This window comes from Erwinia persicina (assembly GCF_014838825.1).
In the GTDB taxonomy this organism is placed as follows: domain Bacteria; phylum Pseudomonadota; class Gammaproteobacteria; order Enterobacterales; family Enterobacteriaceae; genus Erwinia; species Erwinia persicina_A.
Window position 1 is genome coordinate 230311 of sequence record NZ_JACYMO010000004.1, and the last position, 57671, is coordinate 287981.

Consider the following 57671-nt stretch of genomic DNA (forward strand, 5'->3'; position numbering starts at 1 on the left):
CAACAGGGCAAGTTTGAAGAGATCATCCAGGCGCACGACGGCCACAACCTGAATACCCAGCTGGAACGTGCGGCCGATGCCCTGCGTCTGCCGGACTGGGAGGCGAAGATCGGTAATCTGTCCGGGGGGGAACGCCGTCGCGTCGCACTGTGCCGCCTGCTGCTGGAAAAACCAGACATGCTGCTGCTCGACGAACCGACGAACCACCTGGATGCAGAATCCGTCGCCTGGCTGGAACGCTTCCTGCACGACTTCGAAGGCACCGTGGTGGCGATTACGCACGACCGTTACTTCCTCGATAACGTGGCGGGCTGGATCCTGGAGCTGGACCGCGGTGAAGGTATTCCATGGGAAGGAAACTACTCTTCCTGGCTGGAGCAGAAAGATGCTCGCCTGGCACAGGAAGCCTCTTCAGAAGCCGCTCGTCGCAAGTCGATTGAGAAAGAGCTGGAGTGGGTGCGCAAAGGAGCGAAAGGCCAGCAATCCAAAGGTAAGGCACGTCTTAACCGCTTTGAAGAGCTGAACAACGCCGAATACCAGAAGCGTAACGAGACCAACGAACTGTTTATTCCACCTGGCGCACGCCTGGGCGATAAAGTGGTCGAGGTCAGCAACCTGAGCAAGTCTTACGGCGACCGTCTGCTGATTGACGATCTCTCCTTCTCCGTGCCGAAAGGGGCAATTGTCGGCATTATCGGGCCGAACGGCGCGGGTAAATCGACCCTGTTCCGCATGATGTCAGGTCAGGAACAGCCGGACTCCGGCAGCATCGTGCTGGGTGAGACCGTGAAACTGGCGTCGGTTGATCAGTTCCGCGACAGCATGGACGGGTCGAAAACCGTGTGGGAAGAAGTGTCCGGTGGTCAGGATATCATGCGTATCGGCAACACCGAGATGCCAAGCCGCGCCTACGTCGGCCGCTTTAACTTTAAAGGGGTTGATCAGGGCAAGCGCGTCGGCGAATTGTCCGGGGGTGAGCGTGGTCGTCTGCACCTGGCGAAGCTGTTACAGGTGGGCGGCAACATGCTGCTGCTGGATGAACCGACCAACGACCTGGACATTGAAACCCTGCGCGCGCTGGAAAACGCCCTGCTGGAATTCCCGGGCTGTGCGATGGTGATCTCGCATGACCGCTGGTTCCTTGACCGTATTGCCACACACATTCTGGACTACCAGGATGAAGGCAAAATCGAGTTCTTTGAAGGTAACTTTACTGAATACGAAGAGTACAAGAAACGTACGCTGGGTGCAGAAGCGCTGGAGCCAAAACGTATCAAGTACAAGCGCATGATCAAGTAAGGACTGACCTTCTGTTCCGGTCGGCCCGTAACGGGGCGACCGGAACACGCAATCGCCCTCTACGTGTAGAATTCCCGGAATACTGGCGACTGTATCGCAAAATCGATAAACCGCATCAGCGCAGGGGAATTCAGCTTACGGCTTGGATACACCAGCCACAGCTCATTGCCTTCCATTTCCCACTCCGGTAGCACCCTCAACAACCTCCCCTGCAACAACCCGTCTTCAGTTAAAAAGCGCGGTAGCAGCGTGATCCCGGCATTGCCCAGCGCGCATTCGCGTGCATAGACCAGATTATCCGTGACATGAGCAGGCGGCAGCAGCCAGCGGTAATACTCTTCCCCCCGTTTCAGTACCCATTCATTCCAGGCACGGTGGGCAATGGAACGGTGCTCAGACAACTGGCCGGGGTGGGTGAGCAGTGGGTGGGCAGCCAGATAGTCCGGTGAAGCCACCAGCAGCCTTTCGCAGTAGCCAATGCGGCGACCGATCAGCGAGGAATCCTGCGGTCTGCCGGTGCGCAGCGCCACGTCATACCCGCCCTGCACCAGATCGCAGATCTCATCGGAAACCGACACATCCAGCGTAACGTCCGGGTATTCCTGCTGAAAAGCGGTATTGAGCCGTGCCAGTAAGGTCGCACCAATGCCGGCCGGTGAGGTGATACGCAGACGGCCGCTGGGATTATCACGCAGCCGTTCAATGGCACTTGCCGCCCTCTCACTGGCCTGCAGCATCTCCTGGCAATGGACCAGATAGCGTTCACCGGCAAAGGTCAGGTTCAGCTGACGCGTCGTACGATTGATCAGCCGCAGGCCCAGCGCCTGCTCCAGCTGGCCGACGCGCTGGCTGACGCTGGATTTCGGTAAGCCTGCGCGATTCGCTGCGGCGGTAAAGCTGCCGCATTCCGCTACCAGCGCAAACAGGGCCATATCCTGCAACTGTTTAAACATGATTGTTCATCCTTTGCGAACACTGAGTGCGTTATTGTCCATCTTATCATCAGGGTTTATTTTCCCTAAACTGATAGCACATCATTCAGGAGAAATGCTATGACCACCAAAGCGATTGCGATCAATCCAGAAAATCCGCAGCAGTTTATTGCCATTGAACAGCCTCAGCCGGTCGCGGGTGACTATGACCTGCTGGTTGAGGTGAAAGCCGCCTCCGTCAACCCGGTGGATACCAAGGTTCACAAAGGTGCGCAGAAAAATGGCCTTGAACAGCCGCGCGTGCTCGGCTGGGATGCCAGCGGCGTGGTGCTGGCCATCGGCAGCAAAGTGACCGGTTTTAAAGCCGGTGATGAAGTCTATTATGCCGGTGACATCACCCGCCCCGGCAGCAATGCCAGCCAGCAGCTGATCGATGCCCGCATCACCGGCCATAAACCCCGCACCCTGGACTGGGCTGAAGCCGCAGCGATCCCGCTGACCGCCCTGACAGCATGGGAAGGCCTGTTCGATCGCCTGCAGCTGGATAAGGCAGCGGCGGGCAAAACCCTGCTGATCGTTGGCGGTGCGGGCGGCGTGGGATCGCTGGCTATTCCCCTGGCTAAACTGCACAGCAAGGTAACGGTCATTGCGACCGCCTCACGCCCGGATTCTGCCCAGTGGTGCCGGGAACGCGGGGCTGACCTGGTGATTGATTATCGAGATATGGCGGGTGAGCTGGAGCAACACGGTATCAAACAGGTCGACTATATTTTCTGCCTGAACGATACCGACGGCCACTGGGAGGCAATGAGCCAGCTGATCGCCCCGCAGGGTCATATCTGCACCATTGTTGAAAATGAAAAACCGCTGAATATGGATCAGCTGAAGCTGAAGAGTGCCGCGCTGCACTTCGAGTTTATGTATACACGCAGCATGTTCACCACAGCGGATATTGCACGGCAGGGGGAGATCCTGCAGGCGACAGCAGCGCTGCTGGACGAAGGCAAGCTGGCGGGTTCACTGAGCAAAACCCTGCAGGGTCTGAGCGTAGAGACGCTGACGGAAGCCCACCAGCTGGTGCTGGACGGCCATATGCGCGGTAAAGTGGTTATTGTTTATTGATCATCGCCTCGCGGCGGCCTTGATTGCCGTTGCGGGGCGCGTATCGCTGACGGGGACTCACAAGCCGTCCCCCGGCAGCGATACGCGGAATTACGGCATCCGCGTTAATAAGGGCGACTATTTCTGATCGCCCAGCATCTGTTTAACCAGATCCACACAGCGCAGGAAGCGCTCGTCGTAGCTGTCCTGTTCCACGTGGACGTACTTGATGTTGTTTTCATCCAGCATGGCGATCAGTAGCGACTGAAATTCTTTGCGATCAACAGAGCTGCCCAGGCTGCGCAGGCCATCGGCCACCCACGGCACGTTGTTCTCTACCAGGATCACCAGGTCGAAGCGATACTCATCGATCAGCGCCTGCACAAACGGATGCTCACGGCCCTCATACTTCTTACAGAATGCCTGGGTGGTCACAAAGTCGGTGTCGATAAAGGCCACTTTGTTGGCGTACTTCACCGCAAAATCGATGTACTGTGCCTGCCCCAGCGCGATCTTATCGTAATCCGAATATTGCAACGCCATCTCGTCCCCGCCCAGATGCGAAAAGACATAATCGCGGCCAAATTCCCAGGCGCTGGTGGTGTTAAAGATGTTGGCCAGCTTGTTGACCAGCGTGGACTTACCGCTCGATTCGCCGCCGAGGATCGCCACCGTTCGTACGAAAAAGGGCTTCACTTCGGTGGGAATGTATTCCCAGTAGCGGAACGGATCCTGACGGATCTGGCCACCGCTGATATTCATAAAGGAGCGGCGGGGATCGATAACGATGGTTTCCACCCCCAGATGCGCGGTGAACTGTTTAGCATCGCCCTCCTCGCTGGTGTAAATACGGTTGGGGAGAATGCCCTGCTCGTCCATAAACGCCTTTACGCCGTCGCTCCAGACATTCCAGCCGTAGGGATAAGGCTCCATTCCCTCTTCATTAAACGAGTGAATGCGGATGTTTTTCTGATATTTAAAGGTCTGCAACAGCCAGCGCAGGCGGTCGCTGACCGTCGGCTGCTGTGACATCGCGCTGTCTTCAAACAGCTGGCGGTCGCGCGGCTCATCAAAGCACATAATAATATGCAGTTCGTCAACCTGGCTGCAGGCGCGCTGGATCAGATAGATATGGCCGGTGTGCAGCGGGTAAAACTTACCAAACACCACGCCAATGGTTTTCTCCCGCCGTGGAAATTCAAGACCGAGAAAACGGTGCAGCGCTTCCAGCTTCTGAGCGCTGGGGCTTTTGATTTTCGCATTCAGTAACTGACTGAGGTAACCCTTGGTCATACCACTGGCGTCAGACACCTGCTGCAGGGTACACCCCTGCTGGCGAATGGCGGTCTTGAGGTAGTCAAACGATGACATGCACTAGCTCCCTTTATAGTTCGTCGAGTATAGACAACGCGTCAGCCAGCTTTTTCACCCCGTAGACTTTCATATTTTCCGGCGGTTTTTTAGGCACATTGGCCATCGGCACAATGGCCCGGCGGAAGCCATGCTTCGCCGCTTCCGAGATACGCTCCTGTCCGCTGGGCACCGGACGGATCTCGCCCGCCAGTCCGACTTCGCCAAAGACCACCAGATCCTGCGGCAAAGGACGGTCACGCAGGCTGGACACCATCGACAGCATCAGTGCCAGGTCGGCACTGGTTTCCGTCACCTTCACACCGCCGACCACGTTAACAAACACGTCCTGATCGGCCATCTGCAGGCCACCGTGGCGGTGTAACACTGCCAGCAGGATCGCCAGACGGTTCTGCTCCAGCCCCACGGCGACACGGCGGGGGTTACCCATCATGGAGTGATCGACCAGCGCCTGAATCTCCACCAGCAGCGGACGCGTTCCTTCCCACAGCACCATCACCGAACTGCCTGACGTCACTTCATCGCCCCGGCTGAGGAAGATCGCTGACGGGTTGCTGACTTCACGCAGCCCCTGCTCGGTCATGGCGAACACGCCCAGCTCATTGACCGCCCCAAAGCGGTTTTTATGGCTGCGTAAGGTGCGGAAGCGGGAGTCGGCATCGCCGTCCAGCAGTACCGAACAGTCAATACAGTGCTCCAGCACCTTCGGGCCAGCCAGCGAGCCGTCTTTGGTCACGTGGCCCACCATCACGATAGCCACGCCTTTGGTCTTGGCAAAACGGGTCAGATAGGCGGCGGTTTCGCGCACCTGTGCCACGCTGCCCGGCGATGACTGGATGTCTGCCATGTGCATTACCTGGATCGAGTCGATCACCATCAGCTTAGGCTGCTCCTGCTCGGCAATCAGGCAGATCTGCTCAATGCTGGTTTCAGACAGCATATTCAGGTTCTCCGTGGGCAGGCCCAGACGATGGGCGCGCATAGCCACCTGCTGCAGCGACTCCTCCCCGGTGACGTACAGAGTTTTCATCCCTTCCGCCAGCTTGCACAGGGTTTGCAGCAGCAGCGTACTTTTACCTGCACCGGGGTTCCCCCCGATCAGGATCGCACTGCCCGGCACGACGCCGCCGCCAAGTACGCGGTCAAACTCCTTGAAACCGGTTGAGAAACGCGGCAGCTCATCCAGACTGATCTCCGACAGTTTCTGCACGCGGCTCGGACCGGCGCTGCCGGCGTAGCCCGTCAGACGCTCATTGCGAGCGACCGTCGGCGAGGCTGCCAGTCGCACCTCGGTAATCGTGTTCCACGCATGACAGGCGCTGCACTGGCCCTGCCAGCGAGGATAATCTGCGCCGCATTCATTACACACAAAAGCACGCTTTACTGCTTTAGCCAAGTCTACCCCTTAACGCTCTTCATGGATCAGGCTGCCGCTGAGAATGCAGAACACCCCCATCAGATCAGCATGACGAATAATCACTTCGGTCTGTTCATTCACTTTCGGCTTGGCATGATAAGCAATGCCCAGCGCCGAGGCTTTGATCATCGGCAGGTCATTGGCCCCGTCACCGACGGCCACCGTCTGCGCCGGGTCAATCGCAAAGCGGGCGGCCAGTTTGCGCAGGGTATCAGCCTTGTACTGGGCATCAACGATGTCGCCCAGCACTTCCCCGGTAAGCCTGCCGTCGCGAATTTCCAGCTCGTTGGCGGCAATCGCCGACAGATGCAGGGTATCGCGCAGGTACTCGGCAAAGTAGGTAAAGCCGCCGGAGGCAATTGCCACCTGCCAGCCCAGCGCCTGCAGCTTCGCCACCAGCGAGGTCAGCCCCGGCATCAGCGGCAGCGCGTCACGCACCGTTTTCAGGATAGTCGCATCTGCGTCTTTCAGCGTGGCCACGCGCTGGCGCAGGCTGGCGGCAAAATCCAGTTCGCCACGCATCGCACGTTCGGTCACTTCCGCCACCCGTTCTCCGCAGCCGGCCAGTTTAGCGATTTCATCGATACATTCGATCTCAATCGCCGTCGAGTCCATATCCATCACCAGCAGGCCCGGTGTTTTCAGATGCGGGATACGCCCTAGCGGCGCGACGTCCATGCCGGCCTCATGCGCCAGCTTCATGGCGCGCGGCGTCAGGGAACCGGCCAGCCGCACCACCTGATAGTCTTCCACCACCCAGGCGCTGACAATCACCATGGCCGCGCCCAGCTGGCGCTGAAATTCGGTCAGACGGGCTTTGTCGAGTTGACGTCCATACAGTAACCAGCCGGTACGGCCAGCGCGGTAGTCCAGCGGCATCACTTCATCACCGCTTAAAGAGAGTGGCAACCCCGGCCAGAGAGGGACTTCGGCAGGCAGGTCGCACCAGGTAAGGCTATTTGGCATTACAGCTCCTGTAGGGACATTCAACACGCAATTCTGCGCAAAATAATTCAAGAGGCTACCTTGTTACAGCGGGTTCTGGCAACATAAAGCTCATGACCGAAAACCGGTTTGTCCACCACGATTGAAGGGTTGAGATGGCTAAAGCCAAACTGAAGTTTCGCCTGCACCGTACGGTGATCGTCCTGATTTGCCTGACGCTGCTGGTTGTCCTGATGCAGGGCGCCTCCTGGTTCAGTCTTGGTCATCAGATGGCTCGCTCTGAACAGGTCGAGGAGCTGGCGCATACGTTAACGCGCCAGGTGGCCTGGAACCTGACCCCGCTGATGGAAAACCCCGATGATAACCATCAGAGGATCATCGATACGCTTGACCAGATGACCCATGAAAGCCGCATTCTGGACGCTTCGTTATATGACAGCTCCGGCAGCCTGGTGGCCCACAGCGGCGAAAATATTAACGTCCGCGACCGTCTGGCGCTCGACGGCCAGCGTGCCGGCAGCTACTTCAACCATCAGATTGTCGAACCGCTGGCCAGTAAAGACGGCCCGCGCGGATTTTTACGCGTCACGCTCGATACCCATGTTCTGGTCACCGAATCCAAACAGGTGGATAACACCACCAACATCCTGCGCCTGATGATGCTGCTGGCGCTGGCGATCGGCATTATTCTCTCGCGTACCCTGCTGCGCTCCCGGCGCACCCGCTGGCAGCAGTCGCCCTTCCTGCTCACCGCTAATAATCCGGTGAAAGAGGACGATGATGACGAGGAAGAAAAAACTGCCGGTACCGCAGAAATAAGTGGAACGGCAGGCAAAACCGACTGACCCCTTTCCGGCAAATAGAGCTATTCCAGGGGAATAGCTCTTGATGTTCTGTACGCTGCTTCCTATCCCCTGCATTTTACTGCTTCACCAGCGCAACATGCGCTTTCTGACATTGTAAAATCAAGGAGCACAGGATGAAACGGAACGCACTTCTGGCCACGATCGCAGCGGCAGGGCTGGTTTTTTCAGCGACGGTACTGGCGGCTGACGTATCAGGCATCACCGTGTATGCGACACAAAAAGAGATGAAATCGAGATCGGCGGGAGATCTGAATAACTTTGGAAAAACCTTCGAGGTGACGCTGGAAAACACCACCTCCGCCTCCGTTGACCTGAAGAACTACTGCCTGAAAGGTTACACCAGTGACAACAAGGAATTTCCTGTCGATCGTGTAGCGGCACACCTGGCCGGTGGCAAGCTAAAGCCCCAGGGCAAAGTAAGCGGTCTGGTGATTTTCTCTGCCGCTGACGACAGCGTGTTCCACATTGATCAGGTAAAAATTAGCGATACCTGTAAATAAAAGTGCTCACCAATGACTGATGTACGCCCGTCATCAAGGTGCAGCGGCCTTCAACATCGGATGGCGGCAAAAAAAGAGGGCGACCCGGAACGGGTCGCCCTCTGGCCACAGCAGATTGCACCGGTAATGCAGGGCTGACCTTATGTGTCGGTCAGCCCGCCAGTACAAATCAGGCTTTGTCGCCCAGCAGCACAGACTCCAGCGCGATCTCAATCATCTCGCTGAAGGTAGTCTGACGTTCGGCAGCGGTAGTCTGCTCGCCGGAACGGATGTGGTCAGAGACGGTGCAGATCGCCAGTGCTTTCGCCCCAAACTCTGCCGCTACGCCGTAGATACCGGCGGCTTCCATCTCCACGCCCAGGATGCCGTATTTTTCCATCACGTCAAACATCTGCGGATCCGGGGTATAGAACAGATCGGCAGAGAAGATGTTACCGACGCGGGCATCCACACCCAGCGCTTTCGCAGCGTCAACCGCGTTGCGCACCATCTCAAAGTCAGCAATCGCGGCGAAATCATGGTCTTTGAAACGCATACGGTTCACTTTGGAATCAGTACTCGCGCCCATGCCGATGACCACGTCACGCAGTTTCACATCAGCACGTACCGCACCGCAGGAACCGACGCGGATGATTTTTTTCACGCCGAAATCGGTAATCAGCTCTTTCGCGTAGATTGAGCAGGATGGGATCCCCATACCGTGGCCCATCACCGAGATTTTGCGGCCTTTATAGGTGCCGGTGTAGCCCAGCATCCCGCGGACGTTGTTGACCTCTACCGCGTCCTGCAGGAAGGTTTCCGCGATGTGTTTCGCGCGCAGCGGATCGCCCGGCATCAGCACGACGTCAGCGAAATCACCCATCTCAGCGTTAATATGTGGCGTAGCCATGTTTAATCCTTATTCAAATAATGAGTTACTGCGCTTTTCCCTTCAGAATAACGGTTTACCGTATTCCATCGGTGAAAGACCAAAATAGTGGGCAACCGTCTGGCCGATATCGGCAAAGGTTTCGCGATAGCCATAGTCGCCCGGCTTCACGCCAGGACCGTAAATCAGCACCGGGATATGTTCACGCGTATGCTCGGTGCCCGGCCAGCTGGGATCGCAGCCGTGGTCAGCGGTGAGGATCAGGATATCGCCCTCTTTCACCTGCGCCATCAGCTCTGGCAGGCGGCGGTCAAACAACTCCAGCCCACCGGCATAGCCCGGAATATCGCGACGGTGGCCCCAGGTGGAGTCGAAGTCAACAAAGTTGGTGAACACGATGCTGTTATCCGGTGCGATTTTCATCTCTTCAACCGTGGCATCAAACAGCGCGTCCAGGCCCGTTGCCTTCACCTTTTTAGTGATGCCAACGTGGGCATAGATATCGGCAATTTTGCCTACGGAGATCACTTCCCCGCCCTGCTCGTCGACCAGTTTTTTCAGCACGGTCGGCGCAGGTGGCTCTACCGCCAGATCGTGACGGTTACCGGTACGTTCAAAGCTGCCCGGCTTATCACCAATAAACGGACGCGCAATCACACGGCCAATATTGTATCCGCCTTCGGTCAGCGCTTCGCGCGCAATTTCACACAGTTCGTAAAGACGATCGAGGCCAAATGTCTCTTCATGGCAGGCAATCTGGAACACCGAGTCAGCAGAGGTATAGAAAATCGGCTTACCGGTTTTCATATGCTCTTCACCCAGCTGGTCAAGGATCACCGTACCGGAGGAGTGGCAGTTACCGAGGTAACCCGGCAGGTTGGCTTTTTCCACCAGCAGATCGAGCAGTTCCTGCGGGAAACTGTTTTCCAGATCGCTGAAGTAGCCCCAGTCAAACAGCACCGGTACCCCGGCAATTTCCCAGTGCCCGGACGGCGTATCTTTGCCGGAAGAGAGTTCGCTGGCGTAGGCGTATGCCCCGATGATCTCCGCCTCTTTATCCAAGCCCGGCGGGAACTTACCGCTGGAGGCTTCCGCCGCTTTGCCTAATCCCAGTGCCGTCAGATTTGGCAGATGAAGCGGACCTTTACGTCCTTTGTCTGCTTCACCCCTGAAGCACGCCTCGGCAATATGTCCGAGGGTATCCGAGCCTTTATCGCCGAATTTGTCGGCGTCTTTGCTGTGCCCGATTCCGAAGGAATCAAGCACCATGATAAATGCACGTTTCATCCTGATCTCCTGCGCGATTTTCGCGATGAGCGTTAAAAAAATGCGATCAGAACAGAATACCCCTAATTACGATATTCTGCGATAAATAACTGGCGTTGACTCAGGTTTCACATCGCTGAGGGCAATGGCCTTTTTCACGGCGGCGGCGGCTTCCTGCCAGCTGGCCTCACTGGTGGCATGGATCACTGCCAGCGGACGCTGTCCGTCCACGGTATCCCCTAACTGCGCCATCTCACTGAAGCCGACGCTGTAGTCAATGCTGTCGCTGGCGCGGCGACGGCCACCGCCCATCGATACCACCGCCATCCCCAGTGCGCGGGTATCCATGGCGCTGACGATGCCACCCCGGTCGGCGTAAACCGCCTTACTCAGCATCGGCGCAGGCAGATAGCTGTCAATACGTTCGATAAAGTCGGCCGGGCCCTTCTGCGCCGCGACCATACGGGCAAACACCTCAGCCGCACGACCGTTGTCCAGCACGGCCTGAAGTTTCGCCCGGGCCTCTTCATCACTCTTAGCCAGGCCACCGGAGAGCAGCATTTCGCTACACAGTGCCAGGGTGACTTCCAGCAGGCGTGGGTTACGGTACGCTCCCGTCAGGAACTGCACAGCCTCGCGGACTTCAAGCGCATTCCCCGCGCTGGAGGCCAGCACCTGATTCATGTCGGTCAGCAGGGCGGTGGTTTTGCATCCGGCCCCGTTGGCCACGCCGACAATCGCCTGCGCCAGCGCTTCCGACTGTTCAAAGGTCGGCATAAAGGCACCTGAACCCACTTTGACATCCATCACCAGCGCATCCAGCCCTTCCGCCAGTTTCTTGGCGAGGATCGACGCGGTGATCAGCGGGATTGAATCTACCGTGGCGGTAATATCACGCGTGGCGTAAAAGCGCTTATCTGCCGGTGCCAGTGAGCTGGTCTGGCCGATAATGGCCACACCCACTTCTTTAATAATCTGACGGAAACGATCGTCCTGCGGGAAGATATCAAACCCGGGGATAGCCTCAAGCTTGTCCAGCGTGCCGCCAGTATGGCCCAGTCCACGACCGGAAATCATCGGCACAAAGCCACCGCAGGCTGCTACCATCGGGCCCAGCATCAGGGACGTGACGTCGCCCACGCCGCCGGTGGAGTGTTTATCTACCACCGGGCCATTCAGGTTAAGCGCCTTCCAGTTCAGCACCGAACCGGAGTCCCGCATCGCCATGGTCAGGGCCACGCGCTCAGGCAGGGACATATCGTGGAAATAGATGGTCATCGCCAGCGCAGCAATCTGCCCTTCAGATACCGTGTTGTCTCGCACGCCGTTGATAAAAAAGCGGATCTCTTCTTCACTTAGCGCCAGTCCATCACGTTTCTTACGGATAATTTCTTGTGGCAGGAACACGGTAACCCCCGGTATTTCAATACATTAAAGGACAAAACGGGCGTGATCGATACAACCCGTTTTGCTGCGGCCAGCGCGGATTCAGCGTGGCAAACCCGCCCGCCGGTTAATATTTGCTGTCGCTGGTCGCGCCGCTAAAACCGGCGGTATTCAGCAGGCTGGCCAGCAGGCTGGAGGCACCAAAGCGGAAATGACGTGCATCCGCCCAGTCGCTGCCCAGAATGTCATCGGCCAGCTTCAGGTAGATCGCTGCATCGTCAGCGGTACGAACGCCGCCAGCAGGCTTAAAGCCGACCTGCGCTTTCACCCCTTTTTCTGCGATAACGCGCATCATAATTTCTGCAACTTCCGGGGTGGCATTCACAGGCACTTTACCGGTAGAGGTTTTGATAAAGTCAGCGCCGGCATCAATCGCAATCTCAGAGGCTTTGCGGATCAGCGCTTCTTCTTTCAACTCACCGGTTTCAATGATCACTTTCAGCAGCACGTTGGCTTCAGCGCAAGCGGTTTTACAGGCTTTTACCAGCTCGAAGCCGACCGTTTCATTGCCGGCAATCAGCGCCCGGTACGGGAACACCACATCGACCTCATCGGCACCATAAGCAATGGCCGCGCGGGTTTCGGCCAGCGCAATGGCAATATCATCGTTGCCGTGCGGGAAGTTAGTCACCGTGGCGATACGAATGTCGGGGGTACCCTGTTCACGCAGCGTTTTACGCGCAATCGGGATAAAACGGGGGTAAATACAGATGGCCGCCGTATTCCCCGCCGGGGATTTCGCCTGATGACACAGGGCGATGACCTTCGCATCGGTATCGTCGTCATTCAGGGTGGTCAAATCCATCAGTTGCAGCGCACGCAGCGCCTGAGTTTTTACATCGGACATGGTTTATCTCCAGATCGTTATCAGTCAGGGCACGATCGCCAGGCTGGCAGCCTGAAATGCCCTGTAATGTTAGAATTATAACAGCGGGATCCCCGGCATGTTGTGGCGATCCTCACAATAAAAAGATGACAGTTTCATGATTATTACATTAAAGGTGATTTAAATCACCTCTGATGGCCGCTGCTGGCGCAGGGACAGCCAGGTGGGGCCAGAGGAAAATGTTATAATAATAACATTACGGGATCGGACAGGATCAGGCAAGTCGGGTGTGTTCAAAGACCAAAGAGGATGCGGGTGTTTTCACGCAGCGTTTCAGCAATCTGTTGTGGGGGTTCAGCACGCAGTTCACACAGCGTCTGCCAGACATTTTTTACCCGCTCAGGGCGGTTAGGCTCCCCCTGGAATCCCTGCAAAGGCATATCGGGTGAGTCCGTCTCCAGTAACAGTGACGTCAGCGGCAGCCGGGATATCGCCCGGCGGGTTTTGCTGGCGCGCTCGTAGGTGATGGTTCCGCCCACGCCGATGGCATACCCGGCGCGGATGAAGGCCAGCGCCTGCTGTTCACTGCCGGCAAAACCGTGCACCACGCCACGGCGTGGCAGATCGATACGCCGCAGATGCTGAACCAGCTTGTCATGCGTGCGGCGCGAATGCAGGATCACCGGCAGGTCGTACTCACGCGCCAGCCGCAGCTGTGCGTCCAGCAGCGTCTGCTGGCGGTCAAACTGCGGATTATCGATATAGAGATCGAGGCCAATTTCACCCACGGCCACCAGCTTATTGCGCCGGCGCTGCAGGTGCTGTTCCAGCGTTACCAGATCCTGCGGCTGGTGCTCTGCAATCGCCATCGGATGCACGCCCAGTGCTGCGTAAACAGCCTGATACTGTTCTGCCAGCGCCAGTACACCTTCAAAGCGCGAAGCCGACACCCCCACGGCAATGATCTTCTCTACCCCCGCCGCCGCGGCGCGGGCAATACTGGCCGCTTCATCGCCGGCAAATGGGGCAAAATCAAAGTGACAGTGGGTATCAACGAAGCGCAGCGTCATGCCAGCGATCCTTTATCAAAGCCAACATCATTGCCTGACAGCGGACCAGGCAGGATCCCCTGACGGTCAGACTCATTGGCCACAGCAGCGGGCGGCACCACCGTACGGAAGCGAGTCAGGCTGCTGCCTTCGCTCAGGAACTGCCCCAGTGTGGCAAGGAAATAACGGCCGCAGCGCCTGCCCAGGTGGTAATCCTGATTCAGCGAAGCGATCCGGCTGCCGAGCGCCGAACTGGCCAGCGGGCGGGGCGGGTAAATTTCAATGATCCGCAGTTTCCCCGGCGGCTTATCAATAAAGCGCTGGATCTCGCCGTAGCTCTCTTCATGCACCTGCATAATATTGATCAGCGGCTGCAGCGCCCCGTCACTCAGCCAGCGCTCCACGCGTTTCAGCCACTGGGGAGTATAGGTCATCTGCGAGGGTACCGTGCGGATCACCACGATGGTTTCCGCGCCGCGACGGGCGGCCTCGCGCACCGGGATCGCATCGCGGATCCCGCCATCCAGATAGCTGACACCGTCCAGCAGCACGCCCGGCCGGTAGAACCCCGGTATCGCGCTGGAGGCCCTGATAATGTCATGCCAGGTGTCTGGCGTAGGGGAAAAGTAACCGGGGGTATAGTCATCGCTGCGGCAGGCACACATGTAAAACTCGCGCCCGCTGGAGAACAGCTTGTCAGCCGCCTCCATCGCCAGCGGGAACTCCTGGCGGGTGATATCAATCAGCCAGTCGAGATCGATAAGATGCCCTCCGCGCACAAAGCGCAGCGGATCGAAAAACTGTTTGCTGGTGGTGTAACGGGTAATAACGCGGCGGGCATAACCTGGCTGGGCGCAGACAAAAGCCGACAGATTTTGTGCCCCGGCAGAGGTGCCGAGCATCAGATCAAAGGGATTAAAGTGAGCCTGCTGGAAACTGTCCAGCACACCAGCGGTGAAGATACCGCGTTGCCCACCGCCTTCGCAGACCAGGGCAAGTTTGCCTGGGTGGAAGGGTTTTAACGCCAGCGGCGCAATATTGCCGAGGGTTATCGGGATGCGTATGCCCAAGCCAGGTATCCTCTCAAGATAAAGAAAGAGAGGATACCTGTTCTCAGTCACGTGCGTGAGGCGCTTATTGCTTAATTAACGGCTCAGGCTGTTGTACTAGAGTTTTTTACGTCCGGTAAACAGGCTGATAAGGAAGATAATAATACCGACGACAAAGACGATTTTTGCAGCCCATGCCGCTGTACCCGCCAAACCACCGAAACCTAACGCCGCAGCAATCAGCGCAATAATCAGAAAGATAATACCCCAACGAAACATATGCCTCTCCTTACCAGTAGTGAAATCGAACAGTTTTTATCATTCACATCACCTGCACTGCAGGGGCGAACGTTTTTTCTTTGCGGGTGAATCGACTGGCGGCCCCTGAAATACGGGCCGCCGGGTCATTACTTAACGGTCAAATCGTTTTTAACGCTTTTCACGCCTTCAATGGCTTTGGCAATACCTTCAGCGCGCTCGGACTGCGCCTGCGTCTTCACCGCACCGGACAGCTGAACCACACCGTTGGTGGTTTCCACTTTCACATTACGTGAGGGTACGATGTCGTCTGCTAACAGTTTAGCCTTAATTTCGCTGGTCGTTGCAGTATCACCTGCATAACCGCTTACCGTCTGTTTTGTGCTGTCTTTCACGTGTAGTTTATCGCTCACGGATTTCACGCCTTCCACTTTCTTAGCGGCGGCAACGGCCAGTTCAGCCTGATCCTGCGAAGTCACAAAGCCGTTCAACGTCACAACACCTTCGTGCGTTTCAACGGAAATATCGGTGCTTTTGATGGCATCGTTGTCCACCAGCGCGGCTTTCACTTTTGCCGTCACGCCGCTGTCATCCATGTAGCCGCCGACTTTTTTCATAGAGCTATCGATTTTTGAACCCGCGCTGTCTGCCGTAGACTCCGCTTTGCTCGTCATGGTGCCTTCTGCCAGCGCAGAACCGCTCACCAGAGCAGAACCTACCATCAGGGCCATCAGCGTTTTTGCCATATTAGTCTTCATCATCGATTCGTTCCTTTTGTCTTTTGCACTCACAACGGTGAGCTTTTCAGTCACAAACGGCGTGACTGTAGTTGTTGGCAAGATGGTACTTTTGCCGTTGAACGTTGCAGCCATCGCGCCGCGTATTTTTCGTCCTGTAGAAATGAATATAGTCGGTAATGAGGATTTCACCGGGGATGACGGATGATTTGTTGGATAAAGCAGCAAAAAAGAGGGGTTTTAGGAGGAGTCTGTAAGGCAAGGGGGCGACCCTGTGTTGCGGCCGCCCTTTAACCTGAACGCGCACTGCGCGGCGGACGGCCCTCAATACAGAGTCCGTCCCAGAGGGATTAATGTTCGCGCGTTTTACGGAATACCACGTCAGGATAACGTTCCTGAGTAATATTCAGATTCACCATGGTCGGTGCGATATAGGTGAGGTTATCACCGCCATCAAGCGCCAGGTTCACTTCGTTCTTACGCTGGAATTCATCAAACTTCTTCGCATCGCTGCACTCTACCCAGCGGGCGGTGGCGACGTTGATCGCTTCGTAGATAGCTTCGACGTTGTACTCGCTTTTCAGACGGGCCACGACCACGTCGAACTGCAGCACACCGACAGCACCAACGATAAGATCGTTGTTGTGTACCGGACGGAACACCTGCACGGCACCCTCTTCCGACAGCTGCACCAGCCCTTTCAGCAGCTGTTTCTGCTTCAGCGGGTCACGCAGGCGAATGCGGCGGAACAGCTCCGGCGCGAAGTTCGGAATGCCGGTGAACTTCATGTTCTCACCCTGGGTAAAGGTGTCGCCGATCTGAATAGTACCGTGGTTATGCAGGCCAATAATATCGCCCGGATACGCTTCTTCCACGTGCGAACGGTCACCGGCCATAAAGGTCAGTGCATCGGCAATCACTACGTCTTTCCCGGTGCGCACCTGGCGCAGCTTCATGCCTTTTTCATACTTACCGGAAACCACGCGCATAAAGGCCACGCGGTCACGGTGTTTCGGGTCCATGTTAGCCTGGATCTTGAATACAAAGCCGGTAAATTTCTCGTCCGTCGCGGTAACGGTACGGACATCCGTATTACGCGGCATCGGTGACGGTGCCCACTCCACCAGTCCGTCGAGCATATGGTCAACGCCGAAGTTACCTAACGCCGTACCAAAGAATACCGGGCTTAACTTCCCGTTGAGGAAGGCTTCACGGTCAAACTCGTGCGATGCGCCCTGCACCAGCTCAAGCTCGTCACGCAGCTGCGCAGCAAGGTCTTCACCAATGGCCGCATCCAGCTCTGGATTATCCAGCCCTTTAACAATGCGCACTTCCTGGATGGTATGGCCCTTACCGGTCTGATACAGGTAGGTTTCATTTTTATACAGGTGGTACACACCTTTGAACAGCTTGCCGCAGCCCACAGGCCAGGTGATGGGCGCACAGGCGATTTTCAGCTCGCTTTCGACTTCATCCATCACTTCCATCGGATCGCGGATGTCACGGTCAAGTTTGTTCATGAAGGTCAGGATCGGCGTATCACGCAGACGGGTCACTTCCATCAGCTTACGGGTACGATCCTCAACGCCCTTGGCGGCGTCGATCACCATCAGACAGCAGTCAACGGCGGTCAGGGTACGATAGGTATCTTCCGAGAAGTCTTCGTGCCCCGGGGTATCCAGCAGGTTGACCAGGCTACCGCGATAAGGGAACTGCATCACCGAGGTGGTAATGGAGATCCCACGCTGTTTTTCCATCTCCATCCAGTCTGATTTAGCATGCTGGTTGGAGCCACGGCCTTTTACCGTACCGGCGGTCTGGATAGCCTGTCCGAACAGCAGCACTTTTTCAGTGATGGTGGTTTTACCGGCATCCGGGTGAGAAATGATGGCAAAAGTGCGGCGACGAGCCACCTCCTGCATAAAGGGTGCATTTGACATGACGCTTCTTCTGGTTTGGCGCTGCGCCGCCGTGCGACGGAACGCGCGCAGCGGGAACTACAGCCGATTAATCGATAATGGGCGGCATTTTCGCTTATCCCGGCGTCATACACAATGACTGACCGGCGCTTATTCAACCTAAAGTGCGACAGTCAGCGCCGGTAACAGGTCAGCGCGGACGGATTAACCGCGCGCGTTCGGCCTCACACTCCGCCCGGCAGCAGCAGCCCTCCAGGTGATCGTTCACCAGCCCCAGCGCCTGCATAAGCGAATAGGTGGCCACTGGCCCGACCCAGGTCCAGCCGCGTTTTTTCAGCGCTTTTGACATCGCTTCGGCTTCCGGACAGGTTTTCACCGTTTGCCAGAACGGCAGATCAATCTTTGCCGGACGCCTGTCCGGGGCAGGCTCAAACTGCCAGAACCAGGCGGCGAGCGAACCCGCTTCCTCCACCAACGCCAGCGCACGCTGGGCATTGTTGATGGCAGAGACGATTTTGGCACGGTTACGCACAATACTTTTATCCGCCATCAGCCGGGCAATATCCTCTTCACCGAAGCGGGCGACAAGACGAAAGTCGAACCCGGCAAAGGCCCGGCGAAAATTATCGCGTTTGTTATAGATCATCTTCCATGACATGCCGGAGAGAAACCCCTCCAGACACACTTTTTCATACAACATCTTGTCATCGACCACCACGCGCCCCCACTCGCTGTCGTGGTAAGCCGGCATGCCAGACTGCCACGCACAGCAGATGCGGCCATCTGCCGTCACGGCCAGCCCGGCGGCATGTAGCGTGGTGAGATCCGTTTGATCCATTTCAGATTCTCCTTGTGTCATTGTGCTCTTTGAGGGTAAACGTGCTCACCTGCGTAATGCTATACCTGATCGCGTGTATCACCCTGTTCCACTATCTTTAGTTCATTACCTGCCATTTATTTTGCAAAAGGGCCCGTTGAATTATGAGCGATAAAGAGTATCAACCTGCGAAAGTCTGGAGCGAAAATAAAGGTCTGGGCGGCACCTGGGGCAGCATCAACCGTCCGACAGCTGGCGCACGCTTTGAGGCCGATCTGCCGGTAGGCAAACACCCGCTGCAGCTTTATTCCATGGGAACGCCGAACGGACAGAAGGTCACCATCCTGCTGGAAGAGCTGCTGGCGCTGAACGTGCAGGAGGCGGAGTATGACGCGCATCTGATCCGCATTGGCGACAGCGAACAGTTCTCCTCCGGTTTTGTGGCAGTCAATCCCAACTCCAAGATCCCGGCCCTGCTTGATACCAGCACCGTTCCGGGGACCCGCGTATTTGAGTCAGGTGCCATTCTGCTCTATCTGGCCGAAAAAATGGGTCACTTCCTGCCAAAAGATCCGGCTGGCCGTACGGAAACGCTGAACTGGCTGTTCTGGCTGCAGGGTGCGGCACCCTACCTGGGTGGCGGGTTTGGCCATTTCTACCATTACGCCCCGGTGAAGATCGAGTACGCCATCGACCGCTTTACGATGGAAGCCAAACGTCAGCTCGACCTGCTTGACCAGCAGCTGGCGAAACACCGGTATATTGCCGGGGAAAACTACACTATTGCCGATATGGCGGTGTGGCCGTGGTACGGCACGCTGGTGAAGGGGCTGGCCTACGACGCGGCGGAGTTCCTTGATGCCGGTTCCTATAAAAATCTGCTGCGCTGGACCGATGAAGTTGCTGCCCGTCCGGCAGTAAAACGCGGCCGCGTGGTTAACCGCACCTGGGGCCCGGAAAACGAACAGCTGCCGGAGCGTCACGACGCGTCCGATTTCGACAAACTGGGGCTGTAATCCCCCGCCCTGGTACGCGGCGGGTGGACGCTTTTTTGCCGTCCACCCGCCCGGCAAACAATTACCGCCCCGGTTGCGGATCGTCTGTGTCGATCAGCCGACTAACTTATTCTGTAACGCTTTCAGGGACGTGACCTCCCAGGTGGGGGTAATGCCTTCTGGCCGCGCACGGCCATCGGCATTCAGCCAGCAGGTCGCCATCCCGGCGTTGATCCCGCCTAAAATATCTGAGTCCGGGTTATCACCGACCATCAGCACCCGATCGCGCGCCGGATTGCCCATCTGATTTAACGCATGGTCAAAGATCGCCGGGTGCGGCTTGGCGTGGCCCACCTGCTCCGAGATCACCAGCAGATCGAACACCCCCAGAAAACCGGTGCGTTCCAGGCGTGCCTGCTGCAGCGCGGTAAAGCCGTTGGTAATAATGCCCATTTTCACCCGCCCTTTCAGCGCAGTCAGCAGCTCAACGGCCCCGTCCAGCGGCGTACAGATCTCCGCCATGGCACCGAGAAATCCGGTATTCAGATCGCTGGCCGTGACATCCAGCCTTGCCGCCCAGCCCTCAAAACGCTGATGCTGAAGCTGCAGGGCGCTGATGGCCCCATTCTGGTAGTCCACCCAAAGCGGCTTGTTAATCGCCTGATAGTCGTCATAGTCAGCGCGGCTGAACGGCACATCGTACTGCTGAAACAGACGCTGCAAACCGGCAAACGCATCGAAATGGAACAGCGTCTCGTCAGCGTCAAATAAAACCCAGTCCCAGTTGTTAAGCATCGTCATTCCTAAAGTCCATTGCCTTCAATATTCAGGCGTTATCGTCATCTGCAATGTGTGAGCACAGCCTGCTCCCGAAAGAGCAGGTCAGATAGCCTGTGCTATGCCCCATTTAAATCGTCAGGGCCATCATGATCGCGTCTTCTTTGCCCCCCTCTGCCGCCGGATAATAGTTGCGGCGGATCGAGACCTCATTGAAATCAAGCTGCTCATACAGCGCTATCGCCGCGTGATTAGAGGCCCGAACCTCCAGCCACAGCGTGACTACGCCGCGCTGCTCCAGCTCGCTAATCAGATGCTGTAACAGCTCGCGGCCGAGGCCACGACGCTGAAAGGCCGGGTCAACAGCCAGATTAAACAGCGTGGCTTCATCCAGCACCACCTGGGTAATAGCAAACGCCGCCAGCGTTTCATCCACCGTCAGGCGATAATTCAGGTAACGTTCCCCCTGATTGCTGGTAAAGGTTTTTTCAGTCCAGGGAAAAGCGTGGCTGCGCTGCTCAATGGCATACGCCTGTTCAAGATCGTGCGCTGTGAGTAAGGAAATCTGATTCATTTTGACAAATCTGCAGCCAGAGCGCCCGTTTGGCGGCGGCATTATGATAGAGCTCCGCCAGTAAAGGCGAAGCCAGTTGGGTTCCGGCCAGTGGCACCGGGGCATCAAGTCCTAAGCACCAGCTGTTGCAGCGGGCATCATCCGGCAGCATTTCCAGCTGTTCTGGCGTCAGCGCCTGCACCTGCGGGGCCTGCAGATTCAGGGCGCGCAGGACATCGTTCACCAGCGGATCGTGCAGCGCCGGAGGCGTTTCCGCCACGATCACCAGCCGGGTCTCTGCGGGCAACGTCACTGCGATTTCGCCCTGCAGGGCGCGCGGACGCCGCAGCGTATACTGCGTTATCCCCATTTGCTCTAATAACCAGTCACGTCTCGAAGACATCTTTTTATCCTGTCTGGTCGCCTGAATGCGCCGCCATGCTAGCAAATTCGTCGAAACTGCGCCAACAAACGACGCGGCTAACGCAGTTGCAGCTTCAGGTATGCAGGGTATAATCGCCGCTCTGATTTATAAGGAGCCATCGATGTCCGCATTTACCCCGGCCAGTGAAGTGATACTGCGCCATAGTGATGAGTTTACTGAACGCCGCGTGCTGTTTGCTGGTGACCTGCAGGATGACCTGCCCGCCCAGCTGGAAACGGCGCTGAGCCGGGTACATACCCAGCAATACCATCACTGGCAGATCCTCAGCCGTGCCCTTGGGGAAAACGCCCATTATGGTCTGGTTGCCACCCCCGAGGTGGTCGCAGACTGCGACACCCTGGTCTACTACTGGACGAAAAACAAACCTGAAGTCCAGTTCCAGCTGCAGAACCTGCTGTCGCTGCTGCCGGTCGGCTGCGATATTTTCGTTATCGGTGAAAACCGCAGCGGCGTGCGTAGCGCAGAGCAGATGCTGGAAGGTTGGGCAACCGTCACCAAGATCGACAGCGCCCGCCGCTGTGGGCTGTATCACGGCAGGCTGGATAAGCAGCCGACCTTTGCGGTGGATGCGTTCTGGGATGAATACCCGCTGGGCGACCTCACCATCAAAACGCTGCCCGGCGTGTTCAGCCGCGATGCGCTGGATATCGGCAGCCAGCTGCTGCTCTCCACCCTCAAGCCTCACACCAAAGGCAAAGTGCTGGACATGGGCTGCGGCGCAGGCGTGATCGCTGCCCTGCTGGCCACCCATTCCCCGAAGGTGCGTCTGACGCTGACCGACGTGAATGCCGCCGCGATTGAAGCCAGTAAAGCCACGCTGGCCGCCAACCAGCTGGAAGGTGAGGTGTTTGCCAGTAATGTTTATTCAGACATCCCTGGGCGCTTTGACATGATCCTGTCTAACCCACCGTTCCACGATGGTGTCCAGACCAGTCTTGACGCCGCGCAGACGCTGATCCGTGGCGCAATCACCCACCTGAACACCGGCGGTGAGCTGCGTATTGTGGCCAACGCCTTCCTGCCATACCCGCAGGTGCTGGATGAAACCTTCGGCAGTCATGAAGTGCTGTTGCAGAATGGACGCTTTAAGGTGTACCGCGCCGTGAAAGGCCGTCCGCCGAAGAAGTAACCCCGTCCGTCGTCCATTTCCGCCAGGGGCGACGGTTTACGGTCGCCCGCTGCCATAAGCGATTCTTTTCCAGGCGTTTGTTTCAACAATAAGAAATAACTGTTGACGTACCGGGTAAAATCTCTAGAATGCGCCTCCGTGGTTGCGATATAACGTTGTTATGTTGCGGGTATGCGAAGGTGGCGGAATTGGTAGACGCGCTAGCTTCAGGTGTTAGTGTCTTAACGGACGTGAGGGTTCAAGTCCCTCTCTTCGCACCAAAAACCACGTTGTTCATATTACGCAGCATCTGCGCGAAGGTGGCGGAATTGGTAGACGCGCTAGCTTCAGGTGTTAGTGTCTTAACGGACGTGAGGGTTCAAGTCCCTCTCTTCGCACCATGTTGAATACCCTGCAGTACCTCAGCTTCCCCTCTTTCTGACCCTCAGTACTTTCTCAGCACGGCCTCTGTTAAGTAAAACACTTCCTTCTAATGCCTTTTTACCGTCTGATCTTACCGGACTACAGCCCGGAAAAATTTACCGACAGTGCAGCCAGTCCGCCAGCCAGTGCGATGCAGGATGGCAGCAGCAGGTAATGGCGCAGACGCTTATGAAACAGCATTACTACGGTTGCCAGCAACGCTACCACCATCAGCACCCGCCACTCAGTGAATGACAGCTCCATCAGCGCCACCAGCGGCATCATCGCGCAGGGCAGCAGTACGCCCCAGCCGCTATCCAGTCTTTTGCCCATCACCCAGCTTACCCCCCATAACCCGCACGCGGTCACTACTGCCGTCAGCATTGCGGTGTCCACACAGTTTCAAATGATAATGATTACCAATATCATATGATAGTTTTTATCACTTTGCAGCACATTGTTGTTGAAACTTTATCCCGCCAGATGACAGCTTCGCGTTTAAGTGGTAGATTGGCAGCGATCAACATTCAGAAAAATCTAATAATAACGGCTCTAAACTATTCCAATTATGAAATATCAGCCATTCACTATGATAGTGCTTTGATATTTCAGGGCAGTCACGAGTAATCATAATGAAATTACAAAGCTACGATGAATTGCTTCACAGCAAGCATCGGCTATCGCTGATGCTATTTCTTTTTTTAAACACAGCGACTGCCGTATTTTCCATGCTCAACGTTAATCGTCTTTCTGCCCCCATGGTGACTCCACCTACGGCGACTATTATAATATTGAGCATATTGTTACTTATCTGGATGATTTTAAAACCTCTGGGCAAATTTCCACTATTAAATAGTGCGGCCCTGATCACTGGCGTACTTTGGGCCTGGCAAATTGGGCTAAAGTACCAACAAAATTTTTATTTTGATAACAGCTTCCTGCTGGTCTCGCTGGTCAGCGTATTTTTTATCAGTGCCATCGCGCTGGGCGATCACCTGCTCGCTTTCTGCCTGCACACGGCGCCCGCCTCTGTGACGGTGCTGGTACTCGATCACGGCCAGAATACGTTCGTGCTGCTGTTTACCATTATCCTGCCGCTGTTTGGTTTCACCCTGCATCATCTGATGCTGCGGCGGCGTGATAACTTTACCCGGCGTCTGGTGAGCCAGCTGTACGAAGAGAAAGAGACTTACAGCGACCTGAGCATGCTGGACCCGTTAACCGGGCTGTATAACCGTCGCGGGCTGAAAAACCGGCTGGAGAATATTCTGGATAATCATGCGGGCAGCCATTTCGTCCTGCTGCTGGATATTGATAACTTCAAAGCCTATAACGACAACTATGGCCACGCGATGGGTGATCAGGCGCTGGCACGCGTGTCGGTCGCCATTCGCGATGCGGTACGATCGCGCGATATCGTGACGCGCTACGGCGGTGAGGAATTCCTCGTCTTACTGACCAACGTGAATGAATCCATTGCCCTGAAGCTGGCCGAGCGTATCCGCCAATATGTACTGGACCTGGAAATCCCTCACCGCTTCAACGATCGGGTTGCCACCCATGTCACCATTAGTGCCGGCATTGCCCCACTGATGGAAGATGATTTTGACAATGCGCTGGCAAATGCCGATCGGGCGTTATACCTGGCTAAAAACCAGGGACGTAATACTATTCTCTCCCATCATGACCTGGTTAAAAAACACTTAAGCCAGGCTGCCGATGCGTTATAAAAAATGAAGACGGCCTTATTTAAGGCCCATTCATTTTAAAAGCTTAACCTTTTCTTTAATACAAATCCCCATCCAGCCCGCGAAAAATAAGATATTGCTGCGAATTAAGTTTTTAAATGATTAACGATGGTGTTTGTTTCTTACCGGGCAAAAGCCATTTTTTTGACGTTTACAGATTGTGGACAATATGGCAATTTTATCTCTTCATCACGCAGGAGATAAGCATGAGTCTGGAGTCAGTACGGCAGTTTTTTGCCGATCGCGCACCCGAAATTGACATCATTGAACTGTCAGAAAGCACCGCCACCGTCGCCCTTGCTGCTGCCGCTCATCAGGTTGAGCCGGGGCAGATTGCCAAGACCCTGTCGTTAAAAGTGAAAGATCGTGTGGTCCTGATTGTCACCCGGGGTGACGCGCGGCTGGATAACCGCAAGCTGAAAGAGACACTGGGGGCGAAAGCGAGAATGCTCAATACCGATGAGGTGGTGAGCTGGACCGGGCATCCGGTGGGCGGAGTCTGCCCCTTCGGCCTCGAGAACCCACTGACCGTTTACTGCGACGTGTCCCTCAGGGACTATCAGGAAGTGCTACCCGCCGCCGGAGCCATCCACAGCGCGGTACGCATCGCACCTGAGTATATGGCGCAGCTGACCGAGGCTCAGTGGGTTGATGTTTGCCAGCCCTTTCAGGAGGCCAGCTGACCCGCCCCGGACGGGTCTTATGACTGACCCGAAATAATCGCGCCCCGCGTTTCCCGGCCAAAGGCGACGATCGCGCAGATCAGTACCGCCACCGTTCCGGCGACGATCGCCATTGCCAGCGCATAATTGTTGCCGTTGGCAATGGCGATTTTTGACTGTAGCGTGGCGTTGACCGACGCCACCAGGTTCCCCAACTGATAGACAAACCCCGGCAGAACCGCACGCGCCCCGGCAGGCACCAGCTCCGTCAGCCAGCCCGGCACCACGCCCCATGCACCCTGCACCATGAACTGCATCAGAAACGCACCTGCACCTACCGCCCAGGAGCCGCTGGAAAAAGCCCACAGCGGCAGCACCGGCAGCGCCAGGAAGGCCGCGATGATAATCGCCTTCTTACGGCCTATTTTTTCCGACAGCGCGCCAAACAGAATGCCGCCGAGGATCGCGGCAATATTGTAGAAAATGGCAATGATGCTGATGACATGAGGTGCAAAACCCTGCTGCACTTTCAGATAGGTCGGGTAGAGGTCCTGCGTACCGTGGCTGAAGAAGTTAAAGCAGGCCATCAGCAGCACCAGATAGACACAGAGCTTCCAGTGGCTTTTCAGCACCGGCAGCAGGGCCACCGTCTCTTTGCGCTCGCGCGCTGCCAGCCACACCGGCGACTCGGGCACCTTAAAATAGATAAACGGCAGCAGTAACACCGGCAGCGCACCAATCAGGAACATCCCGCGCCAGCCCACCAGGCTGTAAAACAGGCCAAACACCACAGAGGCCAGCAGATAACCGAAGGGATACCCCGCCTGAAATACCCCGGACATGAGCCCTCGTGAACGGTCGGGAATGGTTTCCATTGCCAGGGAGGAGGCTACCCCCCAGACGCCCCCCATTGCCACCCCGTAAATCACGCGGAAGACCAGGAACCACAGCAGTGAGGGAGACCAGGCGGAGAGCAGCTCAAAAATGGTGAAGGCGATAATGTTGGCCATCAGCACAGGACGGCGACCCCATTTTTCTGCCAGCCGGCCAAACAGCAGCGCGCCCAGTGGCCGCACCGCCAGTGTCAGCATAATCGCCAGCGACACATCGGTGATGCTGACGTGGAAATTATCCGCAATATCACTGAGCACGAAGACCAGGATAAAGAAGTCAAACGCATCCAGCGTCCAGCTGCCAAAACAGGCGAAGGCGACGTTGCGCTGAGTAGAGGTCCAGTTAAACATAGGGCGGGTCCTGTCTTAGAGGCTCACAAGAATGTTAATAACTTGTTTATAGCATGTAAGACAGAAGTGGATTATGACGCGTTTGTCAGGCTTATCACCAGACTGTAAAAGGGCATGTCATTGTGTTACCAGGCTAATAATTAGCCTGGTAAGCAGCGCTTTCAGACGTTACAGGTCACGGGCAATCATCGCCTGCAACCCCACCTGCTGGCCGTAAGAGAGTTCCAGCGTGTTGCCATCCGGGTCGGCAAAGAAGGCCCAGTAGCCGACGGGCTCAGGGAACTGAACCGGCGCTTTGCGCAGCACCCCTTCTTTTTCTGCCAGCGCGACTTTACGGTCAATCTCTTCGCGGGAGGCGCAGGCAACGCCAAGGTGGCCGAACGGCCCGAGGGGGGTATCCCTTCTGACCGCAGTCTGCACCAGCACCAGCGCAAACGGTCGGGTCAGGTCAGAGAGCCAGGCCACTTTTTCGGCCTCCGGCACTCCCGGCTCGCGCTGGTGTACCACCTGCATCCCGGCATAACGCTGATAGAAATCGATACTTTTTTGTAAGTCCTGCACTTCAAAGGCTACGTGGGTGAACCCCACATCCACTGCACTACTCATCGCCCACTCCTTGATTGATCGTCAGAGCCGTTATCATGGCGCGTTTGCGGCAAGGCAGGTGATCGTCAGTGCGGGCGGCGGGTATCAGGGCACAGATTGTGCTATTCGTGTTCAGTTAATGACCCGCGGCACCATCGCCTGCCAGCCGCCATCCTGCGGCAGATATTTATTGCCGTAAGTGGCGTTGGCAATGGGTTTCAACACCCATTGTCCGCCCGCGTCTTTGACCAGCTCATTCGGCCAGGCACGGCAGCGATACATTTTCAGGTCGACCGCCTGACTCAGCTGATAATAATGTCCTTTCTCAGGGACAAAGCTAACGATATTCATGCAGCGGTTCTTACCGCGATGATAACTGTGATATACCGTGGTTTTTCGGCCCGCATAAACCGGCGTTTCAAAATAATCACTGGTGTAGGTCGCTTCCTTACCGCTCACCCTGGGCATGCCCTGATCCTGCGTATTACGCAAGACCAGACGGCTTTCACGGATGAGCCCCCCGCGCAGTTTACCGTTGTCCATTTGATACAGCGCGTTACTCTCCGTGCTGCCCATAATACGCAGCATGGCGACGTCCGCACCCGCGGGAGGCGGAGTAAAGAATTCCTGCTGTGGCAGCAGGCTACAGCCGCTGAGCCACAGTCCGGTCAGCGCGAAACTCCAGCGATAGTTCATCGGTCAGCCGTTATCACGTCCAGACTTCCTGCCCGTCCGGGGTTATCCATACCAGCCCGGCGGGCGCTTTCGCCAGAAACCAGAGGCCGGTGTCATCAACATCCTCTGACTCATCGTCTGAATCAGGCGAAGGCCAGGCGTCAGCCAGGCGCTGTAGCTGTTCCTCCACCGACCCGGCCAGAAAGTGGCCATCGCTAGCCAGGCAGATCTGCCCGCCCTTCAGCTCCTGGCGTAACAGCTCAAAGAAGATCGCTTTTCTCAGGCTGCTGTTATCCGGGATCGTGCGGCACTCGACCTCTATATGCTGCCAGAGCGCGCCGAGTGACAGGCCACGGGCACTTTGCAGCACCGATTGTTTGATGGTTTCCGGACTCATCGCAGGTCAACAGGGGGAGACGGGGGCACCAGCCTGTCCGGCATCTTTTTCCAGTTAGCATCTTCATGGCCATATTGCCCGCCCCAGGTGACATCACTGATGCGCTCCAGCTGCCACTGTCCCGCAGCATTCTGCTTCAGCTCGTATGGCAAACCGCGACACTGGCGCAGACGCACGTCAACCTGCAACCCGAACTGATAGTAGTGCCCCTTCTTCGGCACAAAGCTCATGGTACTGCTGCACCGGTTGTTGCCGCCGTCATAGGCCAGGCCGATGATGGTTTTCTGGCCTGCCACCACCGGGGTTTCGTAATAGTCGCTCCAGGACGATTTGTCCTGATCGCTGGCCACCGGCATCCCGCGATCCTGAGTATGGGTCAGAATAAACTCACTGCTGCGCACCAGCCCTCCCGTCGTCTGGCCGTTGACCTCCTGCTCAATGGAGGCCTGCTCGGTGCCGCCGACAATACGCACCGAGGCGGTATTTTCACCCGCGGCAGGCGGGGTGAAAAAGGAATTATGCGGAAACTGGCTACAGCCGCTAACGGAGGCCAGCAGCAGGAACAGTGTGGTTTTACGCAACATCGGTCGTTCTCCTCATCGGGGATCAGGCGGTCAGTGCCAGGAGTTCCGCAGCCAGTTCGCGGGCATCCTGCTGATAGTTTTCACGCCAGCTTGCCGACCAGTCGGCGGGACGTCCCTGCTCTTCCCACTCCGCCAGCGCCAGACCATTGACGATCTCCAGTTCAAACCACAGGCTTTGCCAGGCGTCCGCGTCCGTGACCAGCGCACTGTCCTGCCACAAAAATTCGGTGTGTGCGACAAAGCTGGCCCAGGCAAACAGATCCTCTGAAGCCCGCTCTGCCAGTTCGATCAACTGCGCCTTATTTACCATATTTCACCGTCACCACTTTTCCAGAACTGTTCGTTACGACCGAAACATTGTTAGTGGCATCATAGTACGACGTTGTATTTCCCCGGCTTGGGGTCGCAACGCCCGTCTTGATGGTGTTTTCCACCACCGACGGCATGATGCCGCGATCCTGCATTCTATCTAAAGAGTGACCTGAATACTCGCGGTTGCTGATGGTGCCAGCCTCGTTTCTTACCGGTTGATAAGACGGGTTTTTAGGCTGATTCATCTGATTTTGTTTACTGCCCAGCGGCAGGGCCGGGTCGCGTACGCTGCCGCTGGCGGGTGGCGTCGCCGTACTGCTGCTACCTTTGCCGCTGCTCACCGGGCTACGCGTGCCTTTGATACCGCCACTCAGCGCGCCCAGCGCTGCACCCGCCAGAAGCTGCGCGCGATCGGCATCCATACCGTAGCGGCTTTGCAGCTGCTGTGCGAACTGCGTACTGGACACCACGCCTTCGGCCTCCATCTGCTGGGCAAAGAGCGCAGACATGTCGTTCTTCATCTTCCACGGCACATCATCCGACCCCAGCACCCGATCGATCGCCTCACGTACCAGCATACCGTTAGCGGTCACATCACCAAAGTTGGCCTTACAGGCTGCCGCATCGGTCGCACAGACGGCAATCAGCTCGTCCTGCTGTTTCAGGCTGAGTTGCTGCATCTCTTTTCTGACCGTCGCGCAGTCACCGCGCGCTTCACACCCCTGCGCCTTCGCGGCAAACTTGTCGATCTGCTCAGGCTTGAGGTAGTTATTGGTCATGGCATTATTGCCAGCTTTATAGGCATCCACCGCACCCGCGGTATCGCCGGACACCAGTGCACCGGTCAGACTGGTGGCAATCAGCGCCAGGTTCTTAATGGTATTTTTCTGCTGATTATCCAGCTGGTCCGTTGCGACGTCCGGGTACAGTGCGTTATGAATGGCACGGATAGCCAGCTCGCCGCCCGCGCCCCCTGCGGCACCTGCCAGCGCATTCTGCCCGCTCATTTCCGCCACAACCCCGCCGAGGATGGCGTGGGCAAAGGCATTGGTGGCAATCTCCTGCGCAGTCGGATTTTTCGGATCGTTATAGGTGACATCTTTAATCACCCCGGCCAGATAAGGCGTGGAGGCCTGCGCCAGCGCTTTCGCCGGGTCACCTCCCGCCAGCGCACCGATCGCCGTCACAGCCGCATTCCCCGCTTTCACCCAGGTATCATCCGGGCCGTAGCCTTCCATTGCTTTCTTGTAGGCGCTGCTGCCTGTTACCGCATCCCAGTATTGTTTGCGCAGCTCTGGCGACGCATTGGCCCCCGGCTTTTCACCCACCTCCTCGATGCCCTGCTGGTTGGCATACAGCTGGCGCTCGGTAAGGATAGTGTTCATGGTGGAAGACGCAATCGAGCCGATCAGCTGTGCTTTCTGCAGGCGCTTCTGTTCCGCCGCCTTATCAAAGATTGGGCTGAGCGTCTGATTAGCGTGTTCCACATCACGGCTCAGGGTGCTGACATCCTGCTGCTGGTCAGCATTGCGGACAATCAGCGTACCGTCAGATACGGCCGAACGGGTGGTGCTGGAACCGTCGCCGGAGGTCTGTACCGCCGACATCGAGGTTGGCGCAATATTCTGCCCCAGCTGAGTCAGTTTCGGCGTGTAGGGGGTCTTCTCTTTACTCTGATCTCCGTTCGATGCTCCAGCGCTTTTTTCCAGTTTGAACTCACTGGTCAGCCCGACGCTCACGCCAGAGGTCGCATAGTCGGCACGGTTCTCAATATCGCTGAAGCCCAGGGTGCCGGTGTCGAGACGATTGTTCGCCGCCTCAGAGGTGCTGCCAATCACCGCCCCGTTAAGCTGGGTGTGATTGCCAACCGTGACATCATAGCCGCCGTCTCCGGCGAAAATGCCGCTCTGTTCCTGCACGCTGTCATAGTTGCTCTTCAGCTTGTCGTTGCTGACCGACAGGCTGCCGCTGGCGGTCATCGACCCAAAGGTGAAGCTCAGCCCGCCGCTGACGTTCTGATTTTTTGACTTGAAGTTATTGCTGTCCTGCTCGCTGGTGATGGTCAGGTCGCGCCCGACATCCGCCACGATGCGATCGGCGCTGACCTGCGCCCCGGTCAGGGTGGTATCGCGGCCGCTGAGCAGCGTCACCTTGTTACCCGCGTCCAGCGTGGTTTCGCTGTGGGTCAGACCGTCGCCGTCTTCACTGCCTTTACCTTTGTTGGCTTTGGCAAAGATGCTGAGACCGACACCGCCGGAACCCGCGCCAATGCTGGCACCCACAGAACCCCCTCCGCTGCTCTTATCGCTGCTGGAGACCTGGCTGTTTTCTGCCGATAGCAGGTTGATATCGCGCGCAGCGGATAACAGCATCTCATTCCCCGCCTGCAGCTGGCTGCCCTGTACCAGGATGTCGCCATTCTGCGTCGCGCCGTCGCTGCCGTTCGCGAAGATATTCAGATTGTGGGCGGCCTGAATAGCGCTGCCCGCCGACGTCATCTGCTCGCTCTGGCTCTCACTGTGTTCTTTCTGCATGCCCAGCGACAGGCTGATGCCGACAAAGCTGTCATTTCTCGGATCCTGCAGTGCCCCGCGGATGGCCTGCGTAGCCTGATAGCCATCCAGGCCCGCTTTCACCAGCTGCAGACGCGCCATGCGGTCGTCCTGCTTATCGGTTTCCATCTCAGAAATGGTGTTGGCCGTATTCAGGGCGTCACCGACCGCGCCGGAAAGAGCCAGCGTCAGGCCGCTGGAGCGCGTTTCTGACGTGCTGTGCGTACTGGCGCTGTTTTCAACCGAGCCAATTTCCACGTTTTTGCCGATCAGATTGATATCGTTACCGGCGATCACTTCTGAACCCTTAACCTTCAGATCGTTACCGGCAATCAGCGTGGTATCGCCGCTGACCGAACCGATCTGGCTGCCCTGCGCCGTCGCACTGACCGTTTCATTGGTGGATTTGGTGAAGTTAGTCCCGATGTTGACACCCAGCCCGCCGTTGCTCATCAGGCCGGACTTGGTTTTCTGCTTCATCGCCCAGGCGTCGCGGCTCTCCTGAGCCGTGTCCACCGTCAGATTGTTACCTGCTTTCATCGTCAGTGAATCATCTGCGGCAACATTACTGCCGCTGACACCGAGATCGTGCCCGGCCATCAGGGTGATATTTTTTCCACCCAGGCTGCTGGCGACCGCGTTCTCTTCGGTAAACCCGGCGCGGGTTTTGGTGGTATTGCTGGACAGGAAGCCTGACCCCTTAACCTTCGACGCCATATCCAGGGAGGCATCCTCACCGGCGGTACCGATGCTGATGTCGTTACCGGCGCTCAGGTTAAGCGCGTTGCCCGCATTCAGCTTAGCCGCTGCCGTGGTGATATTATTTGCCGCCTGCATCAGCACATTGCCTGCGCCGGTGATCTCACTACCCTGTGCGGTGGTGGTACTCTGGCTCAGGTGATTGTCTTTATTCCAGACGATGTTGTCACTGCTGCCAGAATTGACCGCCGTCAGGTTAATATCGCGCCCGGCGACCACGGTGGTCTGGCCGTTTTCCCCGGCGTTGACCACTTTTGCCCCCTGCAGATTGACGTCGCGTACCGCCTGCAGCGCCAGTTTGCCATCATCCTGCTGCACATACATGCCAGCCACGCGGGACACCGTGTCGCGGCTAAAGCGGTTGCTGCCGTTGGTACTTTCCGTGTGGGTGGTTTGCGACACGAGGTTCAGATCGCGTCCCGCGCTGGCTACCAGCGAATTCTGCGCCTGGATCAGCCCGCCGTTATTGGTCAGATCCGTGTTGGCCAGCAGCTGCACGCTGCCGCCGCTGATAATACCGCCGACGTTGGTGATCGTATCGCCGCTAATGCTCACCAGCTGGCTGGCATTGACCCGCCCCGTATTGAGCATGTTACCGCTGACGCCGATGGCAATGTTGCGTCCGGCAAGCAGTGCGCCGCTGCCGTCCATATCGCCCTGTTTAACCTGGGCATAGACCTGCGGAACCAGCACGCTCTGACGGCTGCCATCGGCCAGCATGACGTCACGCGCCACCAGCCAGACCATATCGCTGGTCACGTTGGCCATCTGGCTGGCGGTCAGCGCCACGCCCGGTACCAGTCCAAAGGCTTTACCGAAGGCCACGCCTGACTCCATCAGCGCCTTGTACTGCTCTTCATCACTCTGATACCCGGCGAGGTAGCGATCGCCGGTCAGCTCCACCAGCTGCTCGCGCACCAGCCGCTGCTCATAGAAGCCGTCACCCAGGCGTTTCTGGGTGATATCCGGATCGGACTGTAACTGCGACAGCATGAAGTCGGAACTGAGCCAGGTTTTCTGGTTGGTATAGCGCGGATCGGTCTCGATCAGGTAGCTGCTGGAGGCGGAGGGAAGCTGACTGAACAGGCTGTTTTCCGGCAGCGTAGTGTCCGGCACCTGCGAGCGGATGACCGTCGCATCCGTTTGGCCCGCAATTTCAATACGCTGGCCGCCCGGCAGGGATGCCAGATCGCCACCGTTCAGCAGGCCCAGGCTGTAGCCATCTAACGTTGGGGCACTGCTCTGTACCTGAGTATTGCCTTTGACAACACCCGGTGACAGAGAAATCGACTGGATTTCATCCGGCGGCGTATAAGGTGAGGCATCGTGTTTCTGTTTATCATGCCCTTTCTTGTGGATGCGGTCCCATTCGATCACCTGCCCCACTTTCTGCACCAGCAGCGTGCCGGCCACTTCCACGTTTTTCAGGTTGGCGTTGCTGATCAACAGATCGCCACCGGCGATAATACGGCTCTTATCGTTCAGGGTACTGTCGGCGTTAATGCCCAGGCTGCCGCCGGCAATGATCTGGGCAGGATCGGATTCGGTGACCTGTTCCTGCCAGGTGTTCTGCGTATAGGCATACTGATAGTAGTGATCCTGATTACACACCACGCCGTTAATGCAGATGTGCTGCACCTCATTATGCGAGAAGGTAATGTCGTAGTCGCTGGTGCCGTAATGGACGCCGTTGTTCAGCGACGGCACCATATATTCTTCTTTCTGCTCCTCCGAGATATGTACCATCTGGGTAGCAAAATGGTCATTGATGTTGTTCAGCGTGCCGGTATTGATCAGCATATTACCGGCGGATTCAATGGTGGCGCTGTGGTTGTTGAGGGTGGTGGCACGCCCGGTGGCGGCATTATTTTCATCCAGCTGACCGCCAATCGACATATCGCCGCCGCTGTAAATCAGGCTGTGAGCGTTGTTGTTCAGCGTGCCGACGCCGAGGTCCAGGCGCTGGCGGGCGGCGATCGTCGCCGCACTCTCGCCTTCGGTCAGGTTATTCAGTTCCCCGGCCTGGATCGCCAGGTGATCGCCGTAAATGCGTCCGGTGCCGATATTATTCACCGTCCCCGCCTTCAGCACGGTCTCGACACCATCGATAATGCCCCGGTTAGTCAGGCTACCGGCCATATTCAGATGCGTACGCTGCCCGCTGATATCACCGCTCTGCTGATTATTCAGGCTGGCCGCCGTCACCGCTAACTGCTGGCCCGCGCCCAGCTGACCGGCATTATCCAGGGTGCCCTGAACGCCGAGGTCGAGGTTGCCGTTGGCCAGCGCACTGCCGGTATTGTTGAAGTCGCCGTTAACCCCCAGCTGCATATCGCCCAGGGACAGCAGTTGTCCGCTGCCGTTGAGCGACTGGAGGCTGGCGTTGAGATTTTTTCCGGCAATGATTTTTCCGCCCTCGTTATTCAGCGCGCCTGCCGTCAGCGTTGCGTTCTCTACGGCGGCAATACCGCCGTTCTGGTTGTTCAGTGCCAGACCGCCCGTTTCCAGCGTCAACTGCTGGCCAACCACCGTCCCGCCGACGTTATTGAGGCCGGTGCTGCGCACCTGCACGTTACCCGCAGATTCCAGCCGTCCGCCGTTATTGTCGACCTGCGCGCCATTCAGCGTGAGATCGCCCCCCAGCGCGGAGATCATGCCGCGATCGTTACCGATCGCCCCCGGAGACGTTACCGTCACCGCCGAGCCCGCACTGCGGCTGTCGCTCAGGTCAATGTCTGCGGCCTGCACGTCGAGCTTACCCGCCGCCAGGTTCTGCCCGTGGCTGGCCAGTTTACCGCTGCTGGTCAGCGTCAGATCGCCGCTTTTTCTTACGCTGCCGTCAGCGTTAATACCGCCGCCAAAGACCGAATTTTTCCCGCTGTTCAACTCTCCGGCGCGGGCGTGCGTATCGCGACCGGCAGCAATCAGCCCGTCATTACTCAGCTGCCCGCTGACGCTGGCGTTAACATCCCGTCCGGCATAGACCGATCCCCTGCTGTTAGTCAGCTGGCCGCTGGTCAGCGTCAGATCGCCCCGGGTGGCAGAGATCGCGCCGCGATCGTTGTTCAGCATCCCGCCGGTTGTCACCGCCACTTCCGCCCCGCTGCTCTGGCTGTCGCTGAGGTCAATATCTGTCCCCGTCATCGCCAGTTTCCCTGCCGCCAGGTTCTGTCCGTGGCTGGCCAGTTTTCCACTGCTGGTGAGGGTCAGATCGCCGCTTTCCCCCAGGCTGCCCGCGTTCTTCACCCCGGCACCAAAGACGCCCTCTTTGCTACTGTCAATCTGGCCTGCCCCGACGCGGGTGTGCCGCGCCGCCACAATCATACCCGCATTGTTCAGCTGGCCGCTGACGGTGGCCTTCATGTCGCGCTGGGCATACAGCGTACCGCTGTTACTCAACCCGCTGCCGCTAACCTGAATATCATCGCTGGCATTCACGGTGCCGCTGTTTTCAATATGGCCGTCAGCGCTGATAGTGACGCTGCCGGCCTGAGCACCGAGGGTCCCGGCGTTACGCACGCCGACACCGCGCTCCGTACCGATCAGCCGGATCTTTCCGGCGTACATGCCACCCAGTTCGGACACATCCAGCGCCACCACCGGCTTCACCGCGTTATCATCGGTTGTCCCGGCATTTTTGCTGACGGTCTCCCCGTCGGCGCTGACGCGGTTTTTGCCGGTCGTCACCTTCAGGTCTTTCGCCCAGACACCGCTGTTCACTTTTACCGTGTGCGCAATCAGGTCGGTGTAATCCTGACGACTGCTGTCCATCCCGGCACCCTGTACCACAATCTCCCCGCCATTCACCTGATAACCGGCGATCTGGCCGTTCTGCATAATCGCTTTACCGGTGGTCAGCGTTGAACGGTTGGCATTGATAAAACCGCAGCCTTCACAGGTGATCCCGGCAGGGTTAGCAATCACCACCTGGGCTTTTTTACCCGCCACTTCGATATAGCCATTCAGCTTACTGGGATCGCGCGAGTTCACCTCATTCAGAATGACTTTTGCCTCGCCGCGCGCCAGGTAAGGGTTACCCGATACCCAGCCCCCCTGCTGCGTCTGCACGTTTCGATGGGAGTTGTTCAGCACCACGCCTTTTTTATCCACATCGAACTGGCTGTAGGTATTACGCGACACACCGCCCGCACTCGGGGCCTGAATATTCACCTGCGGCGTCCCGTTGGCCGTCTTGCCGACCATCGGCTGCTGGCCGGCAGGCGCTTTACCGTCTGCGGCAATCCCTGCCGCCTGCGCCTGGGGCACCAGCGCTACCATGCCCAGCACGCCCAGAGTGAAGAACGCCAGCGGTGACAGCTGCCCAATCAGCTGACTGAGCGTATGCCCTTCGCCGCTGACCGCCGGGCCTTTGCCATGACCACGGCCATTTTCAGCCACCACCATCAACAGGCCGCGCGCCTTGTTGAAAATTACGCGATAAAGATTCTTATTCACCGGGGTTCATCCCTTCCAGTTAACGGCTTGCCAGCGGCGTTTCGCGCTGCCAGCGTGCAAAATCCTGATGCGTGACCGCATCACCACGGAAATTCATAACGCGCAGACCGCGCTGTTCGCCCTTGTGATACAGCGAACGTACGCAGTGGTGCGGGAACAGCGTGCCACCGACCAGCCGGCGCAGCGCCTGCTGCTCTCCAAACGGCGCAATCCAGTCGCGGATCCACAGGCGGTTGCCGCTGTTCCAGTCCCGTTCCTGTACGTGGATGCCGGACTGCGTGAGATAACGCTGTTCCGCCTCTTCATCCATCCACGCCCAGCTCAGGAAAAACACCGGTTTGCCGTCACGCATCGCCAGCGCAAACTGCTGGTGCTTGATGGCGGGCAGCAGCAGCGTCGGCAGCGCGCTGAGGGGAATGTCGCGATGCTGCGCCGAGTGCATCCACAGCCAGACGCTGGCCCCCAGCACTTCGGACTCGCTGAAGGTGTCACTCAGCAGCGGGGAAATAACCTGAAAACCCTTCACCGGGATCGCCATATCAGTATTGCCAGCTCAGATTGAAACCGAGGGTGACCGGGCTGGTGCTGAAACCGTCCGGTTTAGAGAACGGCACCCCGGCGAACAGGTCATAGCCGGTATTAAAAGCATTACCGCGCAGGCCAATCACGCCGCCCGCCAAGTGACGCCCGACCTGATAATCAATACCGCCCTTCACTTCGCCATAGTCCGCACCCAGGTAAATTTCCTGATTCGGTAACGGGGTTCGCCACGCGATGTCATTACGCACGTACCAGCCTTCGTCGCCGTTCAGGGTAAATTCCCCGTCAAAACCGCGCACCGTCCAGCGGTTACCAATGGACATCTGATCCTGCGGCGTCAGCCGGGAGTGGGTCATCTGACGCTGGAACTGGCCGTTATAGCGGAAGGACTGGCCCCACAGCTCGAACGGTGCATCCAGCTGCAGGGAGAGCTGAATAATCTTCGCCAGCCCGGTGCCTTCATCAAAATTCTCTTCCGGTGCAGGCTGGGCTCCAAACCAGCGGGTACCGCGCTGATAGCTGACGCCGGCATCCAGCGTGGCCTGACCGATATAGTGGCGATGCTGTAAGCCCAGACGCCAGGCAGAGGTCTGACGGCGCTGCTGCTCAATCTCTGTATCGTTAATGTAGTTACTGGATTCGCGCGTCATCACCTCATAAGTAAACGAGGTTTTCTGGCTGCCGCTGCGGTGCAGCACGCGTCCGAGCTGGAAATTAAGGTTCTTGCTTTTGCCGCTGTAGCGGTAGTCGAAGCCGGTTCCCAACCCCGACTGACGATAATCGTAGTCGCTGAAGGTGACACCGGTCGTCCAGTAACCGAAGGGGACAGAGTAGTGGATCAGGGTATTTTTGCTGTCGCGATCGGTTTTGGGCTGCAAAGCCTGACTGGCTGAAACGTAAAACAGGTCGCTGAGTGACAGCGGGTTATCCAGGGAAAGCGTCAGGCCACCCTGATAGCGTCCGGTGCTTCTGCTGCCGGAGTCATCCAGCGACGCGCCGAGCCGCCAGTGGCGAGTCTGTTTCCAGCTGACGTTGATATCGCTTTCTCCCGGTTGCTCGCCGGGAACAATCTGCATATCCGCCTGCACGGTTGGCAGCCGCTGCAGATTTTCCAGCCCCTGTTCAATATCGCGCAGATCCAGCAACTCCCCGGAACGGGAAGGCAGAGCGGTATAGAGCTGGACGTAGCGATCGCTGTCCGGCGTCAGGCGGATGTTGCGCACCTTTCCGGGGACCAGCATCAGCTTCAGGGTGCCGCTATTAATATCCTGCGGCGGTGCCAGCACGCGGGCGGTGACATAACCATGATCCACCAGCCGATTCTGCACGGCGCTCATCAGCAGGTTGATCCCCTTCCCACCCAGGCACTGCCCCTGCGCCTGATCGGCCAGCTTTTGCAGTGGCATCCAGTGCGGGAAGGCATCCCGCCCCTGCAACTCGATGTGTTGCAGCGGGAAACAGGGCTGTTCGCTGGGGAACTGAAGGTGACTGAAGAAGCTGCCCGGTGCCTGTAAACGCACGTCCGGGGTGGGCGGCGTCAGCTGACGTTCCGCGGCGCGCTGACGTTCCTGCTGATTAATCAGCTGCTGATCGCCAGCCGTGGCAGCGACCACGCTTCCTGCGTGAAATAAACTAATAATAACGGCCAGACTACTGAGACGTGCAGGGGTTACCCCGTCTTTTCCAGACGCAATCCGTAGCATAGTGTTGCCCTGAGCAAGGTTTATTATTTATACGATGTTGATGCCAGGTACTTTAACGATTTCTCTTCCAGGATTGTTCCTAAACTTACATTATACTTACATTTGACTCACATTTTCGAACACAAAAAAACCCGCTAAAAGGCTATCCACACGAAAGATAATGAAAATTAAAATCTTATTAATCAATAAATTATACAATATTTAAGAAAAAATACATAAATTACCATAAGTCAAATTCACCATCTGGAATTAACCGGAAACAAGTAGAAATAGTGAAGATAATACCCCATGTATACAGTCGCCACTGGTACGGAAAAAAACCCCGCCTTATTACGCAGGCCGCCTGAAAAAGAGATTACTTTTCACCTCACACGGCAAATTCAAGTACACTCCCGCCGGGTATTCCTGCTTGAAGAAAAGGCGTGTCACTGATCTCATTTTCTACCGTCCGCAGCCGTCCTGCCGCCTGGCTGGCCCTGCTGGCTATTTTGCTGCTGTTCGTTGCACCGGTGATCTCTAAATCACTGGCGCAGGCGCGCGGCGGTGAAAGCACGATGATGATGCATCACGGAATGATGATGGACATGTCTGAGATGCCCGCTGTCCATCATGAAATGGCAGACAGCGGCGATGCGAATACCCTGCCCCGACACCATCCGATGTCCATGATGGATGACAATGCCTGCGGCTACTGCGTGCTGCTGGTTCATCTGCCCCTCGACCTGATGACGCTGCCACTGCTGTGGTCGTCATTACAGGCCGCCACGCTGCCGGACGTGCCGCTGTTCCAGCCGGTCGTCGCCCGCGTTGTTCCTCACTGCTTCCATCCCCGCGCCCCACCGCTGACGCTCGCTTCACGTTAATTTGACCTGCGGGCCCGCCGCAGACCCCGTGAATACCTGCAAAACAGGTGGATGGAAGAGACTATGTCAGAGAATATCCGACGTGCGGCTGCGCACGTCACCCACACCCGCAGCGCACTGATGGCGCTGCTGCGTCGACTGCATTTCTATATTGGCCTGTTTATCGCGCCGTTTATTTTTGTCGCGGCCCTGACCGGCACGCTGTATGTGATGACGCCGCAGCTGGAAAACCGGCTGTATCATTCGCAGCTGTTTACCACGGCAACCGGGCCGGACCAGTCGCTGTCTGCACAGGTGGCCAAAGCCGTTAGCGTGATGGAGCCGGCAGCCAGAATCGCTGCCGTACGTCCGGCACCGAATGAGGGAGAGACGACCCGCGTGATGTTTGCCAGCGCCGATCTCGGGCCGTCGGAAACCCGGGCGGTGTTTATTGACCCGAAAACGCTGGACGTCGCGGGGATAATGACGGTGTACGGTACCAGCGGCGTACTGCCGTTGCGCACCTGGCTGGACTATCTGCACCGCAACCTGCTGCTGGGGGATATTGGCCGCAACTACAGTGAGCTGGCGGCCAGCTGGCTGTGGATTGCCGCGCTTGGCGGCGCGCTGCTGTGGGCCACTCAGCGCACACCGCGCCGTAAACCTGTGCGGGCAGCGCCGACGCGGGCACAGCGTCTGGCCGGTCATCGCCACTGGCACACCACGCTGGGTATTACCCTGCTGCTGGGACTGGTGTTCTTCTCCGCGACGGGGCTGACCTGGTCACGCTGGGCCGGGGACAATATCGCCCTGATGCGCAGCCACTTTGGCTGGATGACGCCCGCGGTGAACACCGCTCTGCAACCTGAACCCGCCCTGAAAATGGCAATGCCAGCGGATGAACATGCGGAGCATTACGGCCATATGAACGTTGCCCCTCATGCTGCACCGCCAGCCCACCCGGCCGCCGTCAGTCCGGCACAGTTTGATGGCGTGCTCAACGCGGCGCGTGCCGCAGGGATCGACGCGGCCAAACTGGAGATCCGCCCCTCCTACCTGGCGGATAAAGCCTGGACCGTGAATGAGATTGACCGACGCTGGCCGACGCAGGTTGACAGCGTGGCGGTGGACCCGCAGAACAACAGCGTGACCGATAAAGTGGCGTTCGCCGACTTTGGTCTGCTGGCCAAACTGACGCGCTGGGGGGTGGATGCACATATGGGCGTGCTGTTCGGCGTAGCAAACCAGCTGGTGCTGGTGCTGTCTGGCGGCGGGCTGTGCGTGATGATTGTGATGGGCTATCGCATGTGGTGGCTGCGCCGGCCGCAGAGCGGGCAGATTTCCCCGCTGGATACCCTGCTGGGCTGCTGGCAGCCGTTGTCGATCAGCGCACGCTTTCTGCTGCTGGTGGTGACGGCGGTGGTGGCGGTCTGTTTGCCAGTGATGGGCGTGAGTTTGCTGGTGTTACTGGGCGTGGATGTGTGGCGCTGGCGGCGCGCCGTGCGCGCCTGACCATCAATACAGCACCGGGATATCTGTAGGGGCTGACCGTTTGTTCCGGTCAGCCCCTCCGGATCGCGGAACAGGCCAAACGGACGTTACGCTAATGGCTTCGCCAGATAATGCTCCAGCATCGCCAGCAGCAGCTGATTATCCACCGACTGCAGGACATGCACCAGCCCGCCTGTCGGCTCACCAATAGCCACATCCACCCGCAGCGGCTGGCGAAAGCGCCATGACTTGCCACGCGTCATTCCCGGGCGCAGCTCCACATCAACAAAATAGTCTGCCGCCGTTGCCACCCGCTGATTAAGCAGCCAGGCCACCACCAGCGCGTCGTGGATCCAGCAGCCCGGCAGATGACGGGTCTGAATGGAATAATCAATCCACGGACGCAGCGTCTCGGTAACGAAACGCGCCAGCGGCGTGTCGATCTGCGCGATCCGGTTCAGATCCTGATGCGTCATCAGCGTCTGGCTGGTGACATCCATCGGCACCAGAGTGATATTGGCCCCGCTGGTCAGCACCCGGTGCGCGGCCTCCGGGTCAATGCCGAAGTTGGTATCTTTAATAAAATCATCCAGCGCAAAGACACCGCCCATAATGGCGATTTCCTGAACCGCATCGGCCATCTCCGGGTAGCGCTCCAGCGCCAGTGCGACGTTAGTCAGCGGGCCGATCGCCACCAGGGTAATTTTTCCCGGATTAGCGCAAATCAGCTGCCCCATTGCGTCTGCCGCCTCGACCGCAGGCGCAGGAAATGACTGAGGCTGACGCACGCCGCGCCACAGGTGTGCCAGCTGGTTACTGTGAACACGCTGATCCAACGCGTCACGCCACGGGGCCGCTGGCTCAGACAACGCTGCCTCTGCGCCTTTCGCTACCGTTACCGGCAGTCCGAGGCGCGCCATCAGATCCTTCACCACGCTGTATCCTACCTGGCTGGGGGTGTTACCCGCCACGGTAGTGATCAGCTCAAGTGAAATTTCCGGCGCGGCCAGCGCCAGTGCAAGAGCCAGCCCGTCGTCAACGTTGGCTCCCGTAATACCGTTCCCCGGATCACAATCAATAATCAATCTTTTCATCGTTTTATCTTATTATTTTCCCGACTTACAGCCGCAGGACTCACCCAACTCAAGGTGATGAGAGAATTCACTTAACGTCTCCTCCCCTTTCCATGCCGCCAGCATTTTAATCGCCGTCTCTGCCATTTTGCGTACCGGCTGACGCACGGTGGTCAGCGAGGGCACGTGATAGGCCGACTGGTCAGTACCGTTAAAACAGACCAGCGCCAGCTGATCCGGCACGCGGAGACCGTGTTCCGACAGCGCCCGAATACAGCCGATCGCCTGGGCTTCGTTAGAGGTAAACAGCGCGCGCGGGCGCGTTGCACCCTGCATCATTCGCTGTGCCGCCTGGTAGCCGCCGTCGCGGGTATAAGGAGTATGGAATATCCACTCCGGGCGTTCTTCCACGCCGTACTCCGCCAGCGCATCACGCCAGCCGCGCAGGCGATCCTGCGTATTCAGCATCTCTGCCGGACCGCAGATGATCCCCACCTCCTGATAGCCGTGGCTCAACAGATGGGCGGTCACCTGGTGCGATGCCGCCCGCTCGTCAACGCGGATCACGCTTACTGGCAGCCCGGGGTCAACCCTGTCCAGCATGACAAACGGCGTACCGCTGGACTGCAGAACATCAATGTAGGGATGGCGATCGACGCTGATATAGAACAGGCCGTTCACCTGCTGACTTAACAGATTATTGATCAGCTGCAGTTCACGCTTGCGGCTGTCACCGGCATCGCCCAGCAGCATCACCATATCGTTGGCCAGCGCCTGCTGTTGCAGCTCATGGGCCAGTGAAGCAATAAAGGCATTGCCGATATTGGGTACCACCAGACCGTAGGTTTTGGTCGTCCCGGAAGCCAGCGCACGCGCCACGCTATTGGGGCGGTAGCCGGTGCGTTTGATCGCCGCCAGTACGCGTTCGCGCGTGGCGGGCGCAACCGGACGCGGACCGTTGTTGACCACGTAGCTCACCACGGCGACCGACGTTCCGGCTTCTTTCGCCACGTCGGCCCGCGTAGCCCGGTGATGAATGGTTTTTGCCACAGGCATTCTCCTCACCAATAAACAGTTCAGGCCGGAAAAATATCCGGCCCGCGAGTTCCTTAAGATTGCCCTGCACGAAAAATGCGCGGGCCGCAGCCCACGCTATTTAACGCTGTCTTCCGTGGTTAAATCGCATCTTCCGGTGCATTCAGATCGCGGCCCCGGGTTTCCGGTGCCACAAACGTGGTCAGGAAACCGATACCCGCCATCACGGCAAAATAGGTCGCAATTGGCCACCAGTGCCCGGTCCAGGCCAGCAGCGCGGAGGCCACCAGCGGTGCAGTTCCGCCGGAGAGGATCGACCCCAGCTCCTTCGCCGTGGCCATTTTGGTGTAGCGATGATGAACACCAAACATTTCCACACCCCAGGCCGCCTGCACGCCAAAGATACCCAGCGATGCCAGCCCCATACCGGTGACGATGGTGGCAATCACAATGGCCGGCTCACGCGAGTCGAGCAGCATGAAGGCCGGGAACGCGTAGATAATCAGCAGCAGGCAGAAGCAGCGATAGGTGATGCGACGACCAAAGCGGTCGGACAGCCAGCCGGCCAGCGGGATGATCAGGAAGCCAAGCAGCGACGCAATAAACACCGCCGTAGTCGCCACGGATTTGTCCACTGCCAGCACTTTGACCACATAACCGATAATGAAGCCCTGGGCCAGATACGACGGGCCGTTTTCACCGATGCGCAGTCCGACCATGGTCAGGAAGGCACGGCTGCGACGCCAGAATCCACGGGTGTCCTGCACAGGCGGTTCGGCGGCCAGCACCTGCTCACGCTGCGCTTCCAGCTCGGCTTTTTTGCGTTCAAATACCGGCGTTTCCCGCAGATGACGGCGGATCCACAGCGCCACCAGCGCAATCAGCGAGCTGCACAGGAACGGAATACGCCAGCCCCACTCCTGCAGTGACTGCTGATCCAGCTGTACCACGGCCAGCCATACCAGAGAAGCCAGCAGCGTGCCGCTGTTTGAACCCAGGGCAATAATCGAAGAGACCAGACCGCGACGCTGCGCCGGGGCATATTCACCCAGCATCACCGTGCCGCCGGAGAGTTCTGCACCCGCACCAAAGCCCTGGCTGAAACGCAGCAGCACCAGACATGCCGGTGCCCATACGCCAATCGAGGCATAGCTGGGGATAAGACCAATCAGGGTGGTGGAGGCCCCCATCAGGATGATGGTTGAGACCATGACGACTTTCCGACCTTTACGGTCGCCCAGCCAGCCAAAGAACAGCGCCCCAATCGGGCGGGCAATAAAGCCCACTGACCAGGTGGCAAAGGTAGAAAGCAAGGCCATTGCCGGCGTGGCTTCAGGGAAGAAAACATCACCGAAAATAATACCGGCGGCCAGACCATACAGCGCAAAGTCGGCGTATTCCATTGCCGTGCCCAGCCAGCAGGACAGCGTCGCACGCCAGAAATCCTTGCGCCCTTCCGGGGTGGCTAAACGTTCATCTGCCGCCGAGTCGGCTGGCATTGCAGTATCCTGTGCAACGCGTTGAGGTGTAGACATGAAAAATTCCCTGATGTGAGGAGTTCTGTTCGGTACCGTCCCTGGCACGCACTCCTCCTGCGGAGGAAAATTCGCCAGTGAAGATGCCGTGTTAAAAAGCATGACGAAAGGTCGGTCTGCCCTCAATAAGGAGAGTGCCAGAAAACAGGTTGCCTCAGGAGGCCACTCTTTTTCCGGTCACCCGGACCTGGCGGGCAGTGAGGTTCCCTGGTGTTGGAACGCATCTATTCGCTTTGCGCCGACGGTCTAAAATTGACCAGTCGTATAAGTTACGCGAAACAAACATTGACCTTCAGGACGCTGATAACCATCAAGCACCGTGAATTTTCACTACACAGCTATTGTATCTACACGCGTAGATAAATCAAGGAAGCAAGAAGGTATTAATTAGATTTTCTTGACATTCAACCGGTAGGCGTCGTCAGAAAACCAAATAAAATCAATGAAATAATCAGCCTGAAAAATAGCCGATTTTTTTTCACCGTTCAAACATCGCGCAACCTTAAGACAAATGCGTATTAAGGCGCTGATTCAACGTTATAGCGCGTCAGTATTGCGCGCAGATGACAGGGTAAAGATTGAGCCGCTGTTTGTGTTTCGCCAGGGGGGTGGGTAAGCTGAAAACTGAACCCTCCAGGCGAAAAATAATGACCATTACTTTGATGCGCCACGGCAAACCCGACCACCACCTGCCCGGCCGCCGATCTGCGCTGGCGATGGCTGAGTGGTGTGAGGCTTACGATCTGGCCGAGATCTGCGACCTGCCGCCCGAACGCAGCCTGCGGCTGGCCGCGGAGGCGGCGGTGATCGTCACCAGTACGCTACCGCGCGCGCGCTCATCGCTGGCAAAACTGGGCAAATCCGCCAGCCATATCGATGAGCTGTACTGTGAAGTAGCAATGCCCGTCATGCCGCTGACTTTCCCCGCCCTGCCCCCTTTGTTCTGGCTGCCGGTGCTGCGGTGTATGTGGCTGTTTGGTTATGCCGGGAAAGTCGAATCCTGTACTCAGGCCAGGCAGCGGGCAATACTGGCCGCCGATCGGCTGATCGCGCTTTCCGCCGAGGGAAATGTGCTGCTGGTGGGGCACGGTATTATGAACAAGCTGATTGCGCGCAGGCTGCGGCACCTTGGCTGGCTGGGAGAAAAACACGCCAGCAGCCGCTACTGGAGCAGCGCAATCTATCATCCGCCGGTGATTTAGCCCCTCTCTGATGTGACTGACCCGGGTCGTGCAGGCCGTATGGGGGCAGTTCGGGAGAGATTACGGTTATTTTTCAATCAGTTCGCAAAAATGCTATTTTGCCTGGAAATGCAGCAGACGCGAGTTAAGCGCTGGATCGCGCCGCTGAGTTACATTATAATCCTGCGCCTCAGGCCCCATAGCTCAGTTGGTTAGAGCACGCGACTCATAATCGCTTGGTCGCTGGTTCAAGTCCAGCTGGGGCCACCAAATTTTACCTGTTCAATCAGGACACTAAGCCACTTCGAAAGGAGTGGCTTTTTTTATGCTTTGATTTCCCTTCCCGGTTCTTATGCCACGGCTTGCCTCCCTCTTTTGGGAGGTGACGGATCACACAGTAAGTGATAGGATACCTATTCATTTATCTATTCATTTATCTATTCACTCAGTGATTCAACATTATGCCTGATCGCTTCGACACGATACGCCAGTTGCTCAGTCAGGGGCCAATGCAGGCACGGCAACTGATTGAAAAAATGAACATTAGCCAGCCAACACTGTCCCGCGCATTGAGGCAGCTTGGTGACGATCTTGTTCGATTCGGGGCAGGTCCCTCTATTCAATATGCCCTACGCGATACCTGGCGCAGATTCAGCTCTGCACCTGTTTACCGCATCACCGGTGAAGGGCGCGTTCAGCCTCTTGGCGAGCTGATTCCGGTTCGCCCTGACGGGTTTGTCATGGTGCAAACCGACAATGTGAGCCTCCATAGCGACGGGCTGCCGTGGTGGCTGTTTGACATGCGACCGCAAGGATATCTCGGGCGTGCCTGGGCATCGACGCACGCGGTCGGGCTGGGCCTGGCGGCGAACCCAGAGCAATGGTCAGACGCGGATGTGGTCAGGGCGTTGCTCGCACAGGGTCATGATGCGATCGGCAACCTGCTGATAGGGGAGCAGGCACGGGATCGTTTCCTGGAGATGCCAGAACCCCACCCCATTGATCGCGCCACAACCTACCCCGCGCTGGCCGTGGCGGCGGGTGCAGGTGAGGCGCCAGGATCATCTGCGGGTGGTGAACAGCCGAAATTCTGTACCTATACAGAACGTGGCCATGTGTTAGTGAAATTCTCGGCCCCGGATGACAACCCGGTTAGCGAACGCTGGCGCGACCTCCTGCTGGCCGAACACCTGGCGCTAAAGGTGCTGGGTGTTAAAACAGAGGTATTTGATTTTGCTGGACAGCGTTTCCTCGAGATCCCCCGATTCGATCGCATTGGCCAAATGGGCCGTGTCGGCGTCTTCTCGCTGCGGGCACTGGATGCAGAGTTTGTCGGTAATGCCAGGGCTTCATGGCCAGCGCTGGTCAATAGCCTGATTACGGAGGGGCATGTCCATCCTGATGCCGCCGTCGACACCGCACGGCTTTGGGCATTCGGGGTCCTGATTGGCAATACCGATATGCACCTCGGAAACCTGTCGTTCATCAGTCACCATGGTCGTCCATATCACCTCGCACCGGCCTATGACGTTCTGCCTATGGGGTTCGCACCCAAAGCGAGTGGCGCAATCGTGAACGAGCTTCGACCCGCGTCACTATCGGAAGTGATTAGCGGAGATATCTGGCGGGAAGCACTGGATCTGGCGGAGAACTTTTTTGCTATAGCCAGCAACTGCGATCGCTTTTCTGCCCGTTTCACCCCGTGCCTTGAAGCCTTACGCCGCCACCTTGACGAGGCCAGATCGCGTATCGCCCGCCTGGGATAAGAGGCGGGTTCAACGTTATTGAGCGGTTCATTTTTCCGCTCAAGCAACTTCAGTTTGCTACTCCACCCGCACCACCACCTTCCCCTTCGCTCGCCCGGTTTCGACATACGCCAGCGCCTCCCGGGTTTCGGCGAAGGGAAACACCCGGTCCACCACTGGCTTAATCACCCCGGCCTCCACCAGCGCGCTAATCTCACTGAGCTGCTCGCCGCTGGCGCGCATAAAGACAAACGAATAGCGTATGCCGCGCCGTTTAGCCTGCCTCCGGATGCGGTAACTCAGCAGGCGCATCACCTGCTTCAGCCCCCAGGAGAGACCCTGTTCCGTGGCAAATGCCGGGGTTGGCGGACCGGAGATGGAGATCAGCTGGCCGCCGGGTTTCAGCACCTGCAGCGATTTTACCAGCACATCACTGCCCAGGCTGTTCAGCACCACGTCGTAATCGTGCAGCAGGGTAGAGAAATCCTCCGTTTTATAGTCGATCACCACATCCGCCCCCAGCGCTTTGACCCACGCCGCACTGGCGGCACTGGTGGTGGTCGCCACATACGCCCCCAGGTGTTTCGCCAGCTGAATGGCCACGGTGCCGACGCCACCGGACCCGGCGTGGATCAGCACCTTCTGCCCTTTTTTCAGTTTTGCCGTCTCTACCAGCACCTGCCAGGCGGTCAGGCTGACCAGCGGCAGGGAAGCAGCCTCTTCCATACTGAGACTGGCAGGTTTTAACGCCAGATCGCGCTCACTGACCGCAATATATTCAGCAAAGGTGCCCATACGTCGCGCGTCAGGCCGTGCATACACCTCGTCCCCGGGGCGGAAGCGCTGCACCTCCGCGCCAACCCGCACCACCACACCCGCGAGGTCGTTACCGAGGATCAGAGGCAGAGGATACGGCAGGATCATTTTGAATTCCCCCTGGCGAATTTTGGCGTCCAGCACGTTGATGCTGGCCGCCTTTACCTGCACCAGCACGTCGTCGCCGCGCAGCGCGGGCTCCGGCATCTCAGCTATTCGTCCGCCGTTTTGACGGCCATAACCGTCAATGATATACGCCTGCATAATCTGTCTCCCGCCATTGATTCAGTGCTGTGTCTGTTCGCCCCTGAGCTTTCAGGGGCAACAGTGCAATAACGCCTCGCGCTAGGCCAGCTTCAGGTTTTTACGAATGCCCGCATCCAGCACGCTGTCCGGCGCAAAATGACGTAACAACCGCAGCCGGGCAGCGGCCTTACCGGCGGTATAACGGCGTTGAGGCCTGGCGGCACGCGCGGCTTTCAGCACCACAGCGGCGACCACGGAGGGGGCGTCAGCGCTCCGACCGCAAGGCTGACCGTCTCCCGCTCGCCGGCATACTCTGTCAGCAGCGCATCCGCCATCAGGTTATTCGCCTCAAACGGGGTGCGGATATAGGCCGGTTCGATGACCGACACCCGGATCCCCCGATTGCGCAGCTCATGATCGAGCGCTTCCGAATACCCCGCCACCGCATGTTTACTGGCGACATACAGCGCCACGTACGGCACGGGAACCAGCCCGAGGATGGAGCCAATATTGATGATCCGCCCGCTGCCCTGCTGCCGCATATGGGGAACCACCGCACGGATCATCCGCACCATGCCAAAGAAATTGATATCAAACAGCGCCTGCGCCTGCAGCACAGAGCTCTCTTCCGCACCCGCCGGGCTGAGGCCGACCCCGGCATTGTTCACCAGCAGGTCGATACGACCTTCACGCTGCATCAGCTCGCTGACGGCCTCTGCCACCGATGCCTCCCGGGTGACGTCCAGCGCCAGCATCGGCAGCGATCCGGGCGCAGTGTCGGCAGCGCGTCTGCTGGTGCCGTAGACGGCGTAACCGGCCTGCAACAGCGCCTCCGCCGTCGCTTTGCCTATACCGGACGACGCGCCGGTGACCAGTGCAACGGGTTTAGTGGATGTCATGGGCACGATCTCCGGTCAGGAGGGTGTACAGGCAGGTGTCGGGCTGTAAGCAGGTCAGTCTCATGGCGGCGCTCTCTTTAATCGGGTTTATAGATGATGATTATCATCATTGCGTTTTTAGATGATGTATGACATATATAATAAATGTCAACCAACATTTAAAACAGCGAGGCATCTGCATGAAATACACCACGTTTGGCCGTAACACCGGTTTACGCGTCTCTGAGCTGGCGCTCGGTACCGGTAACTTTGGTACCGGCTGGGGCTATGGTTCGGAAAGGGAAGAAGCAAAGCAGGTCTTTGACGGCTACGCCGAAGCTGGCGGTAACTTTATTGATACCGCCGATGCCTATCAGTTTGGCCAGTCCGAACAACTGGTCGGGGAGTTTATCGCCGCAGAGCGCGATCACTTTGTGGTCGCGACAAAATACACCCTGGGTGCCTCCCCCGCAGGCGGGATCTCACGCACCGGTAACAGCCGGAAGAATATGATCCAGTCGGTGGAGAGCAGCCTTAAGCGGCTGAAAACCGACCGTATCGATCTGCTGTGGGCGCACTTCGATGACCAGCTAACGCCGCTGGAGGAGATCGTGCGCGCGTTCGACGATCTGGTGCGGGCCGGTAAGATCCAGTATGCCGGATTATCAAACTTCCCCGCCTGGCGTGTAGCCCGTGCAGATACCCTCGCAGAGCTGCGCGGCTGGTCGCGCATTGCCGGGATCCAGGTGGAATACAGCCTGGTGCAGCGCACCGCCGAGCGCGATATGCTGCCGATGGCCGAAGCCCTGGGCATGGCGGCAACGCTGTGGTCACCGCTGGGTGGCGGTCTGCTTACCGGCAAGTATCGTCAGAGCAACGAAGGCCGACTGACCGGCTTCGGCGGGCGGCTGGTGCATACCGAGCAGGACACCACCCTGCTGGATACGGTGATTGCCATTGCCGGGGAGCTGCAGATCCTGCCGCTGCAGGTCGCCATCGCCTGGCTGCAGCATAAAGCCGCCCGCGCCAGCACCAGCCTGATCCCGATCCTGGGCTCACGTCACCTGGGGCAGTTAAACGATACCCTGCAGGCCCTGACGGTCAGACTGGAGGCGGCCCAGGTCGAACGGCTGGACGCCGTCAGCGCAATCCCGGCCGGCACGCCGCATGAGCAGATTGCCGGAACATTACCCTCGACCCGGGGCGGCATGGACCTGGCGTCAGGCTGGCCGCCGCGCGCCTGAGTCCGTGAGTGAAGTGGCATCACCGGTTGAGTCAGTGAGACGCATCCCCTAAGATGAGGCCCGGATAAAGCAGGAGAAGACAATGGCGCGGGTATCAAAACAGCAGATGGAACGTCACCGCGAGGAGATTATCAGCGTCTCCTCGGCGCTCTTTCGTGAGCGGGGTCTGAACGGCGTCAGCGTCAACGATCTGATGGCCGCCGCCGGGTTAACCCACGGCGGTTTTTATGGTCACTTTGACTCCAAAGACGATCTGGCGGCCATCGCCAGCCGCAAGGCCTTTGAAGACTCGCGGGCGCGCTGGGAGGCGATGCCGGGCCAACGGGATCTGCACGCGCTGGTGGAACACTATCTCTCCCCTGACCACCGTGACGGCGTGCAGGGCGGCTGTGCGATCGCGGCGTTAGCCAGCGATATCGCCAGGGAAAGCCCGGATAAACCGGTGCGCAATGTCTGGCTTGAGGGCGTAAAAGGGATGCTGGCGATGCTGGAGTCGGTCTCTGACTGCGGGGATGAGGCGCAGCGCCGTCAGCAGGCTTTGATGCAGCTTGCGCTGCTGACCGGGGCACTGACGCTGGCCCGGGCCACGTCCGGGGACGGCCTGTCCGATGAATTCCTGACCGCCGCAAAAGCAGCATTGCTGGCAGAGAAGAAGATCTAGCGATCAAAAAAGGGAGTGGTTAACCAGATTGAAGGCGCGCTGACCGTCGGCCAGCAGGCGCTGATGGAACGCCAGCATGCTGTCAGGCGTCAGCGCCTGCAAGTCGGTGATACCGGGCGGAGAAATCATCTGTTGTGCCCGCAGCCAGCGATCGCGACTGGCTTCCAGCGCCCCGGTTGGCACCTGCTGCTGTTCCTTCAGCAAAGGCTGGCATGTTTCCCACAGCGCCTCCGGGCTGAGCGCCGCCAGCTCGGTATTCATCTGCACTAAAAAATGGTCAATACATGCCGCCAGCTCCGCCGTCGTCAGATGCGGGGATTGCAGTGCAAACAGGATACCCGATCGCCCCGCCGCCTGATAAAAACGACAGCTCACCACATAGCCAATATTCTGTTCCACGCGCAGGCGCTGGAAAAACAGCGGCTGATAAATCATCGCCAGCAGCTGCCAGGCGGCCAGGCACGCCGTACTCTCCTCCACCAGCGGGCAGAAGCGCAGCAGGGCGGCCTCCGGGCTGCGTGTTGCCACCCGGTATTCAGGCTGTGGTGGTAAAGCCTCAGGCAGCGCACGTCTCGCCGGGTTAATGGCCGCCGGAAAGGCACTCAGCAGGCAGGCGAGCTGCCGGTGCAGCTCGTGATCGCCGCCTTCCAGTACCGCACGCCAGGGGAGGTTGAGCGGCGTCTGGGCGTCTGCGGGAGGGTGCAGCGGCTGCAACTTTTCCGGCAGCGCACCGAGTAATGCCCGCACGGCAATATCATCGTGCAGCGCCTGACGCTGGCGCAGAAACTCCCGCTCTCCGCGTGCTATCACCCCAGGCGGAATAGCCGCCAGCAGCGCATTTAGCGATGCCAGCGTGCTGACCATCAGCCCCGCCTCACCCTGTAACTGGACAAGCCAGCGCCCCTGCGGGCAAACGATCGCCAGTTCGCCCCCGCGATGGGCGCAACCCGCCGCCAGCGCCCGCAGACGGGCCTGCACGATCTGCCCCCAGGGCGCTGGCAGGTTGCATTCAGGACTGAGCAGCAGCACAGCGGGCGATTCATCGCGGCGATGATGGGCCAGCGTTGCCTGACGCACAGGCAACGTGGGGATGGCAGGCGGCAGGGGTTGTGGGAAGAACACGAACGCCTCGCCTGAGGTATCAGGCTGTACCGGTGGCCGAACGCCCGGCTGGCAGGCCAGCGTCCAGCCCTGCACCTCGAGCAGATCCAACGGGGTGCTGTCAGCAATCCACAGCCGTGATAAGGGCGCGGCAGAGAGCAGTGGGAACAGTATCGCGCCCTCGTCGTCCCCGGCCGGAGCAAAACCAAAGGCACGTTCGCGCAACTGATCCATCACCGGTAACTGCGCGAAGCGACGGCTGGCCAGCTGCGCGTAATGAGCGCGCTGCGCGGGCGTCAGTCGGGCCAGCTGTGCCAGCCAGCGATGGACGCACGCTTCAGCACGCTCGGCATTCCCGGCGTCCACCAGTACCAGTTCAAGGGTGATCACCGCCTGCTGTGCGCTGCGATACGGTAACAACAAGCGGGCAGCATCGCACAGTGCCTGCTCGCGCAGCGTGGCCATCAGGCTGCCCGCCGCTTCGTCCAGCAGCAGCTGGCGCAGTAACGCCAGCCCGCCGTCGATCCGTTGATTCAGCAAAAAGAAGAGACGCAGGCGCGGTGCACCGTTCAGTTGCAGGGCGATATCACACTCAGCAGCAGGCGTTAATGCAGGCAAGGCGGGGGGAAGCACCACGCCCGCCGGGAAGGCTTCGGCGGCCTGCTGGGCCAGTGACCACAGCACCGCGATCGGCTGCGGTCCCTGCACCCACAGCGTCACCGTATCCGCATGGTAATAACGCTGATGGAACTGCTGCAGCGCCGCACGCAGCGCAGTGTGATCGTCGCCAAAGCCCGCTGCATGACCCGTCTGAAAGCGGTGCCACAGATGGGAAACGAAGGCTGTGCTCAGCGCCGCATCACACAGCGTGTCCTGATGGTCGGCCAGCAGGCGGCATTCGGCATCAATAGTCGCGACCTCCTGGCGGATCGCGCTGGCAGACAACAGCGGTGCCACCAGCATATCCGTCAGCCGGGGCAGCGCATCGGCCAGTTGCTCGGGGGCGCACTCGAAAAAGTACGCCGTGCTGCTGCCGAGCGTGGTGGCGTTCAGCCGTCCGCCGCGTGCGGGCAGCCAGGCCATCAGCCGCTGGTCATCCTGAAAAGCCTGGCTGCCGGCAAACAGCAGGTGCTCCAGCAGATGGGCCAGCCCCGGCCACGCGTCCGGTTCATGATGGCTGCCCACCTCCACCTGCAGCAGCGCGGCGGCGCGAGTGGCCTGCGGATCGTGGATCAGCTCAACCCGTAAACCGTTGCTTAAGCGTCGCTGCAGATGCTGCATCCGTTACCCTTTAAAGATCAGCTGAGCGTTGACCCGCTGTGAGTTCGCGCGGTTGCGGAACTGGAGCTGGCTCACCTGAATATTCGTGCAGTTGGCCTGCTCACGCGCCTCAAGGATCATACCGTGATGCTCTGATTTACTGCACACCGGGTCAGCATTATCCGCATTGCCGGTCAGCATAAAGGCCTGACAGCGGCAGCCGCCAAAGTCCTTCTCTTTTTCTGAACAGGAACGACAGGGTTCCGGCATCCAGTCGAAGCCGCGATAGCGGTTAAAGCCGAAAGAGTGAAACCAGATATCTTCCAGGCTCTGTTCCAGCACCGACGGAAACTGCACGGGCAGCTGGCGGGCGCTGTGGCAGGGCAGCGCCATGCCTTCCGGCGTGACGCTGAGAAAGATCGCCCCCCATCCGCCCATGCAGCCCTTAGGCCGCTCTTCGTAATAATCGGGCGTGACAAACAGCAGGTTAGCCAGGTTATCGCTGGCGGCCATTTTCTCGCGATAGCGATGCACCACCGCTTCCGCCCGCTCAATCTGCTCACGCGTGGGCAGCAGCCCTTCGCGGTTGAGCTGGGCCCAGCCGTAAAACTGGCAGGTGGCCAGTTCGACATCGTCCGCTTCCAGCTCAATACAGAGTTCGATGATACGGTCGATCTGGTCGATATTATGGCGGTGCAGCACGAAATTAAGCACCATCGGGTAACCGTGTGCTTTCACCGCCCGCGCCATCTCCAGCTTCTGCTGAAACGCTTTCTTTGACCCGGCCAGGGCCGCATTCAGCACTTCATCGCTGGCCTGGAAGCTGATCTGGATATGATCCAACCCGGCTTCCGCAAAGGCGTCGATCTTCTTCTGCGTCAGGCCGATGCCGGAGGTGATCAGATTGGTGTAAAAACCCAGATCGCGGGCGGCCTTGATCAGCTCAGGCAGATCCTTACGCACCAGCGGTTCCCCACCGGAGAAACCGATCTGCACTGCGCCCATCGCCCGCGCCTGTTTAAACACCTCGATCCACTGCGCGGTGGTCAGCTCTTTTTCCTGCTGCGCAAAGTCCAGCGGGTTAGAGCAGTACGGGCACTGCAGCGGACAGCGGTAGGTCAGCTCGGCCAGCAGCCAGAGCGGCGGTTTAACGGCAGGGTTAAGCGGGTTCACGGAAGATAATCCACTTCTGTTCACGGGCTGCCGCGAAGAACTCTTTCACGTCGTCATCCACGCCACCCGCTTCCGGGAAGCGCGTGTTCAGCGCCAGGATAATCTCTGACAGCGTACGTTGCCCATCGACCAGCTCGAGGATCATCGTGGCGCTGTCATTCAGTTTTGCCATGCCTTCCGGGTAGAGGATCACATGGCAGTTCTGCACTTCTTCCCACTGCAGGCGATAGCCACGGCGGAACATCGGGGTCGTTTGTTCATTGATCACAGCAGTTTTCCTCTGTGCCAGACCGCCTGGTCCGTCACGGTATGGTACGGCGGGCGGTTGAGGACGTAAGCCAGGGTCATGGCGTCCAGCATGGTCCACAGGATATCGAGTTTGAACTGTAAAATTTCCAGCATCCGCTGCTGTTTTTCCACGGTATTACAATATTCCAGTGCCAGCTGTAAACCATGCTCTACGTCGCGGCGCGCCTGGCTCAGACGGCCACGGAAATAACCGTATCCCTCTTCTTCAATCCAGGTGTAGTGCTGTGGCCAGCTGTCGAGCCGCGACTGGTGGATCTGCGGTGCAAACAGCTCGGTCAGCGAGCTACAGGCCGCTTCCTGCCACACCGCGCGGCGGGCAAAGTTAACGTAAGCATCCACGGCGAAACGCACGCCGGGTAAGACCATCCGCTCAGAAAGCAGCACATCACGCTCCAGCCCTACGGCTTCCCCCAGCCGCAGCCAGGCTTCGATGCCGCCATCGCTGTCGCCCTGCCCGTCGTGGTCGAGAATGCGTTGCACCCACTTACGCCGCGTCAGCGGATCCGGGCAGTTCGCCATGATCGCCGCATCTTTCAGCGGGATGCGGGTCTGGTAATAAAAACGGTTCGCCACCCAGCCCTGGATCTGTTCACGTGTGGCCTCACCGTTATGCATGGCAATATGGAACGGATGGTGGATATGGTAAAAAGCACCGCGATCGCGCAGCGCCTGTTCAAACTGTTCCGGGGTCATCAGCGTCGGTTGGGTCATAGTTCAATACTCATGCCATCATAACTGACCTCAATGCCCCGCGCGGTCAGCGCCTGGCGCTCGGCAGAGGATTCATCAAGGATCGGGTTAGTGTTATTAATATGGATCAGGATCTTACGTTTTGCCGGCAGACGGCTCAGCACCGTCATCAGGCCCTGCTCTTCACCCAGCGCCAGGTGGCCCATATCGCGGCCCGTATTGCGTCCGACGCCGGTATTCGCCAGCTCGTTATCCTGCCACAGCGTGCCATCAATCAGCAGGCAGTCGGCCTGCGCCATTAACGCCAGCAGCGGCGCATCGGGCTCACCTAAGCCTGGCGCATACAGCAGCTTACTGCCGCTGGTGGTATTTTCGATCATCAGCGCTATGTTGTGGCCAGGGAGCGGTCGCCCGCGATACGGTGAATAGGGGGGCGCATTGCTGAGGATCGGGATCGCGGTAAAGGTTAACGCCGGGCAGACCGCCACAGAGAAAGGCTGCGCGGGCGCAATGGCGTGGTGGATCAGTCCGCCGTTCCAGTGCTTTAGCATGGTAAAGATCGGGAAGCCGCTGGTCAGATCCGCATGCACTTCCGGGGTACACCACACCGGATGCGGGCAACCTTCACGCAGGTTAAGTAAACCGGTGCAGTGGTCGATCTGGCTGTCGGTCAGAATGATCGATCCTATCGCCGTGCCGCGCAGCACGCCCTGCCTGTGCAGCTCCGGGTTGGCAGCAATCTGGTGGCAAATATCCGGCGAGGCATTACACAGCACCCAGTCGGTACCGTTATCACTGACGGCAATCGAGGACTGCGTCCGCGCGGTGGCGGGGATAGTGCCGTCACGTACGCCCTGGCAGTTGTGACAGTGACAGTTCCATTGTGGGAAACCACCGCCAGCCGCAGAGCCGAGAACTTTGATTTTCATGGGTCAACCAGCAGAAGAAATAAAAATGCCTGCTACAGCGCAGGCATCCACATGACTTACCTGAATAATTCGTGCTGTCGCAGTGACAGTACGAAGTAGGGAGATCAGGCATTAGCCTAAATAATTCGAGTTGCAGCAAGGCGGCAAGTGTGAGAATCCCCGGGAGCTTACTCAGGTAAGTGACCGGGGTGAGCACACGCAGCCAACGCAGTTGCAGCTTGAAGTATGACGGCGAATTAGCGGTTGGAGATGTACAGAGTCACTTCCAGGCCCAGACGC

General features: G+C 58.1%; 51 protein-coding genes, 3 tRNA genes and 1 pseudogene (2 of these 55 only partly in view). 17 read left to right on the forward strand and 38 right to left on the reverse strand.

Going from position 1 to position 57671, the window contains the following annotated elements; all coding sequences use genetic code 11:
* Nucleotides 1–1299 carry the 3' portion of an energy-dependent translational throttle protein EttA gene (gene ettA, locus IFU29_RS12515; protein ID WP_062747373.1) on the forward strand. It extends 369 nt beyond the left edge of the window, so only the last 1299 of its 1668 coding nucleotides appear in the window; the start codon falls outside the window, past its left edge; its stop codon occupies nt 1297–1299.
* Between the two features lie 59 nt (nt 1300–1358).
* Here ettA and IFU29_RS12520 read toward each other — a convergent pair whose 3' ends face one another.
* A complete protein-coding gene (locus tag IFU29_RS12520) occupies nt 1359–2255 on the reverse strand; it encodes a LysR substrate-binding domain-containing protein (protein ID WP_191934378.1) in 897 nt (298 codons plus the stop codon).
* A 96-nt stretch (nt 2256–2351) separates the two neighbouring features.
* Here IFU29_RS12520 and IFU29_RS12525 point away from each other — a divergent pair, with 96 nt between their 5' ends.
* Complete coding sequence (locus IFU29_RS12525) at nt 2352–3353, forward strand: zinc-binding alcohol dehydrogenase family protein (RefSeq protein WP_191934220.1); 1002 nt, start codon at nt 2352–2354, stop codon at nt 3351–3353.
* Between the two features lie 117 nt (nt 3354–3470).
* Here the strand turns inward: IFU29_RS12525 and nadR are convergent, their stop codons facing one another.
* Genes nadR through serB form a run of 3 tightly spaced genes read right to left on the reverse strand, consistent with a single transcriptional unit; the run spans nt 3471 to nt 7086 of the window.
* On the reverse strand, nt 3471–4703 hold the full coding sequence (gene nadR, locus IFU29_RS12530; protein WP_062747365.1) for a multifunctional transcriptional regulator/nicotinamide-nucleotide adenylyltransferase/ribosylnicotinamide kinase NadR: 1233 nt from the start codon (nt 4701–4703) through the stop codon (nt 3471–3473).
* Between the two features lie 13 nt (nt 4704–4716).
* Nucleotides 4717–6099, reverse strand: coding sequence for a DNA repair protein RadA (gene radA, locus IFU29_RS12535; protein ID WP_191934221.1), 1383 nt, complete (start codon nt 6097–6099; stop codon nt 4717–4719).
* A 9-nt stretch (nt 6100–6108) separates the two neighbouring features.
* Nucleotides 6109–7086: a phosphoserine phosphatase gene (gene serB / locus IFU29_RS12540; RefSeq protein WP_191934222.1), complete on the reverse strand. Its 978-nt coding sequence runs from the start codon at nt 7084–7086 to the stop codon at nt 6109–6111.
* 134 nt (nt 7087–7220) lie between these two features.
* Here serB and IFU29_RS12545 point away from each other — a divergent pair, with 134 nt between their 5' ends.
* Both IFU29_RS12545 and IFU29_RS12550 read left to right on the forward strand, forming a co-directional pair.
* Entirely contained in the window at nt 7221–7910 is a 690-nt protein-coding gene (locus IFU29_RS12545; RefSeq protein ID WP_191934223.1) for a YtjB family periplasmic protein, read from the forward strand.
* Between the two features lie 134 nt (nt 7911–8044).
* Complete coding sequence (locus IFU29_RS12550) at nt 8045–8431, forward strand: DUF4354 family protein (RefSeq protein WP_191934224.1); 387 nt, start codon at nt 8045–8047, stop codon at nt 8429–8431.
* A 169-nt stretch (nt 8432–8600) separates the two neighbouring features.
* Here the strand turns inward: IFU29_RS12550 and deoD are convergent, their stop codons facing one another.
* The 10 genes from deoD to IFU29_RS12600 all read right to left on the reverse strand — a co-directional run bounded on the left by deoD (nt 8601) and on the right by IFU29_RS12600 (nt 18687).
* Nucleotides 8601–9320 (reverse strand): purine-nucleoside phosphorylase, encoded by a 720-nt coding sequence (deoD, locus tag IFU29_RS12555; protein ID WP_062747355.1) that lies wholly within the window; start codon nt 9318–9320, stop codon nt 8601–8603.
* A gap of 42 nt (nt 9321–9362) precedes the next feature.
* Nucleotides 9363–10586 (reverse strand): phosphopentomutase, encoded by a 1224-nt coding sequence (gene deoB, locus IFU29_RS12560; RefSeq protein WP_191934225.1) that lies wholly within the window; start codon nt 10584–10586, stop codon nt 9363–9365.
* 66 nt (nt 10587–10652) lie between these two features.
* On the reverse strand, nt 10653–11972 hold the full coding sequence (deoA, locus tag IFU29_RS12565) for a thymidine phosphorylase (protein WP_191934226.1): 1320 nt from the start codon (nt 11970–11972) through the stop codon (nt 10653–10655).
* A gap of 106 nt (nt 11973–12078) precedes the next feature.
* A complete protein-coding gene (deoC, locus tag IFU29_RS12570) occupies nt 12079–12858 on the reverse strand; it encodes a deoxyribose-phosphate aldolase (RefSeq protein WP_191934227.1) in 780 nt (259 codons plus the stop codon).
* Nucleotides 12859–13130: 272 nt separating this feature from the next.
* Nucleotides 13131–13907: a TatD family hydrolase gene (locus IFU29_RS12575; RefSeq protein ID WP_118664710.1), complete on the reverse strand. Its 777-nt coding sequence runs from the start codon at nt 13905–13907 to the stop codon at nt 13131–13133.
* Nucleotides 13904–14956 carry a patatin-like phospholipase family protein gene (locus IFU29_RS12580; protein ID WP_191934228.1) on the reverse strand — a complete coding sequence of 351 codons (1053 nt, stop codon included), beginning with the start codon at nt 14954–14956 and terminating at the stop codon, nt 13904–13906. Before IFU29_RS12580 ends, IFU29_RS12575 begins: the two co-directional genes overlap by 4 nt.
* A gap of 96 nt (nt 14957–15052) precedes the next feature.
* Nucleotides 15053–15214 carry a DUF1328 domain-containing protein gene (locus IFU29_RS12585; protein WP_013200641.1) on the reverse strand — a complete coding sequence of 54 codons (162 nt, stop codon included), beginning with the start codon at nt 15212–15214 and terminating at the stop codon, nt 15053–15055.
* Nucleotides 15215–15342: 128 nt separating this feature from the next.
* Complete coding sequence (osmY, locus tag IFU29_RS12590) at nt 15343–15954, reverse strand: molecular chaperone OsmY (protein WP_191934229.1); 612 nt, start codon at nt 15952–15954, stop codon at nt 15343–15345.
* 326 nt (nt 15955–16280) lie between these two features.
* Entirely contained in the window at nt 16281–17870 is a 1590-nt protein-coding gene (gene prfC, locus IFU29_RS12595; RefSeq protein WP_062747338.1) for a peptide chain release factor 3, read from the reverse strand.
* A gap of 169 nt (nt 17871–18039) precedes the next feature.
* Nucleotides 18040–18687: a DNA-3-methyladenine glycosylase I gene (locus IFU29_RS12600; protein WP_191934230.1), complete on the reverse strand. Its 648-nt coding sequence runs from the start codon at nt 18685–18687 to the stop codon at nt 18040–18042.
* A gap of 143 nt (nt 18688–18830) precedes the next feature.
* On the opposite strand from IFU29_RS12600, the gene yghU reads away from it, so the two are divergent.
* Complete coding sequence (yghU, locus tag IFU29_RS12605; protein WP_191934231.1) at nt 18831–19682, forward strand: glutathione-dependent disulfide-bond oxidoreductase; 852 nt, start codon at nt 18831–18833, stop codon at nt 19680–19682.
* Between the two features lie 93 nt (nt 19683–19775).
* Here yghU and yjjG read toward each other — a convergent pair whose 3' ends face one another.
* The 3 genes from yjjG to IFU29_RS12620 all read right to left on the reverse strand — a co-directional run bounded on the left by yjjG (nt 19776) and on the right by IFU29_RS12620 (nt 21394).
* The gene (gene yjjG / locus IFU29_RS12610) at nt 19776–20456 is read right to left on the reverse strand and encodes a pyrimidine 5'-nucleotidase (RefSeq protein WP_191934379.1); all 681 of its coding nucleotides are present in this window, start codon (nt 20454–20456) and stop codon (nt 19776–19778) included.
* A gap of 112 nt (nt 20457–20568) precedes the next feature.
* Nucleotides 20569–21012 carry a ribosomal protein S18-alanine N-acetyltransferase gene (rimI, locus tag IFU29_RS12615; protein ID WP_191934232.1) on the reverse strand — a complete coding sequence of 148 codons (444 nt, stop codon included), beginning with the start codon at nt 21010–21012 and terminating at the stop codon, nt 20569–20571.
* Nucleotides 20975–21394, reverse strand: coding sequence for a DNA polymerase III subunit psi (locus tag IFU29_RS12620; protein WP_191934233.1), 420 nt, complete (start codon nt 21392–21394; stop codon nt 20975–20977). The genes rimI and IFU29_RS12620 overlap by 38 nt, the downstream gene beginning before the upstream one ends.
* A gap of 142 nt (nt 21395–21536) precedes the next feature.
* On the opposite strand from IFU29_RS12620, the gene rsmC reads away from it, so the two are divergent.
* The 3 genes from rsmC to IFU29_RS12635 all read left to right on the forward strand — a co-directional run bounded on the left by rsmC (nt 21537) and on the right by IFU29_RS12635 (nt 22945).
* The gene (rsmC, locus tag IFU29_RS12625; protein ID WP_191934234.1) at nt 21537–22565 is read left to right on the forward strand and encodes a 16S rRNA (guanine(1207)-N(2))-methyltransferase RsmC; all 1029 of its coding nucleotides are present in this window, start codon (nt 21537–21539) and stop codon (nt 22563–22565) included.
* A 173-nt stretch (nt 22566–22738) separates the two neighbouring features.
* A tRNA-Leu gene (locus tag IFU29_RS12630) sits at nt 22739–22825 on the forward strand.
* Between the two features lie 33 nt (nt 22826–22858).
* A tRNA-Leu gene (locus IFU29_RS12635) sits at nt 22859–22945 on the forward strand.
* A gap of 121 nt (nt 22946–23066) precedes the next feature.
* On the opposite strand, the gene IFU29_RS12640 is transcribed toward IFU29_RS12635, so the two are convergent.
* On the reverse strand, nt 23067–23351 hold the full coding sequence (locus IFU29_RS12640) for a DUF1435 domain-containing protein (RefSeq protein WP_191934235.1): 285 nt from the start codon (nt 23349–23351) through the stop codon (nt 23067–23069).
* A 248-nt stretch (nt 23352–23599) separates the two neighbouring features.
* Here IFU29_RS12640 and IFU29_RS12645 point away from each other — a divergent pair, with 248 nt between their 5' ends.
* Nucleotides 23600–24697, forward strand: a complete 1098-nt coding sequence (locus IFU29_RS12645) for a GGDEF domain-containing protein (protein WP_191934236.1) — start codon at nt 23600–23602, stop codon at nt 24695–24697.
* A gap of 224 nt (nt 24698–24921) precedes the next feature.
* Nucleotides 24922–25398, forward strand: coding sequence for a YbaK/EbsC family protein (locus IFU29_RS12650; RefSeq protein WP_191934237.1), 477 nt, complete (start codon nt 24922–24924; stop codon nt 25396–25398).
* A 17-nt stretch (nt 25399–25415) separates the two neighbouring features.
* Here IFU29_RS12650 and IFU29_RS12655 read toward each other — a convergent pair whose 3' ends face one another.
* The 9 genes from IFU29_RS12655 to IFU29_RS12695 all read right to left on the reverse strand — a co-directional run bounded on the left by IFU29_RS12655 (nt 25416) and on the right by IFU29_RS12695 (nt 39183).
* Nucleotides 25416–26621 (reverse strand): MFS transporter, encoded by a 1206-nt coding sequence (locus IFU29_RS12655; protein WP_191934238.1) that lies wholly within the window; start codon nt 26619–26621, stop codon nt 25416–25418.
* A 168-nt stretch (nt 26622–26789) separates the two neighbouring features.
* A complete protein-coding gene (locus tag IFU29_RS12660; protein WP_191934239.1) occupies nt 26790–27227 on the reverse strand; it encodes a VOC family protein in 438 nt (145 codons plus the stop codon).
* A gap of 111 nt (nt 27228–27338) precedes the next feature.
* Nucleotides 27339–27902: a hypothetical protein gene (locus IFU29_RS12665; RefSeq protein ID WP_191934240.1), complete on the reverse strand. Its 564-nt coding sequence runs from the start codon at nt 27900–27902 to the stop codon at nt 27339–27341.
* 13 nt (nt 27903–27915) lie between these two features.
* Complete coding sequence (locus tag IFU29_RS12670) at nt 27916–28278, reverse strand: DUF596 domain-containing protein (protein ID WP_191934241.1); 363 nt, start codon at nt 28276–28278, stop codon at nt 27916–27918.
* Nucleotides 28275–28862: a hypothetical protein gene (locus IFU29_RS12675; protein WP_191934242.1), complete on the reverse strand. Its 588-nt coding sequence runs from the start codon at nt 28860–28862 to the stop codon at nt 28275–28277. The genes IFU29_RS12670 and IFU29_RS12675 overlap by 4 nt, the downstream gene beginning before the upstream one ends.
* 22 nt (nt 28863–28884) lie before the next feature.
* Nucleotides 28885–29172, reverse strand: a complete 288-nt coding sequence (locus tag IFU29_RS12680; RefSeq protein WP_191934243.1) for a hypothetical protein — start codon at nt 29170–29172, stop codon at nt 28885–28887.
* Entirely contained in the window at nt 29162–36940 is a 7779-nt protein-coding gene (locus IFU29_RS12685; protein ID WP_191934244.1) for a two-partner secretion domain-containing protein, read from the reverse strand. The genes IFU29_RS12680 and IFU29_RS12685 overlap by 11 nt, the downstream gene beginning before the upstream one ends.
* A gap of 19 nt (nt 36941–36959) precedes the next feature.
* On the reverse strand, nt 36960–37478 hold the full coding sequence (locus IFU29_RS12690; RefSeq protein WP_191934245.1) for a toxin-activating lysine-acyltransferase: 519 nt from the start codon (nt 37476–37478) through the stop codon (nt 36960–36962).
* A gap of 1 nt (nt 37479) precedes the next feature.
* The gene (locus IFU29_RS12695; RefSeq protein ID WP_191934246.1) at nt 37480–39183 is read right to left on the reverse strand and encodes a ShlB/FhaC/HecB family hemolysin secretion/activation protein; all 1704 of its coding nucleotides are present in this window, start codon (nt 39181–39183) and stop codon (nt 37480–37482) included.
* Nucleotides 39184–39605: 422 nt separating this feature from the next.
* Here IFU29_RS12695 and IFU29_RS12700 point away from each other — a divergent pair, with 422 nt between their 5' ends.
* Nucleotides 39606–40046: a DUF2946 family protein gene (locus IFU29_RS12700; RefSeq protein WP_191934247.1), complete on the forward strand. Its 441-nt coding sequence runs from the start codon at nt 39606–39608 to the stop codon at nt 40044–40046.
* A 51-nt stretch (nt 40047–40097) separates the two neighbouring features.
* Complete coding sequence (locus IFU29_RS12705; RefSeq protein WP_191934248.1) at nt 40098–41537, forward strand: PepSY-associated TM helix domain-containing protein; 1440 nt, start codon at nt 40098–40100, stop codon at nt 41535–41537.
* A gap of 86 nt (nt 41538–41623) precedes the next feature.
* Here IFU29_RS12705 and IFU29_RS12710 read toward each other — a convergent pair whose 3' ends face one another.
* From IFU29_RS12710 to IFU29_RS12720, 3 genes are all read right to left on the reverse strand, one after another.
* Nucleotides 41624–42610 carry a nucleoside hydrolase gene (locus IFU29_RS12710; RefSeq protein ID WP_191934249.1) on the reverse strand — a complete coding sequence of 329 codons (987 nt, stop codon included), beginning with the start codon at nt 42608–42610 and terminating at the stop codon, nt 41624–41626.
* 12 nt (nt 42611–42622) lie between these two features.
* Entirely contained in the window at nt 42623–43645 is a 1023-nt protein-coding gene (locus IFU29_RS12715) for a LacI family DNA-binding transcriptional regulator (protein ID WP_194710723.1), read from the reverse strand.
* A gap of 119 nt (nt 43646–43764) precedes the next feature.
* Nucleotides 43765–45159: an MFS transporter gene (locus IFU29_RS12720; RefSeq protein WP_191934251.1), complete on the reverse strand. Its 1395-nt coding sequence runs from the start codon at nt 45157–45159 to the stop codon at nt 43765–43767.
* 647 nt (nt 45160–45806) lie between these two features.
* Between IFU29_RS12720 and IFU29_RS12725 the strand changes: the two genes are divergently transcribed.
* The 3 genes from IFU29_RS12725 (at nt 45807) to yjjJ (ending at nt 48106) form a co-directional block, all read left to right on the forward strand.
* Nucleotides 45807–46361 carry a histidine phosphatase family protein gene (locus IFU29_RS12725; protein WP_191934252.1) on the forward strand — a complete coding sequence of 185 codons (555 nt, stop codon included), beginning with the start codon at nt 45807–45809 and terminating at the stop codon, nt 46359–46361.
* A 172-nt stretch (nt 46362–46533) separates the two neighbouring features.
* Nucleotides 46534–46610, forward strand: a tRNA-Ile gene (locus IFU29_RS12730).
* A gap of 239 nt (nt 46611–46849) precedes the next feature.
* The gene (gene yjjJ, locus IFU29_RS12735; protein ID WP_244633697.1) at nt 46850–48106 is read left to right on the forward strand and encodes a type II toxin-antitoxin system HipA family toxin YjjJ; all 1257 of its coding nucleotides are present in this window, start codon (nt 46850–46852) and stop codon (nt 48104–48106) included.
* Nucleotides 48107–48163: 57 nt separating this feature from the next.
* Here yjjJ and IFU29_RS12740 read toward each other — a convergent pair whose 3' ends face one another.
* The gene (locus IFU29_RS12740; RefSeq protein ID WP_191934254.1) at nt 48164–49165 is read right to left on the reverse strand and encodes an NADP-dependent oxidoreductase; all 1002 of its coding nucleotides are present in this window, start codon (nt 49163–49165) and stop codon (nt 48164–48166) included.
* Nucleotides 49166–49246: 81 nt separating this feature from the next.
* A pseudogene (locus IFU29_RS12745) lies at nt 49247–50046 on the reverse strand (oxidoreductase).
* Between the two features lie 179 nt (nt 50047–50225).
* On the opposite strand from IFU29_RS12745, the gene IFU29_RS12750 reads away from it, so the two are divergent.
* Together IFU29_RS12750 and IFU29_RS12755 are read left to right on the forward strand one after the other, a co-directional pair.
* Nucleotides 50226–51269, forward strand: coding sequence for an aldo/keto reductase (locus IFU29_RS12750; RefSeq protein ID WP_191934255.1), 1044 nt, complete (start codon nt 50226–50228; stop codon nt 51267–51269).
* A gap of 82 nt (nt 51270–51351) precedes the next feature.
* Nucleotides 51352–51930 carry a TetR/AcrR family transcriptional regulator gene (locus IFU29_RS12755; RefSeq protein WP_191934256.1) on the forward strand — a complete coding sequence of 193 codons (579 nt, stop codon included), beginning with the start codon at nt 51352–51354 and terminating at the stop codon, nt 51928–51930.
* Nucleotides 51931–51933: 3 nt separating this feature from the next.
* Here IFU29_RS12755 and pqqF read toward each other — a convergent pair whose 3' ends face one another.
* From pqqF to pqqA, 6 genes are all read right to left on the reverse strand, one after another.
* The gene (gene pqqF / locus IFU29_RS12760; RefSeq protein WP_191934257.1) at nt 51934–54312 is read right to left on the reverse strand and encodes a pyrroloquinoline quinone biosynthesis protein PqqF; all 2379 of its coding nucleotides are present in this window, start codon (nt 54310–54312) and stop codon (nt 51934–51936) included.
* A gap of 3 nt (nt 54313–54315) precedes the next feature.
* Nucleotides 54316–55464 carry a pyrroloquinoline quinone biosynthesis protein PqqE gene (pqqE, locus tag IFU29_RS12765; protein ID WP_062745442.1) on the reverse strand — a complete coding sequence of 383 codons (1149 nt, stop codon included), beginning with the start codon at nt 55462–55464 and terminating at the stop codon, nt 54316–54318.
* Nucleotides 55451–55708, reverse strand: coding sequence for a pyrroloquinoline quinone biosynthesis peptide chaperone PqqD (pqqD, locus tag IFU29_RS12770; RefSeq protein WP_194710742.1), 258 nt, complete (start codon nt 55706–55708; stop codon nt 55451–55453). The genes pqqE and pqqD overlap by 14 nt, the downstream gene beginning before the upstream one ends.
* Before the next feature lie 20 nt (nt 55709–55728).
* A complete protein-coding gene (gene pqqC, locus IFU29_RS12775; RefSeq protein WP_191934258.1) occupies nt 55729–56484 on the reverse strand; it encodes a pyrroloquinoline-quinone synthase PqqC in 756 nt (251 codons plus the stop codon).
* A complete protein-coding gene (gene pqqB / locus IFU29_RS12780) occupies nt 56481–57392 on the reverse strand; it encodes a pyrroloquinoline quinone biosynthesis protein PqqB (protein WP_062745446.1) in 912 nt (303 codons plus the stop codon). Before pqqB ends, pqqC begins: the two co-directional genes overlap by 4 nt.
* Before the next feature lie 236 nt (nt 57393–57628).
* Nucleotides 57629–57671, reverse strand: partial view of a pyrroloquinoline quinone precursor peptide PqqA gene (gene pqqA / locus IFU29_RS12785; RefSeq protein ID WP_072166356.1) — the 3' portion only. It continues 29 nt past the right edge of the window; 43 of the gene's 72 nt are visible here — the last part of the coding sequence; its start codon lies off the right edge, out of view — the gene reads right to left on this strand; the stop codon is at nt 57629–57631.

Bases quoted from the DNA above. Each gene is read 5' to 3' on its own strand.
- IFU29_RS12525 (WP_191934220.1), top strand. From the start codon at position 2,352: ATGACCACCAAAGCGATTGCGATCAATCCAGAAAATCCGCAGCAGTTT.
- nadR (WP_062747365.1), bottom strand. From the start codon at position 4,703: ATGTCATCGTTTGACTACCTCAAGACCGCCATTCGCCAGCAGGGGTGT.
- serB (WP_191934222.1), bottom strand. From the start codon at position 7,086: ATGCCAAATAGCCTTACCTGGTGCGACCTGCCTGCCGAAGTCCCTCTC.
- IFU29_RS12545 (WP_191934223.1), top strand. From the start codon at position 7,221: ATGGCTAAAGCCAAACTGAAGTTTCGCCTGCACCGTACGGTGATCGTC.
- IFU29_RS12550 (WP_191934224.1), top strand. From the start codon at position 8,045: ATGAAACGGAACGCACTTCTGGCCACGATCGCAGCGGCAGGGCTGGTT.
- deoD (WP_062747355.1), bottom strand. From the start codon at position 9,320: ATGGCTACGCCACATATTAACGCTGAGATGGGTGATTTCGCTGACGTC.
- deoB (WP_191934225.1), bottom strand. From the start codon at position 10,586: ATGAAACGTGCATTTATCATGGTGCTTGATTCCTTCGGAATCGGGCAC.
- deoC (WP_191934227.1), bottom strand. From the start codon at position 12,858: ATGTCCGATGTAAAAACTCAGGCGCTGCGTGCGCTGCAACTGATGGAT.
- IFU29_RS12575 (WP_118664710.1), bottom strand. From the start codon at position 13,907: ATGACGCTGCGCTTCGTTGATACCCACTGTCACTTTGATTTTGCCCCA.
- IFU29_RS12585 (WP_013200641.1), bottom strand. From the start codon at position 15,214: ATGTTTCGTTGGGGTATTATCTTTCTGATTATTGCGCTGATTGCTGCG.
- osmY (WP_191934229.1), bottom strand. From the start codon at position 15,954: ATGATGAAGACTAATATGGCAAAAACGCTGATGGCCCTGATGGTAGGT.
- prfC (WP_062747338.1), bottom strand. From the start codon at position 17,870: ATGTCAAATGCACCCTTTATGCAGGAGGTGGCTCGTCGCCGCACTTTT.
- IFU29_RS12600 (WP_191934230.1), bottom strand. From the start codon at position 18,687: ATGGATCAAACGGATCTCACCACGCTACATGCCGCCGGGCTGGCCGTG.
- yghU (WP_191934231.1), top strand. From the start codon at position 18,831: ATGAGCGATAAAGAGTATCAACCTGCGAAAGTCTGGAGCGAAAATAAA.
- yjjG (WP_191934379.1), bottom strand. From the start codon at position 20,456: ATGCTTAACAACTGGGACTGGGTTTTATTTGACGCTGACGAGACGCTG.
- rimI (WP_191934232.1), bottom strand. From the start codon at position 21,012: ATGAATCAGATTTCCTTACTCACAGCGCACGATCTTGAACAGGCGTAT.
- IFU29_RS12620 (WP_191934233.1), bottom strand. From the start codon at position 21,394: ATGTCTTCGAGACGTGACTGGTTATTAGAGCAAATGGGGATAACGCAG.
- rsmC (WP_191934234.1), top strand. From the start codon at position 21,537: ATGTCCGCATTTACCCCGGCCAGTGAAGTGATACTGCGCCATAGTGAT.
- IFU29_RS12640 (WP_191934235.1), bottom strand. From the start codon at position 23,351: ATGCTGACGGCAGTAGTGACCGCGTGCGGGTTATGGGGGGTAAGCTGG.
- IFU29_RS12645 (WP_191934236.1), top strand. From the start codon at position 23,600: ATGAAATTACAAAGCTACGATGAATTGCTTCACAGCAAGCATCGGCTA.
- IFU29_RS12650 (WP_191934237.1), top strand. From the start codon at position 24,922: ATGAGTCTGGAGTCAGTACGGCAGTTTTTTGCCGATCGCGCACCCGAA.
- IFU29_RS12655 (WP_191934238.1), bottom strand. From the start codon at position 26,621: ATGTTTAACTGGACCTCTACTCAGCGCAACGTCGCCTTCGCCTGTTTT.
- IFU29_RS12660 (WP_191934239.1), bottom strand. From the start codon at position 27,227: ATGAGTAGTGCAGTGGATGTGGGGTTCACCCACGTAGCCTTTGAAGTG.
- IFU29_RS12665 (WP_191934240.1), bottom strand. From the start codon at position 27,902: ATGAACTATCGCTGGAGTTTCGCGCTGACCGGACTGTGGCTCAGCGGC.
- IFU29_RS12670 (WP_191934241.1), bottom strand. From the start codon at position 28,278: ATGAGTCCGGAAACCATCAAACAATCGGTGCTGCAAAGTGCCCGTGGC.
- IFU29_RS12675 (WP_191934242.1), bottom strand. From the start codon at position 28,862: ATGTTGCGTAAAACCACACTGTTCCTGCTGCTGGCCTCCGTTAGCGGC.
- IFU29_RS12680 (WP_191934243.1), bottom strand. From the start codon at position 29,172: ATGGTAAATAAGGCGCAGTTGATCGAACTGGCAGAGCGGGCTTCAGAG.
- IFU29_RS12690 (WP_191934245.1), bottom strand. From the start codon at position 37,478: ATGGCGATCCCGGTGAAGGGTTTTCAGGTTATTTCCCCGCTGCTGAGT.
- IFU29_RS12695 (WP_191934246.1), bottom strand. From the start codon at position 39,183: ATGCTACGGATTGCGTCTGGAAAAGACGGGGTAACCCCTGCACGTCTC.
- IFU29_RS12705 (WP_191934248.1), top strand. From the start codon at position 40,098: ATGGAAGAGACTATGTCAGAGAATATCCGACGTGCGGCTGCGCACGTC.
- IFU29_RS12710 (WP_191934249.1), bottom strand. From the start codon at position 42,610: ATGAAAAGATTGATTATTGATTGTGATCCGGGGAACGGTATTACGGGA.
- IFU29_RS12715 (WP_194710723.1), bottom strand. From the start codon at position 43,645: ATGCCTGTGGCAAAAACCATTCATCACCGGGCTACGCGGGCCGACGTG.
- IFU29_RS12720 (WP_191934251.1), bottom strand. From the start codon at position 45,159: ATGTCTACACCTCAACGCGTTGCACAGGATACTGCAATGCCAGCCGAC.
- IFU29_RS12725 (WP_191934252.1), top strand. From the start codon at position 45,807: ATGACCATTACTTTGATGCGCCACGGCAAACCCGACCACCACCTGCCC.
- yjjJ (WP_244633697.1), top strand. From the start codon at position 46,850: ATGCAGGCACGGCAACTGATTGAAAAAATGAACATTAGCCAGCCAACA.
- IFU29_RS12740 (WP_191934254.1), bottom strand. From the start codon at position 49,165: ATGCAGGCGTATATCATTGACGGTTATGGCCGTCAAAACGGCGGACGA.
- IFU29_RS12750 (WP_191934255.1), top strand. From the start codon at position 50,226: ATGAAATACACCACGTTTGGCCGTAACACCGGTTTACGCGTCTCTGAG.
- IFU29_RS12755 (WP_191934256.1), top strand. From the start codon at position 51,352: ATGGCGCGGGTATCAAAACAGCAGATGGAACGTCACCGCGAGGAGATT.
- pqqF (WP_191934257.1), bottom strand. From the start codon at position 54,312: ATGCAGCATCTGCAGCGACGCTTAAGCAACGGTTTACGGGTTGAGCTG.
- pqqD (WP_194710742.1), bottom strand. From the start codon at position 55,708: ATGTTCCGCCGTGGCTATCGCCTGCAGTGGGAAGAAGTGCAGAACTGC.
- pqqC (WP_191934258.1), bottom strand. From the start codon at position 56,484: ATGACCCAACCGACGCTGATGACCCCGGAACAGTTTGAACAGGCGCTG.
- pqqB (WP_062745446.1), bottom strand. From the start codon at position 57,392: ATGAAAATCAAAGTTCTCGGCTCTGCGGCTGGCGGTGGTTTCCCACAA.